At 60.8% G+C, this 54,904-nt stretch carries 55 protein-coding genes and 1 tRNA gene (1 of these 56 cut by a window edge); 30 read left to right on the plus strand and 26 right to left on the minus strand.

From position 1 onward, the window contains the following. The first annotated feature begins 120 nt into the window (after positions 1–120). From NW848_RS01600 to nusB, 3 genes are all read left to right on the plus strand, one after another. A complete protein-coding gene (locus NW848_RS01600) occupies positions 121–978 on the plus strand; it encodes a Cof-type HAD-IIB family hydrolase (RefSeq protein ID WP_414510356.1) in 858 nt (285 codons plus the stop codon). Between the two features lie 11 nt (positions 979–989). Further along, positions 990–3,149, plus strand: a complete 2,160-nt coding sequence (locus NW848_RS01605) for an ATP-dependent helicase (RefSeq protein ID WP_041438062.1) — start codon at positions 990–992, stop codon at positions 3,147–3,149. A gap of 119 nt (positions 3,150–3,268) precedes the next feature. Continuing rightward, positions 3,269–4,135, plus strand: a complete 867-nt coding sequence (gene nusB / locus NW848_RS01610; RefSeq protein WP_099812516.1) for a transcription antitermination factor NusB — start codon at positions 3,269–3,271, stop codon at positions 4,133–4,135. A 389-nt stretch (positions 4,136–4,524) separates the two neighbouring features. On the opposite strand, the gene NW848_RS01615 is transcribed toward nusB, so the two are convergent. After that, positions 4,525–4,596: transfer RNA gene (locus NW848_RS01615), tRNA-Gly, on the minus strand. Between the two features lie 108 nt (positions 4,597–4,704). On the opposite strand from NW848_RS01615, the gene ssuE reads away from it, so the two are divergent. Then, complete coding sequence (ssuE, locus tag NW848_RS01620) at positions 4,705–5,256, plus strand: NADPH-dependent FMN reductase (protein WP_011429260.1); 552 nt, start codon at positions 4,705–4,707, stop codon at positions 5,254–5,256. Between the two features lie 63 nt (positions 5,257–5,319). Here ssuE and NW848_RS01625 read toward each other — a convergent pair whose 3' ends face one another. Continuing rightward, entirely contained in the window at positions 5,320–5,739 is a 420-nt protein-coding gene (locus NW848_RS01625) for a hypothetical protein (protein ID WP_011429261.1), read from the minus strand. A 168-nt stretch (positions 5,740–5,907) separates the two neighbouring features. Between NW848_RS01625 and NW848_RS01630 the strand changes: the two genes are divergently transcribed. Next, positions 5,908–7,557 carry a hypothetical protein gene (locus NW848_RS01630; protein ID WP_011429262.1) on the plus strand — a complete coding sequence of 550 codons (1,650 nt, stop codon included), beginning with the start codon at positions 5,908–5,910 and terminating at the stop codon, positions 7,555–7,557. Here NW848_RS01630 and NW848_RS01635 read toward each other — a convergent pair. The 4 genes from NW848_RS01635 to NW848_RS01650 form a co-directional block, all read right to left on the minus strand. Then, positions 7,551–8,744, minus strand: coding sequence for a glycosyltransferase (locus tag NW848_RS01635; protein WP_011429263.1), 1,194 nt, complete (start codon positions 8,742–8,744; stop codon positions 7,551–7,553). The two genes, NW848_RS01630 and NW848_RS01635, sit on opposite strands and share 7 nt — an antisense overlap. Before the next feature lie 2 nt (positions 8,745–8,746). Beyond that, on the minus strand, positions 8,747–9,160 hold the full coding sequence (locus tag NW848_RS01640; RefSeq protein ID WP_011429264.1) for a PH domain-containing protein: 414 nt from the start codon (positions 9,158–9,160) through the stop codon (positions 8,747–8,749). An 89-nt stretch (positions 9,161–9,249) separates the two neighbouring features. Continuing rightward, positions 9,250–9,756, minus strand: a complete 507-nt coding sequence (locus tag NW848_RS01645) for a hypothetical protein (RefSeq protein ID WP_240527286.1) — start codon at positions 9,754–9,756, stop codon at positions 9,250–9,252. 22 nt (positions 9,757–9,778) lie between these two features. Then, on the minus strand, positions 9,779–10,660 hold the full coding sequence (locus NW848_RS01650) for an ion transporter (protein WP_011429266.1): 882 nt from the start codon (positions 10,658–10,660) through the stop codon (positions 9,779–9,781). Between the two features lie 140 nt (positions 10,661–10,800). On the opposite strand from NW848_RS01650, the gene NW848_RS01655 reads away from it, so the two are divergent. Continuing rightward, the gene (locus NW848_RS01655) at positions 10,801–11,394 is read left to right on the plus strand and encodes a Maf family protein (protein ID WP_099834680.1); all 594 of its coding nucleotides are present in this window, start codon (positions 10,801–10,803) and stop codon (positions 11,392–11,394) included. On the opposite strand, the gene gatB is transcribed toward NW848_RS01655, so the two are convergent. From gatB to NW848_RS01670, 3 genes are all read right to left on the minus strand, one after another. Continuing rightward, positions 11,391–12,863: an Asp-tRNA(Asn)/Glu-tRNA(Gln) amidotransferase subunit GatB gene (gene gatB, locus NW848_RS01660; protein WP_011429268.1), complete on the minus strand. Its 1,473-nt coding sequence runs from the start codon at positions 12,861–12,863 to the stop codon at positions 11,391–11,393. The two genes, NW848_RS01655 and gatB, sit on opposite strands and share 4 nt — an antisense overlap. A gap of 65 nt (positions 12,864–12,928) precedes the next feature. Then, a complete protein-coding gene (locus NW848_RS01665) occupies positions 12,929–13,213 on the minus strand; it encodes an acylphosphatase (protein WP_099812511.1) in 285 nt (94 codons plus the stop codon). After that, entirely contained in the window at positions 13,210–13,401 is a 192-nt protein-coding gene (locus NW848_RS01670; protein ID WP_041438067.1) for a hypothetical protein, read from the minus strand. The genes NW848_RS01665 and NW848_RS01670 overlap by 4 nt, the downstream gene beginning before the upstream one ends. 168 nt (positions 13,402–13,569) lie before the next feature. Between NW848_RS01670 and NW848_RS01675 the strand changes: the two genes are divergently transcribed. The 3 genes from NW848_RS01675 to NW848_RS01685 all read left to right on the plus strand — a co-directional run bounded on the left by NW848_RS01675 (position 13,570) and on the right by NW848_RS01685 (position 17,987). Beyond that, on the plus strand, positions 13,570–15,012 hold the full coding sequence (locus NW848_RS01675; RefSeq protein WP_099812510.1) for a gamma-aminobutyraldehyde dehydrogenase: 1,443 nt from the start codon (positions 13,570–13,572) through the stop codon (positions 15,010–15,012). A 125-nt stretch (positions 15,013–15,137) separates the two neighbouring features. After that, positions 15,138–17,156, plus strand: coding sequence for a magnesium chelatase ATPase subunit D (gene bchD / locus NW848_RS01680; protein ID WP_414402326.1), 2,019 nt, complete (start codon positions 15,138–15,140; stop codon positions 17,154–17,156). Positions 17,157–17,237: 81 nt separating this feature from the next. Beyond that, the gene (locus NW848_RS01685; RefSeq protein ID WP_099812508.1) at positions 17,238–17,987 is read left to right on the plus strand and encodes a DUF2993 domain-containing protein; all 750 of its coding nucleotides are present in this window, start codon (positions 17,238–17,240) and stop codon (positions 17,985–17,987) included. 362 nt (positions 17,988–18,349) lie between these two features. Here NW848_RS01685 and NW848_RS01690 read toward each other — a convergent pair whose 3' ends face one another. Beyond that, the gene (locus tag NW848_RS01690) at positions 18,350–18,766 is read right to left on the minus strand and encodes a VOC family protein (RefSeq protein WP_071813547.1); all 417 of its coding nucleotides are present in this window, start codon (positions 18,764–18,766) and stop codon (positions 18,350–18,352) included. Positions 18,767–18,931: 165 nt separating this feature from the next. On the opposite strand from NW848_RS01690, the gene NW848_RS01695 reads away from it, so the two are divergent. The 4 genes from NW848_RS01695 to NW848_RS01710 all read left to right on the plus strand — a co-directional run bounded on the left by NW848_RS01695 (position 18,932) and on the right by NW848_RS01710 (position 21,895). Then, entirely contained in the window at positions 18,932–19,960 is a 1,029-nt protein-coding gene (locus NW848_RS01695) for a rod shape-determining protein (protein WP_011429276.1), read from the plus strand. Positions 19,961–20,044: 84 nt separating this feature from the next. Further along, positions 20,045–20,764, plus strand: a complete 720-nt coding sequence (gene mreC, locus NW848_RS01700) for a rod shape-determining protein MreC (RefSeq protein WP_041438068.1) — start codon at positions 20,045–20,047, stop codon at positions 20,762–20,764. Next, entirely contained in the window at positions 20,751–21,380 is a 630-nt protein-coding gene (mreD, locus tag NW848_RS01705; protein WP_099812506.1) for a rod shape-determining protein MreD, read from the plus strand. Before mreC ends, mreD begins: the two co-directional genes overlap by 14 nt. Positions 21,381–21,667: 287 nt before the next feature. Continuing rightward, complete coding sequence (locus tag NW848_RS01710; protein WP_011429279.1) at positions 21,668–21,895, plus strand: indolepyruvate ferredoxin oxidoreductase subunit alpha; 228 nt, start codon at positions 21,668–21,670, stop codon at positions 21,893–21,895. A gap of 38 nt (positions 21,896–21,933) precedes the next feature. On the opposite strand, the gene NW848_RS01715 is transcribed toward NW848_RS01710, so the two are convergent. Continuing rightward, positions 21,934–22,458, minus strand: coding sequence for a YIP1 family protein (locus tag NW848_RS01715; protein WP_011429280.1), 525 nt, complete (start codon positions 22,456–22,458; stop codon positions 21,934–21,936). Positions 22,459–22,889: 431 nt separating this feature from the next. Continuing rightward, positions 22,890–24,842 (minus strand): serine/threonine-protein kinase, encoded by a 1,953-nt coding sequence (locus NW848_RS01720; RefSeq protein ID WP_099812505.1) that lies wholly within the window; start codon positions 24,840–24,842, stop codon positions 22,890–22,892. A 130-nt stretch (positions 24,843–24,972) separates the two neighbouring features. Between NW848_RS01720 and NW848_RS01725 the strand changes: the two genes are divergently transcribed. Further along, positions 24,973–25,830, plus strand: a complete 858-nt coding sequence (locus tag NW848_RS01725) for an inositol monophosphatase family protein (RefSeq protein ID WP_099812504.1) — start codon at positions 24,973–24,975, stop codon at positions 25,828–25,830. On the opposite strand, the gene NW848_RS01730 is transcribed toward NW848_RS01725, so the two are convergent. Both NW848_RS01730 and hemE read right to left on the minus strand, forming a co-directional pair. Continuing rightward, positions 25,785–26,768: a glycosyltransferase family 2 protein gene (locus NW848_RS01730; RefSeq protein WP_011429283.1), complete on the minus strand. Its 984-nt coding sequence runs from the start codon at positions 26,766–26,768 to the stop codon at positions 25,785–25,787. The two genes, NW848_RS01725 and NW848_RS01730, sit on opposite strands and share 46 nt — an antisense overlap. Before the next feature lie 61 nt (positions 26,769–26,829). Then, positions 26,830–27,918: a uroporphyrinogen decarboxylase gene (gene hemE, locus NW848_RS01735; protein ID WP_099812502.1), complete on the minus strand. Its 1,089-nt coding sequence runs from the start codon at positions 27,916–27,918 to the stop codon at positions 26,830–26,832. A 224-nt stretch (positions 27,919–28,142) separates the two neighbouring features. Between hemE and crtE the strand changes: the two genes are divergently transcribed. The 4 genes from crtE to NW848_RS01755 all read left to right on the plus strand — a co-directional run bounded on the left by crtE (position 28,143) and on the right by NW848_RS01755 (position 31,106). Then, positions 28,143–29,036 carry a geranylgeranyl diphosphate synthase CrtE gene (crtE, locus tag NW848_RS01740; RefSeq protein ID WP_011429285.1) on the plus strand — a complete coding sequence of 298 codons (894 nt, stop codon included), beginning with the start codon at positions 28,143–28,145 and terminating at the stop codon, positions 29,034–29,036. Positions 29,037–29,116: 80 nt separating this feature from the next. Then, the gene (locus NW848_RS01745) at positions 29,117–29,578 is read left to right on the plus strand and encodes a divergent PAP2 family protein (protein WP_041438070.1); all 462 of its coding nucleotides are present in this window, start codon (positions 29,117–29,119) and stop codon (positions 29,576–29,578) included. 42 nt (positions 29,579–29,620) lie between these two features. After that, positions 29,621–30,238, plus strand: a complete 618-nt coding sequence (locus NW848_RS01750; protein WP_011429287.1) for a hypothetical protein — start codon at positions 29,621–29,623, stop codon at positions 30,236–30,238. A gap of 31 nt (positions 30,239–30,269) precedes the next feature. Continuing rightward, a complete protein-coding gene (locus NW848_RS01755; protein WP_099812501.1) occupies positions 30,270–31,106 on the plus strand; it encodes a SirB1 family protein in 837 nt (278 codons plus the stop codon). Positions 31,107–31,157: 51 nt separating this feature from the next. Here the strand turns inward: NW848_RS01755 and NW848_RS01760 are convergent, their stop codons facing one another. After that, complete coding sequence (locus NW848_RS01760; RefSeq protein WP_414510357.1) at positions 31,158–31,400, minus strand: hypothetical protein; 243 nt, start codon at positions 31,398–31,400, stop codon at positions 31,158–31,160. 437 nt (positions 31,401–31,837) lie between these two features. Between NW848_RS01760 and NW848_RS01765 the strand changes: the two genes are divergently transcribed. Further along, a complete protein-coding gene (locus NW848_RS01765; RefSeq protein ID WP_011429290.1) occupies positions 31,838–32,665 on the plus strand; it encodes a DUF1350 family protein in 828 nt (275 codons plus the stop codon). Here the strand turns inward: NW848_RS01765 and NW848_RS01770 are convergent. After that, positions 32,662–32,901 (minus strand): hypothetical protein, encoded by a 240-nt coding sequence (locus NW848_RS01770; protein ID WP_011429291.1) that lies wholly within the window; start codon positions 32,899–32,901, stop codon positions 32,662–32,664. The two genes, NW848_RS01765 and NW848_RS01770, sit on opposite strands and share 4 nt — an antisense overlap. Positions 32,902–33,304: 403 nt before the next feature. Here NW848_RS01770 and NW848_RS01775 point away from each other — a divergent pair, with 403 nt between their 5' ends. Beyond that, positions 33,305–33,538 (plus strand): hypothetical protein, encoded by a 234-nt coding sequence (locus NW848_RS01775; protein WP_011429292.1) that lies wholly within the window; start codon positions 33,305–33,307, stop codon positions 33,536–33,538. 190 nt (positions 33,539–33,728) lie between these two features. Here NW848_RS01775 and NW848_RS01780 read toward each other — a convergent pair whose 3' ends face one another. Next, the gene (locus NW848_RS01780; protein ID WP_414402274.1) at positions 33,729–34,745 is read right to left on the minus strand and encodes a hypothetical protein; all 1,017 of its coding nucleotides are present in this window, start codon (positions 34,743–34,745) and stop codon (positions 33,729–33,731) included. A gap of 443 nt (positions 34,746–35,188) precedes the next feature. Further along, complete coding sequence (ribD, locus tag NW848_RS01785; RefSeq protein ID WP_099812499.1) at positions 35,189–36,298, minus strand: bifunctional diaminohydroxyphosphoribosylaminopyrimidine deaminase/5-amino-6-(5-phosphoribosylamino)uracil reductase RibD; 1,110 nt, start codon at positions 36,296–36,298, stop codon at positions 35,189–35,191. A gap of 185 nt (positions 36,299–36,483) precedes the next feature. On the opposite strand from ribD, the gene NW848_RS01790 reads away from it, so the two are divergent. Both NW848_RS01790 and NW848_RS01795 read left to right on the plus strand, forming a co-directional pair. Then, a complete protein-coding gene (locus NW848_RS01790) occupies positions 36,484–38,082 on the plus strand; it encodes a glucose-6-phosphate isomerase (protein WP_414510358.1) in 1,599 nt (532 codons plus the stop codon). Positions 38,083–38,178: 96 nt separating this feature from the next. After that, positions 38,179–39,330: a glucose-6-phosphate dehydrogenase assembly protein OpcA gene (locus tag NW848_RS01795; RefSeq protein WP_414390249.1), complete on the plus strand. Its 1,152-nt coding sequence runs from the start codon at positions 38,179–38,181 to the stop codon at positions 39,328–39,330. Positions 39,331–39,507: 177 nt separating this feature from the next. Here the strand turns inward: NW848_RS01795 and psb35 are convergent, their stop codons facing one another. Continuing rightward, the gene (gene psb35 / locus NW848_RS01800) at positions 39,508–39,816 is read right to left on the minus strand and encodes a photosystem II assembly protein Psb35 (protein ID WP_099812496.1); all 309 of its coding nucleotides are present in this window, start codon (positions 39,814–39,816) and stop codon (positions 39,508–39,510) included. Between the two features lie 110 nt (positions 39,817–39,926). Beyond that, entirely contained in the window at positions 39,927–40,145 is a 219-nt protein-coding gene (locus tag NW848_RS01805; protein WP_011429298.1) for a hypothetical protein, read from the minus strand. Between the two features lie 168 nt (positions 40,146–40,313). On the opposite strand from NW848_RS01805, the gene NW848_RS01810 reads away from it, so the two are divergent. Next, positions 40,314–41,603 (plus strand): cysteine desulfurase, encoded by a 1,290-nt coding sequence (locus tag NW848_RS01810; RefSeq protein ID WP_011429299.1) that lies wholly within the window; start codon positions 40,314–40,316, stop codon positions 41,601–41,603. A gap of 9 nt (positions 41,604–41,612) precedes the next feature. Further along, positions 41,613–42,728 (plus strand): aldo/keto reductase, encoded by a 1,116-nt coding sequence (locus NW848_RS01815; RefSeq protein WP_099812494.1) that lies wholly within the window; start codon positions 41,613–41,615, stop codon positions 42,726–42,728. A gap of 92 nt (positions 42,729–42,820) precedes the next feature. Here the strand turns inward: NW848_RS01815 and NW848_RS01820 are convergent, their stop codons facing one another. Continuing rightward, complete coding sequence (locus tag NW848_RS01820; protein WP_011429301.1) at positions 42,821–43,204, minus strand: hypothetical protein; 384 nt, start codon at positions 43,202–43,204, stop codon at positions 42,821–42,823. Positions 43,205–43,327: 123 nt separating this feature from the next. Here NW848_RS01820 and NW848_RS01825 point away from each other — a divergent pair, with 123 nt between their 5' ends. The 3 genes from NW848_RS01825 to tpiA all read left to right on the plus strand — a co-directional run bounded on the left by NW848_RS01825 (position 43,328) and on the right by tpiA (position 45,592). Then, positions 43,328–44,005 (plus strand): hypothetical protein, encoded by a 678-nt coding sequence (locus tag NW848_RS01825; RefSeq protein WP_011429302.1) that lies wholly within the window; start codon positions 43,328–43,330, stop codon positions 44,003–44,005. A 7-nt stretch (positions 44,006–44,012) separates the two neighbouring features. Then, complete coding sequence (locus NW848_RS01830; RefSeq protein ID WP_099812493.1) at positions 44,013–44,732, plus strand: hypothetical protein; 720 nt, start codon at positions 44,013–44,015, stop codon at positions 44,730–44,732. A 92-nt stretch (positions 44,733–44,824) separates the two neighbouring features. Beyond that, the gene (tpiA, locus tag NW848_RS01835; protein ID WP_011429306.1) at positions 44,825–45,592 is read left to right on the plus strand and encodes a triose-phosphate isomerase; all 768 of its coding nucleotides are present in this window, start codon (positions 44,825–44,827) and stop codon (positions 45,590–45,592) included. A gap of 5 nt (positions 45,593–45,597) precedes the next feature. Here the strand turns inward: tpiA and treY are convergent, their stop codons facing one another. Continuing rightward, positions 45,598–48,399: a malto-oligosyltrehalose synthase gene (gene treY / locus NW848_RS01840; protein ID WP_099812492.1), complete on the minus strand. Its 2,802-nt coding sequence runs from the start codon at positions 48,397–48,399 to the stop codon at positions 45,598–45,600. Positions 48,400–48,549: 150 nt separating this feature from the next. Between treY and NW848_RS01845 the strand changes: the two genes are divergently transcribed. From NW848_RS01845 to NW848_RS01855, 3 genes are all read left to right on the plus strand, one after another. Next, entirely contained in the window at positions 48,550–48,963 is a 414-nt protein-coding gene (locus tag NW848_RS01845) for a hypothetical protein (RefSeq protein ID WP_099812491.1), read from the plus strand. 198 nt (positions 48,964–49,161) lie between these two features. Next, positions 49,162–50,025 (plus strand): M48 family metallopeptidase, encoded by an 864-nt coding sequence (locus NW848_RS01850; protein WP_011429309.1) that lies wholly within the window; start codon positions 49,162–49,164, stop codon positions 50,023–50,025. A 24-nt stretch (positions 50,026–50,049) separates the two neighbouring features. Next, positions 50,050–50,946, plus strand: a complete 897-nt coding sequence (locus tag NW848_RS01855; RefSeq protein WP_011429310.1) for a PfkB family carbohydrate kinase — start codon at positions 50,050–50,052, stop codon at positions 50,944–50,946. Between the two features lie 3 nt (positions 50,947–50,949). Here NW848_RS01855 and NW848_RS01860 read toward each other — a convergent pair whose 3' ends face one another. The 4 genes from NW848_RS01860 to pyrR form a co-directional block, all read right to left on the minus strand. After that, positions 50,950–52,674, minus strand: a complete 1,725-nt coding sequence (locus NW848_RS01860) for an ABC transporter ATP-binding protein (RefSeq protein WP_011429311.1) — start codon at positions 52,672–52,674, stop codon at positions 50,950–50,952. A 104-nt stretch (positions 52,675–52,778) separates the two neighbouring features. After that, positions 52,779–53,333 carry a metal-binding protein gene (locus tag NW848_RS01865; RefSeq protein ID WP_011429312.1) on the minus strand — a complete coding sequence of 185 codons (555 nt, stop codon included), beginning with the start codon at positions 53,331–53,333 and terminating at the stop codon, positions 52,779–52,781. Positions 53,334–53,395: 62 nt separating this feature from the next. After that, positions 53,396–54,355 (minus strand): putative 2-dehydropantoate 2-reductase, encoded by a 960-nt coding sequence (locus tag NW848_RS01870; protein ID WP_011429313.1) that lies wholly within the window; start codon positions 54,353–54,355, stop codon positions 53,396–53,398. A gap of 57 nt (positions 54,356–54,412) precedes the next feature. After that, positions 54,413–54,904 carry the 3' portion of a bifunctional pyr operon transcriptional regulator/uracil phosphoribosyltransferase PyrR gene (gene pyrR / locus NW848_RS01875; RefSeq protein WP_011429314.1) on the minus strand. 63 nt of this gene lie beyond the right edge of the window, so 492 of the gene's 555 nt are visible here — the last part of the coding sequence; its start codon lies beyond the right edge, outside the window; the stop codon is at positions 54,413–54,415.

Below are 54,904 nucleotides of genomic sequence, written 5' to 3' on the forward strand. Positions count from 1 at the left end.
ACCCCCATCATGGGTAAGCGACTAAAGTGGCTAGCGGGCTTTTCCGCCCTGCACTAAAGTGCGGGGCTACCCAGCTATCCTTTTGTGTTAGTGTCTGGGAGGTTGCCAGGAGGAGGGGCAATGCAAACCGGAGCAGAAGCTCAAGTCCAACAGCGAAAAAAGGAGGCAGGATCCTGGAGAGACATTCGGCTGTTGGTATTGGACATCGACGGCACGATTGCCGGGCCTTCCAACCAGGTTTCGGAGCCGGTGCGGCAGGCCATTCAAAAAGCCAAGGCGGCAGGCGTGCGGGTAGCCATTGCTACAGGTCGGATGCATCGCTCTGCTGAGCGGTTTCACTACGCCATTGGGGCCGATATGCCCCTCTGCAGCTATCAGGGGGCGCTCATTCGCAATCCCGACAGCCAAAAGACCTTGAAGCATTGGAGCCTGGACTGGTCGCTGGCGGAGGAGCTGCTGCAGGTGCTGCAGGATCAGCCGGTGGGGGTGCACCTCTACATCGACGATCAGCTCTATTTGCGGGAGCTCAGCCCCCTCAGCCAAGCCTATGCCGAGCGCTCCCAGGTGCCGTTCCAGATGCTCTCCCCCGCCCAACACGGGAAAAGCCCCACCAAGATCCTGGCTGTTTCGGAGGATACGGAGTTTCTGCAGCAACTCCAGGGATCCCTGCGGCAGCGGTATTCTCCTGAGCAGATCTACCTCACCCGCTCGGAGCCGATTTTTTTGGAGGCCACCCATGCGGCGGTGAACAAGGGCAATGCCGTTCGTTTTCTGGCGGAAGAGCTGCTGGGGGTGTCGGCGGATCAGGTGATGGCCATCGGCGATGGCGACAACGACATCGAGATGCTCCAGTATGCGGGGATCGGGGTAGCCATGGGGAACGCCTCGCCGGCTCTGCTGCCCCACGCTGATTGGGTTGCTCCCCCCGTCACCGAAGATGGGGTGGCGGTGGCCATTGAGACCTTTATCCTCGGCTAGTTGCGGATGCAATGGTGAGCTTGGCAGATTCTCCTTTTCCCCAAGTCACGTTGCGTCCAGAACAGCAACGGGCATTGGCGTATCGGTCGGGGCCTCTGGGGATCGCGGCAGTTCCGGGGAGCGGCAAGACGTTTATCCTGGAGCTGCTAATCGCCGATCTCATCCTGAATCGCGGCGTTCCACCGGAGCGCATTGGGGTGTTCACCTACATGCGTTCGGCGCGAAGCAATTTGATCAACCGCATCAACCAACGCCTGCAACAGGCGGGCTATCCGGATCGCTTTACCCAAGCCTTCACCTTGCACTCGCTGGCGCTGCGGGTGTTGCGGGAGGTTCCCGGCCCTTGGGAAGAGCTGTCCATCCTGGAGGAATATGAACAGGAGCGCCTGCTCAGCCGTCTCTGCCGCGCCTGGCTCGCCCACCACACCCACCTCTGGGAGCCCTTGATCCCTGCCGAGAAGCCCCACAAGGTGGTCCGAAACCGGCTGCGGTTTCGACGCAGCTTCCAGCAGATGGTGCGGGCGGTGATCAGCACGGCCAAGAATCTGCGTCTGGGGCCGGAGGCGATCCCCACAACTACTCAGGGCTATCTGGGCTGGGCGGCCCCCATCTATGCTGCCTACCAAGCGGAGCTGCGTCGCCTGGGCAAGCTGGACTACGACGACCTGGGCTGGCAGGCAGTGGAGCTAATCGAGCGCGACCCGGCCCTGCGGCAGCAGGTGCAAAATTGGTACGACTACCTATTCGAGGACGAGGCCCAGGACAGCTCCCCCCTCCAAGAAGAGCTGCTGCGGCTGCTCAGCCAGCGCACCGGCAACCTGGTACGGGTCGGGGATCCCAACCAAAGCATCATGGGCACCTTCACCACCGCCGAGCCGCGGCTGTTTCGCGCCTTTTGTCAGGCCAATCCCCAGGTGACGTTGAAAGAGTCCAGCCGCAGCGCCCCCCAGATCCTGGAGTTGGCCAACCGCCTGGTGGACTGGGTGAACCAGAAGCACCCCATCCCAGCCCTGCGCACCGCCCTGGCTCCCCAGCACATTTGCCCGGCCAGCGCTGGCGGCCTAAATCCCCCGGCCAGCGAAGGGGAGGTGGTGTTTCGCCGGGTAGTCGGATCCCCGGAGCAGGAGCTGCAGGAGGTGACGCGGTGGGCCCTGGCAGCCGCCCAGGCTTTTCCCGACCAGACGGTGGCCATTCTGGTCACCACCAACGAGCTGGGGGGCAAGGCCCTCGACTACCTGCGGGAACTGGGGGCAGAGCAGGTGATCGATCTGTTGCGGGGCAACCCCAGCCAGCGGCGGGTGTTGCTGCAACTCAAGGGAATCATCGACTGGTTGGCCCAGCCCATTTCCTCTGCCCGCTTGGCCGCTGCTGTGGATCACCTGGCCGACTGGGCCGGGATCCCGCGCCTGGAGCTGGGGCCGATGCTGGACTGGATCCGCGCCTCGCTGCCGGAGCGGCTGCTATTTCCCCAGTTTGGGGAAGCCCCCACTTTGCCGGATAGCCCCTCTTGGCAAAACTTGGGCAGGCTGCTGCGCATCCTTGCCGGTTGGCTGCGGGCCGGGCGCTCCCCTTGGCCGGAGGTGCTCAATGTGATTGTCCAAAGCCTCTACCGCAAGCCGGAAGAGCTGTTTGTGGGTTGCTACGTCATCGACCAGTTGGAGCAGGTGCTGGGATCCCTGCCCGAGGTCGATTGGCAGGAGATTGCCCAAGAATTGCGGGTGATTCTGGATCGCCGCCTCAACAACCTGCCCTCGGAGATCTTTGCCTTCAACCCGGAGCCGGGCAGCATCACCGTTACGACTCTGCACCGCGCCAAGGGCTTGGAATGGGATCAGGTGTTCATCCCCCAGGTGTCGGCCTACGAGTTTCCCACCTACTCTGAAGAGCGACCGGTGGGGCTGAGGTTTTTGGAGGATGTCGATATGAGAGCAGAAGCCCTGGCCCAGTTGCGGCAGCTCAGCCGCAGAAGTTGTTGGGAGCAGCAGGCCGACTCGGCCACCGAGCAAGCCTTTTTGGATCTGGCCGCAGAGCGGCTGCGGCTGCTGTACGTGGGCATCACCCGCAGCAAACGGCGGCTTACCCTCTCCGTCTCCAGCCAATCTCGCTTTGGCGAAGAGCAGAGTGCATCGTTGGTGTTTCGCGTGTTGAGCCGCCCTTGCGAGGCAAGTTGACAGCGAGGCGCCCGGGCCTCTGGTTCTTCATTGCCCCGCGGCAGGCTGCTAGCATGGCTAAGCCCGATAGCGCCGCCTTGCGCGATGGGGCAGTCGTTTAAAAACATGGGTATTCTGCAATGCAACCTCGGCGTGTTGCCCGCGAACTGGCCCTGCTGGGGGTCAACCAACTGCCGGCCACAGCGGCCAAACTGAGCGAAAAACAACTGGAGGACTTGCTGCTGGCAGCCATCCGCGCTCTGCAGGAAGAGACCCATGAAACTCTCTCCACAGCGGCGGCGGAGATCCAGCGCAGCGATCGCCTGTTGCACGAGAGCGATCCCCTGTTATTGGCCGCTTCTGATGCCAAGGAAGAGGGCGGAGCTCGCTCTCTTACTGTCCGCCTTCAGCAGGCCCAACGACATCTGCAACGCTTGGAAACGGCTCTGAAGGAGGCCAACGCCGGCGACACCGTGCAGGGAGAATTGCTGGAGCTGGCCCACCAAGCCCAAGTGGCCCTCAGCAACGCCGGCCAAGCCCTGGAACACCTGGAACAGCGGCTGTACAGCGTCCGCCGCATCCTGGATGAGGTCGTTCAGTTGTCCCAAAAGGCGGTCAACCGGCTGGGAGTTGCCCTCTCCATGCCGGAGCTGTTGCACATTGCCCAAGCTCAAGAGGTACGCGCCTACGCTCTCCAACTGTTGACCGCCCTGCGCACCCATAAGGAGGCTATCGACGCCCGTTTGCAAGGGGTTTTGGTAGGCTGGCAACTGAAGCGGGTGGGGCGGATCGAGCGCGATATCCTGCGCCTGGCGGTAGTGGAAATGGAGATCCTGCGCAGCAGCCCCGACAAGGTCGCCATCAACGAAGCTGTAGAATTGGCCAAAAAATACGGGGATCCGGAGGCCGCCGCTTTTGTCAACGGGGTGCTACGGCGGGTGGTGGACAGCCGCATGGAAGCCCCTTTCGGTCGGAATCCTTCGCCAGCCGGGGATCTCAGAAGCTAGGCTCCTCACTGCCTTAGGGTGAAGGCCCTGCGTGGGGCAGATTGTTTGACCCTCCTACCGCCCAGGGGATTTTTACGCAGTCCGCAAGCGGACTCACAGAGGCGTTGTCAAGACACCTCTAGACAGTTCCTGGAGGCAAGGCCCCAAGGTTCTGCTGACTTTTCTGATCGCGTCAGCGGGACGGAGTTGTTGCAGGTTGGCTGAGACGGCAGTCTCTTCCGGACGCTTGCCACCGGTCGGGTTTTTCACCGTCTTAGGGGCTCGCCTGGGAATGGCACGCCTCGGTGATAACTATGCCATTGATGAGCAGCTAAAGTTGCTCACGGGCCTTTCCGCCCCGCACTCAAGTACGGGGCCAGCCAGCTATCCCTCTGTGTTTTCGATGGGGAAGCGGGCGATGAGATTCGAACTCACGACATCCAGCTTGGGAAGCTAGCGTTCTACCACTGAACTACGCCCGCAGGGATCCAGGCTCGACAACCTGGAGACTTTCCTAACGCATAGTTTAGCATTTCTTGGACGGGATCCCTGGTACAACAGAAGCAGCGTTCTACTTCTTTTGTTGATCCATGCCGGCCATCCTCCTGCTCTCCGGTAGTCCTGGCCCTCTTTCTCGGGAAGCCGCTGGCCCGCCACCGCGGTCGGAAGCGATTTTGCACCACGCTGCCGGGATCCTGTCCGGTCTGGGATTGACGACGGAGTTTGTCTCGGTGCGGGATTTGCCGCCAGAGGATCTGGTGCGGGTTAACTTTGAGAGCCCTCACCTCCAGCAGATTCAGGAAAAGGTGGCCCAGGCTGCCGGGATCGTCATCTCTGCTCCTGTCTATAAAGCTTCTTATCCAGGCGTGTTGAAGGCGCTGCTGGATTTGCTAGACCAGGATGCTTTTACCGGCAAGGTGATTCTCCCCATTGCCACCGGGGGAACCCTGGCCCACCTGCTGGCCATCGACTTTGCCATGAAGCCGGTGCTGGCCGTGATGGGCGCAACCCATATCTTGAAAGGGATCTACATCCTCAGCTCGCAGATCCAGTTTGAGGCCGACGGCACCCTGCGGCTGGAGGCCGACATTGAAGAACGTCTGCAAGCAGGGATCCGGGCGCTTGCCCAGGCGGTGAAATAACGATTTTTCGTTCATGCGGAAGCGCCCAGCCAACAACTGAAAGGCAACTCTCCGGTGCAGCCTTCAGGGATCCCTCAACAGCACCGTCGCAGTCACAGCGGCACTTTGTCCCAACCGGTCGAAAACCCGTAAACTGAGCAGGTAAGAGCCGGGCACCAAGTTCAAAGGGGGGCGGATGCGGAAGCGAGTAGTGCAGGACACGTTGCCGGAGACACAGTTGACCTGGGCTGCTGACAGCGTCTGCACCTCGATCCCCGACCATGACACCTGAAACGCCAGCTCCGCTGGGAGCCGCCCCGGCACCGACACCGAGACCCCAACCTCCAAAAAGCCGCCCCGGCTAACGGCGGCAGGAATGTCGCTGCTGGTGATTAGCGGCGGCAGAGGGGGGCTGGCAGTGAGCGCGGCGGCACCACAACCGACCAGAGCCACGCCCAGCAGGGCCAGCGTCAACCCCCAAGGTTTGGATCCCAGCTTGATCACAGGGCTCCCGCTTCAGAACTCCATCCCCCAAGTATAGAGGATGGAGGCAACATCTCTAGCGTTAGTTTTGGGAGAACTCAAAAATTCACGCTATAGGTGGTGTCAAGCTGGATATTTGCCCGGAGCATCTGCTAGAGTAAAGCCCATAATCTGTCGAGCAGCCGGGCTATGGAAGTGGAAGAGGAGCTGAAAGCTTTGCGGGCGCGCGTGCGCAACTTGGAGCGATCCCTAGCAGAGTCAGAGGCACTGTCATTGCAGCAGATTGAATGTACCCATCGCCTGGAACAGCAACTGCTGGAAGCGCAGGCCCAACTGCAGGAGCGGGAGCAAGCTTTGCAGGCTTGTCAAGAGGAGAAGGCGCGGCTGGAACAACGTCCTACCCTGGAAGCTTTTCAGCTCCAACAGCAGCACATTGAAGAGTTACAAAATCTTCTCTGGGAAATGGAGCGCCGACCCACGCTGGAGCACTACCAGATCCTGCAGCAACAGTTGCAGACCAGCCAAGCAGAAATCGAAACCCTGAAGGCAGAACTGCAGCGGCGCGTCGATCCGGCCCGGTTCTATCAACTGCAGCAGGAGCTCTGGGAGCTGAAACAGCAGGCCAACCAGTTGGGGGAATACGCCGTCAAGTTGCCGCAGGTACAGCTTTTACAAGCCCAATCGCAGCTCCGCATTCAAGCGCTGGAGGAAGAGAAGGCGCAGTTGCAGGCGCAAATCCAGGAGCTGGCCGCTCGGCCCTCTGCGCAGGAAATGGAAGCCCTACGGGCGGAGCTGGAGGCGGCCCACCGCCAGGCCGAGGCTGAGGGGCAGCGTCTCAAAGCCGAGCTGGAAAGCGAAAAGGCACGCCTGCAAGCCGACCTGAATGCAGCGCAGCAACGTCTTCGCGAATTGGAAGAACGCCCTTCGCAGGAGCAATGGGCAAGCTTGCAAGCGGAGCTGAACCAGTTGCGCCAACAAGCCTCTTTTGCCAAGGCCGAGCGAACCACCTTGCTGGCGGAGCTGCAGCAGAGCCAGCAGCGCCAGGCAGAACAGGCCCAGCAAATTGCCAAACTGGAGGCGGAGCTGCAGGCTCTGCGCCAAGAGCGAAAAGCCCAAGTGGATCCCAGCGGCGAGGCGGAGTCTCTGCAGACGCAGCGGCTCCTTGCTCTAGAAGAGCAAGTGCAGGCTCTCACCCGGGAGCTCGACGCCTTGCGGGCCGAACGGGATCAGCTTCTCCAAGAGCTGGCTCAGCGGCCCACCCTTGTCCAGTGGCAGGAAGTGCAGCAGCAGCTTCGGGAGCTGGCCCAGCGACCAACTCGGGAAAGCCTGGAAGAAGCCCGGCGGGCACAGGAGCTGGCGGAGGCCCATCATCTGGTTAGCCAGAAACAGATCGAGAAGCTGCAGCAGCAGGTGGCGACTTTGAAAACCGAGTGTGTGCAGGCCCACGCCTATGCCCAAACTCAGGAAAAAGAGGTGGCCCTGTTGTTGCAACGCAATCAGGAGCTGGAGGAGCAGCTAGCCGCTCTGCGGCAGTCGTCTGCGGCTCCTCCCCAAGCAGGTGTCGAGCTCAGGTCTGGCCGCCCGGCTCAGGAACGGGTTCAGGCGGCAGCTGAAGGGCCTGCTCCCTCCCCAGCGGTGGCTGCCGCCCCACCCACCAGCCGACCCACAACTGGGAGAACGCCCGCTGGTGGGATCCCACCCCTTGCCCTTGAGGAGCGGCAGGATCGGGCGGAGAAGCTGCTGAGACGCTCCGCCTTGGCGGCTGCACGGGCTGGGGGAGAAGGGGGCAGCCGCAGCCGCATCGAGTTGCCGGCTTTTGTACAGCGGCGGCCCTACTGAGGCTGCCATTCTTGCGGATCCAAGCGCTCTCCCGCCTGGAAACGGGGCCAGGCCCAGCGCAGCAGGGATCCCAACTGGGCGTGGAACCGCTCCGGCGCAAATTGCAAGGCATGGGTCCGAATCCGCTGCGGATCCCATTCCTGGCGCTCCGCCTGGCGCAGCCCTTCGACGAGGGCTTCCACCCTGGCTTCGGGGATGAGGATCCCCGTCTGGCCGTGGATGACGGTCTCGCGGGTGCCTCCCCGGTTCAGGGCGACCACAGGACGACCACAGGCTTGCGCCTCCACCGCCACCAGGCCAAAATCCTCTTCCCAGGGAAACAGCAGCAGCCGGCAATTGGCCAGCAGCTCCTGCAGGCGGTCTTGGGGCTGGTGGGGCAAAAACTCCACTTGCGGCCCTGCCAGTTGCTTCAGTCGCGGCAGCTCCGGCCCTTCCCCCACCACTACCAGGCGGCGGCCCAGCTGCTTACAGGCAGCGATCGCCAAATCCACCCGCTTGTAGGGCACCAGCCGGCCCACCACCAGGTCGTAGTCGGCTTGGGGATGGGTTACCGGCTCAAACCCCTGCAGCGGCACCGGCGGATAGATAACCACAGCCTCGCGGCGGTAGAGCTTGGCCAGGCGCCGGCGGATGTGCTGCGAGTTGGCAATCAATAGGTCTGGCCGCTGGGCTGCCACAAAGTCCCACTGGCGCAGGCGGTGCAACAGCCAGCGGCTGAGGGCGGCAAGCGGGCGGATCCCCGTCAACCCCTCCCGCTCCAGATAGAGCTCCTGGTTTTCCCAGAGGTAACGGGGCGGGCTGTGGATGTAGCTAAGGTGCAGAGTGGAAGGCCCTGTCAGGATCCCTTTGGCAAAGGCATGGCTGCTGGAGATGACGCAGTCATAGGCGGAGAAGTCAAAGCTCTCGTAGGCCAAGGGCATCCAGGGCAGCAGGTACTTAAGGCGGCTGTGATAGTTGCGCCGCAGCACCCCCAGCCAGCGGGCCCAGCCCTGCAAAAACGAGGTGTAAACCGACCGCTGCTGCCAGCTCGGCGGCAAGGTGTGGGACGAGAAGAGGCTGACGTAGAGAGGTGCCTGTGGGGCAAAGGCAAGGAGCTCCTGCAAAACCTTTTCCGATCCCCCTGGCCAGATCAAATACTCGTGCACCAGCGCCAGGCGCTGCGCCCAGGAGGGATCCCAAGCAGGCATGGCTAGGCTTGGGTCGAGGGGGACCTTTTGCCGATGGGCCCGCTTACTTGCCTGGCTTTCTCGTCCAGCCGTTCGCTGATGTAGGCGTAGATCTCGCGGAAGCGGGGCACTGCCCGCATCTCTAGGCGGCTGCCGTCTTTGAGGGTGAGCACCATATCGCCCCAGGTGCCTAGGCCCCGTGGCACCGTCACCACCTTGGCAATCTCTTTGTAAATGACATCAGAGCGCTCCTTGCCGCCCCAGCCGCCGATCACAGTGATGCGACGGTTGGTTATCCGGTAGTGAACCCAAAGCTTGCGCACCAGGGCGCCCACAAACAGAGGCAAGCCAACGAGGGTGAGGCCGAGGAAGGAGTTCAACACCAGATCGCCCGTGTGAGGGCCGCCCTCAAAAAAAACTTCTTCTTTGATCGCCATGCTCAGCCCACCTAATGTCGAATGTCAGCATCAACAATGCTAAAAACAATCTTAAGCTAAACGGTTTCTCACCCCAACTGTCTGCCGAGTTAGCGGTGGATGCGGGATCGAGTCAGTTTTTGGAGGGCTTGCCCCGAGCGGTAGGTAGCCAAGATCAGGTGAACAAACAACACCATCACCACCAGCGCCACCGCCACCGCCCCGACATTGCCCAGCCAGCCCCACCCTTCCAGACCTGTCAGAGCCACCAAAGCCCAAGAGGCAGGGTGCAGCATTCCCCCCAAAAGAAGAATCTGGGAGAACAGGTGCCCGGCTGTGAAGCGGGATCCCAACGCCACCAGCGCCAGGCCGCCGCCGATGTTGATCAGCCCCATATTGCCCAAAAAGGCGTAGCAGATGTGCCAGGCGTACTTTTGTTTGGGCACCTCTTGCCAGGAAAGGGGTTCCCTAGGGATCCCTGGCAAATCTTGCGGAGCGGGCAGCAGCGGCTGAACCTGACTGAGGATGAGGCCCAGGACGATGGCTGCCAGCAGCATCACCACTCCCGCCTTTACATTGAGCTTGCCAGGGATTGCCAATTCAGGATGTGCCAACATTGCAGGTTCTCTCGATCCCGTCCTAGCCTATCCTGTCTTTGCCCCCAACCGGCAGATTGGCCAGCGGACTGCTGGCTGGAGAGGCTTGGCTATCCGGATAGAGCGGCGTGCCGCAGCGCTTACAAAACTGGGCATCCTCATCGTGCTGGGAGAGGCCGCATCCCGGGCAGGCCCACTGCAGCGAGGTGCCGCTTTTCACCAGTTGCTTGATCAGCTCCCCTACTTGCCAAGGGATCAGGGCCACGCCCGTCAGGATCATCAGCACCGTCAACAGCCGGCCCAGCTCAGAGGTGGGGGTGAGATCCCCAAACCCTACCGTGGTCATGGTAACAACCGAAAAGTAGAAAGCATCCAAAAAGGTGGCAAAAGCGCCGGGATTGGCCGGATGTTCCACCTGGTAGATGAGGCCAGAGTAGACGAAGACAATCGCAAAGAGAGTAAAAAGGATGCGCAACAAGATGCGGGTGTCGGCGGAGATGACCTGACCAAAGAGGGTCTTGCCCTCCACCAGGCGCAGCAGCCGCAAGATACGAAACCAGCGCAAGAGGCGGATAAAGCGAATATCCGTCAGCCCGGCAAAAAAAGGCAAAATCGCCAGCAAGTCAATGAGCGAATAGAGGCTGAAGACGTAGCGCAGCTTCTGCAGGGCCGCTGCCCAGCGCAGTAGATATTCCACCACGAATAGGCCGAGGATGAGGCGATCCAGCCGCTCCAGCCCAAGGCGGAGTTGGGGGGGAATGGGGTAGGTCTCCACTACAAAAAAGGCAGACGAACAGAAAACCAGCACCGCCACCAGCCAATTGACCCAGCGGCTTTCGGGTGTGTCCTGATCCCCCCAGTAGCGCTGGAGGAGGCCAGCAGGGGCAAGCTCAGTTTGGGTGGCCTGGGAGGGTAGGGTGGTCACAGACGGGATCCCGTTGGGAAGAGATCGAGAGGGTTTCCCTTGAGCGCCTATCGGGCGTACCTTGACTAGGTTAATGGAAACTAGTAGTAGAGCAAACTTCAGTCCTGCAAACGTCTAGGCTTGAGTTGAGCATTGAATCGATGTTGCCTCCCATTGTCCTGGCTTCGCAATCTCCTGCCCGCCGCCAATTGTTAGAAGCTGCCCGGATCCCTTTTCGCGTTCAACCCAGCTACTTTGACGAAAGCCAAATCCAGAGCCCGGATCCGGTGGAGCTGGTGCAGAAGCTGGCTGCGGCCAAAGCCGAAGCGGTGGCGGCTCAGCAACGGGAGCCCGTCTTGGTGATCGGGGCTGACTCCGTGCTCTACCTAGGGGGGGAGATCCTGGGCAAGCCGGCCAATGCTCTAGAGGCGGAACGGCGCCTGCGGCAAATGCGGGGCGAAGTGGGAGAGCTCTACACGGGCCATGCCTTGATTGACACGAGGCAGAACCGCCGCCTCGTCCACTATGCGGTAACACGGGTGTTTTTTGCCAAGCCCAGCGACGAGGAGATCCGCGCCTACGTGGCCACCGGCGAGCCGCTCAATTGTGCTGGCTGCTTTGCCATTGACGGCCGCGGCAGCTTGTTTGTGGAGCGGATCGAGGGGTGCCCTGGCAACGTCATTGGGCTGAGTTTGCCGTTGCTGCGGCGCATGATCCAGGAATTGGGCTATTCCCTCACCGAAGCCTGGAATTAGCCGTCTAGATGCCGCTTGAGCAGCTCGTTGGCCAGCTTGGGATCCGCCCGTCCTTGGGTTTTTTTCATCAGTTGCCCGACAAAGTAGCCGAAGAGCTTGGTTTTGCCCTCCCGGTACTGCTGCAGTTGCTCGGGGTTCTCGGCCAGCACCTCGGCGATCATTGGCTCCAAGAGGCTGCTATCGGAGATCTGGGTCAGGCCCTTGGCCTCCACCAGGGCGCGGGCCGAGCCGCCTTTTTCCAGCAGCTCCGGCAGGATCTCCTTGGCAATTTTGCTGGAAATAGTGCCTTGCTCGATGAGGCCGATTAGCTCAGCCAGGGTTTCCGGCTTCAAGGCGATGTCCGGGTAGTCCAGCTTGTGGGTGTTGAGGTAGCTGGCGATGTCGCTCATCATCCAGTTGGCGGCTGCCTTCGGGTCGGCGCCGGCAGCAACCACGGCCTCAAAGTACTCGGCGGTGTTGCGTTCGTCGCTGAGGTAGCGGGAGTCATACACCGAGAGGCCGTACACCTGTTGGTAGCGCCGCCGCTTCACACTGGGCAATTCCGGCAGCTCCGCCTGCCAGCGGGCTTTTTGCGCTTCCGTCACACGAATGGGCGGCAGATCCGGCTCCGGAAAATAGCGGTAGTCGCTGGATCCCTCTTTCTTGCGCATGCTGATGGTGCGCTGGCTGTTTTCTTCCCAGAGGCGGGTCTCCTGTACGATGGGCTCGCCTGCTTCCACGGCCTTAACTTGGCGGTTGAACTCGTACTCGATGGCCCGCTGGATGGCGTTGAAGGAGTTCATGTTCTTGATTTCCACCTTCGTGCCAAAGGTCGGGGAGCCCAGCGGGCGCACCGAGATGTTGACGTCGCAGCGCAGGGATCCCTCCTGTAGGTTGCCATCGCACAGCCCGGCGTAGCGGAGGATGCGGCGCAGCTCCTGTACATACTCGGCTGCTTCTTCCCCAGTGCGGATATCCGGCTCGCTGACGATCTCGATGAGGGGAACTCCTGCCCGGTTGAAATCCACCAGGGAATAGCTGGATCCCGACAGCCGATCGCTGCCGGCATGCACCAATTTGCCCGCGTCTTCTTCTATGTGCAAACGGGTGATGCCGATGCGCTTGCTGCGGCCGTCGCTGAGCTGGATCTCGACCCAGCCGTGGGTGGCAATGGGCAGGTCGTACTGGGAGATTTGGTAGTTTTTGGGCAGGTCGGGGTAGAAGTACTGCTTGCGGTCGAACTTGCTGTAGGGGGCGATGGTGCAATTGAGGGCCAGGCCAGCCTTGACCGCGTATTCCAGCACCTTCTCGTTCAGCACGGGCAGGGTGCCGGGCAGGCCCATGCAGACAGGGTCAATTTGGGTGTTGGGGGGAGCGCCAAAGGCCGTCGCGCTGCTGGAGAAGATCTTGGAGCGGGTGCTGAGCTGGCAGTGCACCTCCAGCCCAATCACAGCTTCGTATTCCACTTTGGCAGGGGCAGCAACCGTCATGGCCAAACGAGAAAGAGTAGGTTTTCCCATTCTAGTGGGATATCGCTAGCTGCTGAGCTGCTGCCTCAAACGGTGGGGCGGATCTCGAAGGTGGAGAGGCCTTCGGGTGGCTCGAAGCGGTGTTCGACGGCCTCCACCCGCGAGCCGGGGCTGCCCTGCTGGCACCAGCGCAACATCGCCTCCACCGCCGCCGGGGATCCTTCAAAAACCGCCTCCACCCGGCCATCCCGCAGATTGCGCACCCAGCCGTGGACGCCGGCGTTGCGGGCCATGGCTTCGGTGTAGGCCCGAAACCCCACTCCCTGAACCCGCCCGCGCACCCAAACGTGAACGCGAACCCTGTCGCTCATGCTGAGGGGGATCCCTCCGAGGTGTTGCCAAGTTCTGAAGCCGAGGGCGACTCGGCTGGCTGGGCCGTAGCTTTCTCCGCCTGCTGCTCTAGGCGCTGCCAGAGAAAGTTGACAAGGGCAACCAGTCCCACGATCCCCAGCGAGATCCCGCCGGCGTACCCAATGGCTTGCCACAGCACAGGAGACATAGGCCAACCTCGCTGGTGCAGAAAGCTCCCTTCTGACCTTACCAGACGGAAACCCCAGAGAGAGGGGATCCCTGGCGGCTTGGCCCTCTCCTCGACAACGCCCTCCAAGCTGGACAAGATTCGGCACAATGGGGAGAAGTGTTGCTAGCGAGCAGTTGAGAAGAGGCCATGGCCCACAAACTCTGGATCGACGGCCAATGGGTTGACAGCCAAGGGGGAAACCTGATGGTCATCGAGAACCCGGCTACGGGCGAGCAATTGGCGGAGGTGGTGGACGCCAGCCCTGCCGATGTGGATCGGGCGGTGCAGGCGGCCCACACGGCTTTCTACGATGGCCGTTGGTCGAAGCTCACCCCCGGCGAGCGATCCCTGGCCCTCTGGAAGTTGGCGGATCTCATCGAAGCTCGCGCTGCCGAGCTGGCCCGTCTGGAGTCGGAAAACACCGGCAAGCCCTACGAGCTGGTCAGCTTGGGAGGGGATCTGGCCTTTGCGGTGGATAACCTGCGTTTCTTTGCCGCTGCCGCCCGCGACATCCATGGTTTGAGCGCCGGAGAATACGCCAGAGGTTACACCTCGCTATTTCGCAAGGAGCCAGTGGGGGTGTGCGCGCAAATTACCCCTTGGAACTACCCGCTGCTGATGGCCGTCTGGAAGATCGGCCCCGCCCTGGCTGCCGGCTGCACAGTAGTGCTCAAGCCCGCTCCCACCACCCCTCTGACTACCCTGATGCTGGCGGAGCTGACTGCTGAGGCCGGGATCCCGCCGGGGGTGGTCAACATCGTTACCGGAGGCGATGCTACCGGCCAAGCCCTGGTGGAGCACCCGCAGGTACGCATGGTCAGCCTCACCGGCTCTACTGCCACTGGCAAGCAGGTGATGCGGACGGCGGCAGACACTCTCAAGCGGGTGCATCTGGAGCTGGGAGGCAAAGCCCCGTTTTTGGTTTTCGAGGATGCCGACGTGGAGACTGTGGCCGCCAAGGCTGCTTTTGCCGCCACCTTCAACAGCGGCCAGGACTGCACGGCAGCCACCCGCCTCTATGTGCACGAGAGCAAGCTGGCGCAGATGCAAGAGGCCATCGTCGAGGCGATGCGCAAAGTAAGGCTGGGATCCCCTTTTGAGGCGGGGGTGGAGATGGGGCCCTTGGTCTCGGCAGCCCAGCGGGAGCGGGTGAGGGGATTTGTGGAGCGGGCCAAAGCCGAGGGAGCCAAGGTGCTGACCGGCGGGCGGATCCCTCCTCAGTTTGACCGGGGCTACTACTACGAACCCACAGTGATTACCCATGTCGATCAAAAAGCGGAGATCGTCCAGAGTGAGGTTTTTGGGCCGGTCCTCACGCTCGGCTCGTTCCGCGAAGAAGCGGAAGCGCTACGCCTGGGCAATGACGTCCTATACGGGCTGGCGGCTTCTGTGTGGACTCAAGACCTCGGACGAGCCATGAAACTGGCCGCCGATCTGGAGTTCGGAACCGTCTGGATCAACGATCATCTCCCCATCGCCTCCGAGGCTCCCCACGGCGGCTTCAAGCAATCGGGATTTGGCAAAGATCTCTCGGCAGAGGCCGTGCGAGAGTATCAAATTGCCAAGCATGTGATGATTGCTACTTGTTGAGGGGTGGCTCTGGCAACCTCGTTCGAGGAAGAGGCTAGCGGTAGCCAGTTGGCAAGGCTCCGGGAAACTCCTACAAGCGATAGACTTGAGTGCATGTCTCCCTACCTCGAGCCCCTATCGTGCCGATGGCCACGTTCTACTCCTCAACCTCAGGATCGGCAGCTCTAGCCCCTCCCCGCACTTTCCCTCTTACCGCCGTGGTCGGCCAGCAAACCGCCAAGCTGGCTCTCCTGTTGGCGGCGGTGGATCCCAGCTTGGGAGGAGTGGTGCTGGTGGGGCCGCGCGGCACGGCCAAGTCGGTCTTGGCCCGAGGGATCCACGCCCTGCTGCCCCCCATCGAGGTGATTGCCGGCTCCTATTGCAACGACGACCCGGCGCGGCCCGAGACCTGGTCGGACTGGGCCAAGGCCCGCTACCCCCAGGGAACGACACCCCCCACCCAGGTGATAGCCCCTCCCTTTGTCCAAGTGCCTTTGGGGGTGACCGAGGATCGGCTCTTGGGATCCGTGGATGTGGAGGCCTCGGTGAGGCAGGGGGAAACGGTTTTTCAGCCGGGGCTCTTGGCTGCCGCCCACCGCGGCGTGCTCTACCTGGATGACATCCACCTCTTGGACGACGCCATCGTCAACCTGCTGCTGACGGTGGTGGGAGATGGGGTCAACCGCCTGGAGCGGGAAGGGCTGAGCCTGCAACACCCCTGCCGGCCTCTCTTGGTGGCCACCTACAACCCCGAAGAGGGATCCCTGCGCCCCCACCTGCTGGATCGCCTGGCGCTGGTGGTGCCGGTGGGGCAGGAGCTGAGCCTGGAAGAGCGCAGGGAAATTGTCCAACGGGCAACGCAATTTGTCGATGCTCCCGAGCCCTTCCTGGCCGAGCACCAGGCGGAACTGGAGGAAATCCGCACCCGCATTCTCCTGGCGCGGGAGTGGCTGCCCCAGGTCAAGCCCAAGCGGGAACAGATCCTCTACCTGGTGCAAGAGGCCATCCGCGGCAACGTCCAAGGCCATCGAGGGGAGCAGTTTGCCCTGCGGGCCGCCTGTGTCCTGGCCGCCCTGGAGGGACGGGATCGCCTGGTGGCCGAGGATCTGCAACAGGCAGTGCAACTGGTGCTGCTGCCCCGCGCCCGCTACGATCCCGACCAACCCCCGCCGCCACCCCAATCGCAACAGTCGGATCCCCAGCCGCCAGAGCCCGACAAGGAGGGGGAAGACAGAGAAGAGACGGAGCCCCAGCCGGAAAATCCCAGCCTGCCCCAGGAGTTTTTCTTCGATCCCGAACAAGTGGCCCTCGACCCGCGCCTCTTGGCCTTTGCCCAATCCCTCAACCAACAAGGGAAAACGGGATCCCGAAGCCTGGTGTTCAGCGCCGACCGGGGCCGCTACGTCAAGCCCATCCTGCCCCAGGGCGCCAATCCCCGCATCGCCGTCGACGCCACTCTGCGGGCGGCTGCCCCCTACCAGAAAAGCCGCCGCCAGCGGCAGCCGGGGCGGGCCGTCATTGTTGAGCCCGGCGACATCCGCGCCAAGAAGCTGGCCCGCAAGGCAGGGGCCTTGGTGATCTTCGTGGTAGACGCCTCCGGCTCCATGGCCCTCAACCGCATGCAGGCGGCCAAAGGCGCCGCCCTGCGCCTGCTCACTGAGGCCTACCAAAACCGCGACAAAGTTGCCCTGATTGCCTTTCGCGGCGAGGCTGCCGAGGTGCTGCTGCCCCCCACCCGCTCCATCGAGCTGGCCCGCCGCCGCCTGGAATCCCTGCCCTGCGGCGGGGGATCCCCACTGGCCCATGCCCTCACCCAAGCGGTGCGCCTGGGGGTGAACGCCCGCGCCAGCGGCGACGTGGGAGAGGTGCTCCTGGTAGCCCTCACCGATGGCCGGGCCAACATCCCCCTCAGCCGCTCCCTGGGACGCAGCGAAAGCGATCCCATCGACCTGAAGCAGGAGCTGCGGGAGATCGCCCTGCGCATCCGCGCCCTGGGATTGAAGCTGCTTCTCATCGACTCGCAGAGCCGCTTTGTAACCACCGGTTTCAGCGCCGAGCTGGCGGAACTGGCGGGCGGACGGTACTTTCATCTGCCCCGCGCCACCGACCAGGGGATCGCAGCCGTGGCCCGCTCGGCCATGCAAGAGGGACGCCCATACCCTTGAGAGAGCAGCTCTCCCTCGGTAGGAGCTGTAACTTTTCTTAATGGTTGGTTATGATCCCTGTAGGCGCTCTTAGCTTGCCCTATGGTCACAGGACTCCTGCCAGAACTCTCTTTGCCTCATCCCATGCTTACTGACTGGGTCAGCCGGGGAGTGAGCGCAGCCATTCGCGCTCTCTTCAAGCAGGCAGAGCGGCTGGAGGCGCGCGTGCGGGCAGAGCCCATTGCCAAGCTGTTGCAAGGACGCATCGACAGCTTTGAGCTGGTGGGCCAGAACCTGCAGATGTACAACGGCCTGCGGCTTTCGCTTTTAGAGCTGTTTTGCAACGCTGTAGCCATTGACTTTAGCCAAATCTGGCAGGGTCGGATTAAGCTGCGGCAGCCGGTGCAGGCCAGGATGCGGGTGGTGCTGAGCGAAGCGGATCTGGCGCGATCCTTTAACACGCCTTTTGTGCTGAACAAGCTGGCTCAGGTGGATCAGGGGGGCAAGCCGCTCTCATTTCATCAGGTCGAGGTTCACCTCACCCCAGAGCAGCGGTTGCGATTGCAGGCCGAGGTTCAGCCAGGGGGAGAAAAGCCCTTGCAGGTGGGCTTTTCCGCTCGCATCGAGGTGCTAGAACGTCGCCGCATTTGCCTTGCCGATCCGCTGTTTGAGGGCGACACGGAGGAGGGGCGGGCCCTGAGCCGAGCCTTGGTGGATCACCTGAATGCGCTCCTGGATTTGGATCGGCTAGCCCTGCAAGGGAGCAAGCTGCGAGTAGATCGGGTGTGCCTACAGCCTCACCAGATGATCCTCTACGGCAGCGCTGCTCTGGTGCGGTTTCCCACCCGCTAGCCCCCCTGGGAAAATGCTTGACAACCTTTTGGAAGGCGGGTACGCTCAGGGGTGGTGAGGAGTGAAGAGAAGAAGCCTCTGGGGTCGAAACACGGACAGACGCCCAGAGGTTTTTTCATGACCTGCTCAGCCTCAACGGGGACACCGCCATCCCTACCTAGCCTCCGAGTTTTAACTATTCTCAACCACAGGGGATGGGGGACTTTTCCCAACACCCCGGCCTCTTGCCCCAATTGGGAAAAAGCCTGTCCCCCCAAACTGGCTACGACCCTTTGAATTCAGGCTGAGACATAGCACCTGCCACAACTTTTTTTGCTCGAAAAGGTTCCAAAGAGTCTCCCCTGAGCCTCAGGGGTCTTGGTTCAGTTGCAAGTCCCCTCCCAGGTCATCGCCTGCCAGAAGGCCGCAGAAGGTTGGTGCAACACAATGCGATTGCCATCGGGATCCCGGAAGTCCACCTCCTGGCCGTGAAAGGCCTGCCGCAGCGGCGAAACGGAGATCTGGTGCTCCGCCAACACCGCCGCCAGGGATCCCAGGCATGCCGCCAGATCCTGCACCTGCAGGCAAAGACTTGCTGCTCCCGCCTGGGCGGCAAACTCTGGATGGAGACTGCGGTAGAGGCCCAGTCGCAGGCCAGGCAGGCGAAACTCCACATACACTGGCTCTCCCTCCCTGGAGAGCTGGACTTGGGGCGGGATCCCCAAGAGGGCCTGGTAAAAGTGCAACAAACGGGGCAAATTGGGGGTGGCCAAGCTCAGCAAAGCTGCAGCAATCTGCATCGCAACCGGAAAAAGGAAGCTACTCATTCTAATCCGAACTTCCGCTGATAGCCAGCCCTAACTGCGCCACTCGGAAAGGGATCCCCGCCTCTCCTAGGATTGGACTATAGTAGGTAGCGAGACTTGCTGCTCTTTCTTCACGAATAAAAACTGGAGCAACCTACCGTGGGGCTATTCAGCCGATTTTCCCGTGACATGGGCATCGATCTGGGCACGGCCAACACCCTAGTCTATGTGGCTGGCCGCGGCATTGTCCTACAGGAGCCCTCTGTCGTCGCCATCGACCAAAACACCAAACAACCGCTGGCCGTGGGGGAAGATGCCAAAAAAATGTTGGGCCGTACCCCGGGCAACATCGTGGCTGTGCGTCCTCTGCGGGATGGGGTGATCGCCGACTTCGACACGGCGGAGATGATGCTGAAGCACTTCATCCAGCGGGTGCATGGAGGTCGTTACTTGATCGCCCCGCGCATCGTCATCGGGATCCCAAGTGGGGTGACCGGCGTAGAGCGACGGGCAGTGATGGAAGCGGCCCTGCAAGCCGGCTCGCGGGAGGTGTATTTGGTGGATGAGCCGGTGGCAGCAGCCATCGGCGCGGGGCTGCCGGTGCAAGAGCCCACCGGGAACATGATCATCGACATCGGCGGCGGCACCACCGAGGTGGCCGTCCTCAGCTTGCAAGGGATCGTCCTCAGCGAGTCGGTGCGGGTGGCAGGAGACGAGCTGAGCGAGGCCATCATTCAGTACATGAAAAAAGTTCACAATCTCACCATCGGGGAGCGCACTGCCGAAGAGATTAAAATTCAAATCGGCTCTGCCTACCCAACTCAAGAGGAGATGACCATGGAAGTGCGGGGGCTGCATTTGCTTTCGGGTTTGCCCCGCACTGTGACGGTGAAGAGCACTGAGATCCGTGAGAGCATGGCCGAGCCCCTCTCGGTCATTGTGGAGGCCATCAAGCGCACCCTGGAGCGCACGCCGCCGGAATTGGCGGCAGACATCATCGACCGCGGCATTATGTTGGCGGGAGGGGGGGCGTTGCTCAAGGGGCTAGACGCCCTGATCAGCCATGAGACCGGGATCCTGGTTCACATTGCCCCGGATCCCCTCAGTTGTGTGGTGCTCGGTACAGGGCGGGTTTTGGAGGATTTCAAAACCTTGGGTCGAGTGTTGAGCGGCAGCTTCAAGGGTTAGAGGAGTTTCCTCTGAATCCCTGATTCGAGGTGTGAGTCGAGTGGGTTAGAGAGGTATTGCTTGAATCGGCTACACCAGTGGTGGATGCGTTATGGTTTGGGGTTGCTCCTGTCTGCTTCGGCGATAGGAGGGGCGTGGGCTTTGCGCCAGACCCAGGGATCCCTGCTGGTGGAGCTGTACAGTTGGCTCACCGCACCCATCCGTCCACCTGTGGATCCTGACGCCGTACTTAGCCAGGCCGCCACCCGCGAGCTACAGGCCCTGGTGGCCGAGCTGCGGCACCAAAACCGCGAGCTGAAGCGCCTGCTGCAATTTACCGAGCAAATGCCCCAAGCAGGGATCCCGGCGGCGGTGGTGGGCCGCAGCGCCGATCACTGGTGGCAACAGCTCACCCTCAGCCGCGGCAGCCAGCATGGGGTCAGGGTAGGAGATGTGGTTATGGCACCGGGGGGATTGGTCGGGCGGGTTGAGGCGGTAACCCCCAACACCAGCCGCGTGCTGCTTATTAGCGATCCCACCAGCCGTGTCGGGGTGATGCTCAGCCGCAGCCGGCACATGGGCATCTTGCGGGGCACCGGCACCCAGAACGCCATCTTGGATTTTTTCGATAAGGATCCCAAAGTGGAAGTGGGGGATGTGGTGGTAACTTCGGGCCTGAGCAGCTTCTACCCGGCGGGGGTTGTGGTGGGAACGGTTCGAGCCATCAACCTGGATGCCAGCCCTGCCCCACAAGCCACAGTCGAATTGTCGGCGCCCCTGGGCCTCTTGGAGTGGGCCTTGATTTACCGCTATGCTCAACCTTAAGTCTCGCCTCAATTGGCTGGTCACCGCCTTGTCAGGGCTGTTGGCGGTGGTGGCCCCTTGGTGGCGGGGGCCGGGCTTGGAGCTGGCGGGCCTAACCCCCGATTGGCCCCTGATCTGGGTGGTGTGCTGGAGCGTGCGGCGCAAGGCTTGGCAGGGGGCTGTTGCCGGGATCACATTGGGTTTTCTGCAGGATGCCCTGACCAACCCTTATCCTACCCATGCCCTGGGGTTGGCGGTGGTCGGGATCCTCACGGCCAAGTTGCAGAAGCAGCGCTACATGCAAGAGGACTTCATCTCCGTGGCTTTGATCGTCTTCGGCATGGTGGTGATTGCCGAGACGCTGATGGCGCTGCAATGGATGTGGCTGACGGCCTCTCAGGGATCCGCTGGCCTCGAGCCGGCGGAAATGGCAACTTGGTTGGATGGGTTGGCAAACTCCTCGCCCGCCGCCGGCGCCATTGGCGGCGATGGCCCCCGTTCTCTGGAGAGCATCTGGTGGAACCATCAGCGCAATGCCCTCACGTCGGCCATTTTAAGCAGCCTGTGGGCCCCCGCTCTCTATTGGCCCCTCAGCCGTTGGTGGCAATCTCAAGAGCGGGATTTGAGAGAGACCTAGCTGCAGGTTCTGCCGCCAGTGATCTGCATTCCCCACAGCCGCTGCCGGGCGCGATGGGACATCGGTTGCACAGCTACTGCTCCCAACGGCGGCAAAACGGTTCCTTGCCCCATTTCCTCTCTCCCTAGGAGAGGAACGGGGGGTGAGGGCTTGGGGTCGCTCTCAGAGGGATCCGTTTTCGCCTAAAATGACAAAGCCCTCTGCCACCCACTGCCAACGGGCCAACAGACTCTGGGCCAAGCGGATGGGAAGGTGTTGAGGTTGACTCGATTGAGGGAGAGGGATCCATGCCTCATACCATCGTCACCGATATTTGTGAAGGCGTTGCCGACTGTGTGGAGGCCTGCCCCGTCGCCTGCATTCACCCTGGGGACGGCAAAAATGCCAAAGGCACCGACTACTTCTGGATCGACTTTGCCACCTGTATTGACTGTGGCATCTGTCTTCAGGTTTGCCCTGTGGAAGGGGCGATCCTGCCGGAGGAAAAACCGCACCTGCAGCGAGTGCCCAACTAGCCCGGCGGGCTGCTTCTTCCCAATTTTGCAATTGCCTTTCAGCCCAGAGAAGCCAAAGCCACAACGGCGCTGGTCAACCAGTTCAAGGACAGGAGCCCGCCCAGGAAGGCCAACGGGATCAGACCCGCCAGGCGCCACCACTCCAGATCCAGCGCCACCGCTGCCGCCCGCACCTGCCAAACCACAAACCACAACAGCGCCACGAACCCCAACAGGGATCCGGCCACTCCGCCCAAGGATTGGGCAGGTCCCAGCAGCAGCCAGGGCAGGCCAGCAAAGCCCGTCAGGCAGAGGAGCGACGCAAAAGAAGGGGCAGCCCGCCCAAAACAAAAGGCCAGCGCCTGCAGCAGGGCCGCCAGGCTTACCCATCCCAGGAAGCCTGCCAGCAGCGCCAGCACCATGCTCGGCAGGTTTACCCCGAAACGACGCACAGCCTCGAGAATGTTCAGCAGCGCCACCACCCCAAAAGCTTGCCAGAGAACAGGCTGTTGCCGCAGCGAGCGAAAGGTGGGCTCCGGCAGAAACCAAGCGCCGTAAATGTTATCCAACAAAGAGTCGAGCATGGCCGGCAAAAAGTCGGTCTGCCCTCCTATCCTAGCCCAACGACAAGAGGGCTCCTCCAAAGCCAAGCAAATGCCGATCCCGTCCTTGGCAAAGCCCTGATGAGCACTTGACAAGCACGGCCCGCAGATGCGGTATGATGGGCTAAGGATTCTGAGGCGTTGGTGACTGCCGTTACGTTTTTGCGATCGATACCCTTCGACAATTAGGACGGGTGTGGATGTGAGAGCAGTAAGCCAAACTCGATTTGGAAACTATCGATAGTCATCCCCGATGTCCTACACTGGCTTTTCCAGGTCGAAAACCACGGTAAAACGGCGCAATAGGATCCTCAAGAAGGCTCTCGCTGGAGGGCCTTCTTGCTCTTAATGGCTGCACGGGATCCCTCGTCAGGCAAGTTTTGAGGGAAGCTGAGGTGGTTGTGGGATGGGGGTTAGGCGGCCTGTTGTTTGGCCTGTTGGCAATTTTGAACGGCAGGGATGCGGCGCCAATTTAAGTTAGCAAGCACCAGGGCGCTGAGGGGACGGGTGTGAGCCAGCAGCCCGGCAAGGAGCAGCAGCCAACGGCTCAAGGCAGAGCCGGCCAACAGCCAATGGATGAGCAGAGCTGCCCCTCCTCCTTCTACCCCTGCCGCCAAGACCCAGGCCCAGGCAACTTTCCCATGCCGGGACAGGAGGATCCCTTGCAATCCACCGACGCCAAGCCCCACCAGCAAGCCACGCAGCGGGCTGGCCATCGCCTGCAAGGCGTTCTGCAGCCAGGGATCCCTGGGATCGAAAGCGAAGGTTGCCATCCCCGCCTCCAGGGTATCTGCTGCTACCCAACCCAAAGCCGTGGCCAGCAGCGTGGCCGCCACCCACCGCCAAGAGACCTGCCGCCGCAATACCGCCCACTGGAGTAGCCCCATCCCCAAGCCCAGGCCGGCCCCGGCCACCGCTCCTTGGAGCGAACCCAAAGCAGCCAGCAGGGGAGCTGCCGCCCCCAGCCCCAGATAGCCGATCCCAGCCGCCGCCCAATTGGCCAGGAGCCAGCCCAGGGCCAATCCTTTGCTCTGGCGGGGCTTGCCTGAGGTGGGGAGGGTGGGCTTCTGGTGGGGGCTAACCTGTTCCTGGCCGACCTGCTGTTCGACCTCGCGCAGCCCCTGTTCTGCCGAGGGGTTACCCGGCTCCAGCCGCAGCACTCCTTGATAGTCCATCTGGGCAAGGCCCCAATGGCCCTGCCGCTGGTGGGCCAGGCCGCGGTATAGGTAGTAGCGGGCTTCGTTGGGGGCACTCTGGATCAGCTTGTTAAGCAGGTGGACAGCCATTTTGTATTCGCCTGCCTCGATCAAACGCACCGCCCGCTGCAGCTCTTCTTCCTCAGCTTCCGAAACAGGGGCGGCTCGGCTCTGCTGGGTGGCTTGCTGGCCAAAGCCGGCAGGGATCCGCTGCAGAGGAGCCTTTTGAGGGGGAGGCGGGATCTTGTCCCCATAGACGGCTCGGAGCTGCTGGGCCAGCTCCTCCATGGTGGCCGGGCGAAGGGCAGGGTCTTTCTCCAAGCAACGCAGCACCACCTTTTCTAGGGCCTCAGGGATGGGGTGGGGCAGCGGATGGTCTTGAAAAGGGCGGGGCTTTTGAAAGTTGTGGACGTGGTACCAGCCCTGCAGGGTGTCGGTCTCTGGCTCGAAGGGCAACGCACCGGTTAACAGCTCGTACAAAACCACCCCCAGGGAATAGATGTCGGAGCGGCCATCCAGCTTCTCTCCCCGCATCTGCTCCGGCGAGGCATAGACCATCGTGCCCAAAAAATACCCGGTTTGCGTCAGGCCACGAGAGGTTTCCCCCATGAGTTTGGAAATGCCAAAGTCCAGGAGCTTGACCCGTTCTTTGCCATCGGGCCCTTTTTGCACAAAGATGTTGCTGGGCTTGATATCGCGGTGGATGACCCCTCGAATCGAGTGTTTGCCCAGATCCATGTGAAAGTTGTGGGCGTGGTGCAGGGCCGAGCAAATTTGCAAAGCCAAGTTCACCACCCGCTCTGGGTGCAGGGGACCTTCCCGTGCCAACACATAGTCCAAGCCCTGGCCCGTGTAAGGCTTGGCCTTCAGGTACTCCATCACCAGGTAGGGCTGGTTTTGGTACAGACCGTAGGAGCGCACCTGCACAATGTTGGGGTGCTCGCCCAACAGGGCGCTGACCCTGGCCTCGTCCAGGAAGCGCTGCTGCAGTTGCTGGTAATACTCCGGCTCCATGTCTGGCGGCGGCGGGCGCAACAACTTAACGGCCACCGGCTCGTCATTCAACTGGGTATCCACCGCCTCGAACACATTGCCGTAGCCACCCTCGCTGATGTGGTGGGTCAGTCGGTAGCGGTTGCCGATCAGTTGTCCAATTAGGCGCTGGTTCATGGAGGAGGAGGGCCAGCCGAGGGGAGGGTCTACCTAAAATGATTCTAGTCAGCTTGAGGGCGCAAGACCTGTGGGTGAGGGATCCGCCCTTTTTCGCCCCAGAAGTCAGGGATCCCGCTAGGATTGGGGCATGGGTGCTTCTCCTGAAACCGCTTCTCTCCCGCCCTTCTGGCTGGAGGTTACCGAGTTTGCCCTGCAGGCCACGGCAAAGGTCGGAGCGCAGCTCTTGGCAGACTTTGGCCAGGCCTCCTCTACGGAAAAAGCGGACGGCAGCTTGGTGACCGCTTCTGACCAATGGGCGGATCGCGCCTTTCAGGAGGCAATTGCCGCGGCCTACCCGGATCACGGCTGCCTGAGCGAGGAGTCCAACCACATTTTCCTGGAGAAAGAGTGGTGCTGGGTGGTGGATCCCCTGGATGGCACCACCAATTTTGCCCACGGGATCCCCATCTGGGGCAGCTCGCTGGCGCTGTTGCACTGGGGTGTGCCTGTGTTTGGCTGTGTGCATCTGCCCCCCATCCGCCAGACTTTCTACGGCTACTGGCCTCAGTTTCCCGACGACGCGCCGGCAGGAGCTTTTCTCATCCGCCACGACCGGGATCCCGTCCGTCCTCAGCCCATTCGCCCCAGCACCGCCCCACCCGGACCCAACCAACTGTTTAATTTTTGCTCCCGCAGCAGCCACTGGATTAGCCCGCAATTTCCCTGCAAAGCCCGCATGCTGGGCGGCGCTGCCTACAACCTGCTGGCGGTGGCCGGCGGCAGCCTTTTGGGGGCGGTAGAACGCTCGCCCAAGATCTGGGATGTGGCGGCGGTGTGGGCCATTGTCAAGGGGGCCGGCGCCGTTTGGGAACCCCTTGGCCCTGCCGACCCGGATCCCGGAACGCCCTTGCTCCCCGGCAAGGACTATGGTCGGCTGACCTATCCGACGCTGGTGAGCGCTCAGAACAGGTGGATCCCCGTGTTTCGGGCTTTCATCGCTCTGTAGCTCTCGTAAACCGCCTGGACGTTGTACCAGTTGAGGAAGAAAACCCGACACAGCTCCAAGGCCAACTGCGAGCGGCCCTGCCGGATCAACCAGCGCAGCAGCGGCTCTAAGCGCTTCTCGTTCAGCCACCCCCCCAGCGACAGAAGGCCCCACAGGCATTGATGCAGAGGCGTCAGTTGGATCATCAGGCGCACGGCCCAGGTGGGGTGCTTTTGGTAAAAGAGGATGCCCATGCGGCCCCGCTGCCGCTCCCGCTCGATGAGGGCTGGGATTTGCGCCAGCTCGAAGGGCGGATGCCAATGGTAGCCGGTGGCTTGGGGGCACTTGACCAGGCGCAGGCCCAGGCGCTTTAGCCGCACCCCCAGCTCCAGGTCTTCCCAGCCGTAGAGGTGAAACCGCTCGTCAAAGGGGCCGGCAGGGGTTTCACAAGCCCGCTCCAGCCAATGGCGGGCAATGGCCACGTTGCCGGTGGCAAAGAAGGCTGCCGAAAAATCGGTGGGCTTGAAGGGCTCGGAGCAGGGATCCCGAAAATTGCAGGTGTTGATTACCCGCCCGTAGGTGAAGACCTTGGCCTCGTGGGGCGAGTCGGGATTGCCGGTAACCCCGTGTCGCCGCAGCATCTGGGCATGAGCGGCCAAAAAGTGCTCCACCACCACCAGGTCGCTGTCGATAAAGACAATGATGGATCCCTGGGCGTGGCGAAACCCCAGGTTGCGGGCGGCAGCAGGGCCGCGGTGTTCTTGGCACAAAAGCCTGATCGGCGGCAAATCTGGCGGCTGGCTCTGCAGCCATTCCAGCGTGCCATCGGTGGAGCCGTCGTCCACCACCACCACCTCGTAGCCGTCGTAGGGGCCAGGCTGCTGCTGCGCCAAGGCCTGCAGACATTTCTGCAAGATGGGACGGCGGTTGTAGGTGGGGATGATGACGCTGATGTACACCGGGGATCCCTGGCTCGTAAGGCAAACCCTACCCCTAAAGTCAAGGGGTTTTTCCATACGGCTAGAGAGCTTTGAGCAGCTCTGCCGCCTGGCGCACCGTCTCGAAAAAGTGATGGACATTGGCCTCCGGAGTGGTGTGGTGCACGCCGTGGCCCAGGTTCATGATGTGGCCGCGAGATCCCGCCTTTTGAATCACCTCCAGGGTGCGCTGCCGGATGAATTCCGGGGATCCCAGCAACACCATCGGGTCGAGATTGCCCTGCACCGCCAGGGATCCCAGGCGGGCCCTGGCCTCGGCCATATCGCTCATCCAATCGAGGCTGAACACATCGATGCCAGCTTTGCCCACCCGCTCCAACAAAGCAGCGCTGCCGTTGATGTAGAGAATGAGCGGCACCTGCGGGCACCGAGCTTTCACCTGATCCACAATTTGCTTTTGGTAGGGCAAGGCCCAGGTTTCGTAGTCGCCGGGGCTGAGCTGGCCGGCCCAGGTGTCGAAGAGCTGCACCACCTGGGCGCCGCACTCGATCTGGTAGATCACGTAGCGGGCAATGCTATCCGCCAGCTTACTCAGCAACTGATGCAACACCTGCGGCTGAGTGAAGGCCAGGCTCTTGATATGGGCATAATCTTTGGAGCTGCGGCCCTCCACGGCGTAGCAGGCCAAGGTCCAAGGGGAGCCGACAAAGCCCAGCAGCGTCGCCTTCCCTTCCACCTCGCGGCGCAGAGTGCTGAGGATGGTCTTGATAAAGGGCAGGCTTTCTTCCGGCTCTAGCAGTCGGATTTGCTCAACTTGGGCCTGGGAGCGGATCGGCGGGTCGATGATCGGCCCCTGCTGCTCCACCAACTCAAAGGGGATCCCCATGCCCTCGAGGGGGGTGAGGATGTCGCTGAACATAATGACGCCGTCGGGGGCAAAGGCGCGAAACGGCTGCAGCGAGATCTCAATCGCCAGCTCCGGGATCTCGCAGCGCTGCTTGAAGGTGTATTTGCTCTGCAGCTCGCGGTAGGCCGCCATGTAGCGACCCGCCTGGCGCATCATCCAAACGGGGGGACGATCTACCACTTCCCCGCGGGCCGCCCGCAGCAGACGGTCGCCATCGCCGACGGAGGAAGGAGAAGCGCTGAGCTGAGCAGGTGAGTGGGACATGGAAAGACCAAGCCGGTTCAAGATCCTCAATGCATCCTGACATTGGGGGGACGGCTAGCGCAAGCTCGCGGCCCTTCCTCTTGACCCTTTCCTTAGGGGTTGCAACTTGCTTTCACCGGCTGAGGAAGGCGGATCCCGACCTAGAGTGGACATGAGATAATGTCAGCTTGCAGGCCTGTTGTAGAACCCATTCCCGCCGTTGCTGAGTTGAGAGGAGCCCTCCCTTGGTTGCCCAAACCTTCAACCTGGACACCTACTTGAGCCAACGCCAGCAACAGGTGGAAGAGGCGCTTTCTGCGGCATTGGTTCCCGCCTATCCGGAGCGCATTTACGAGGCGATGCGCTACAGCCTGCTGGCGGGGGGGAAACGCCTGAGGCCGATCCTCTGTCTGGCGGCCTGTGAGTTGGCCGGCGGCTCTGTGGAGCAGGCCATGCCCACCGCCTGCGCCCTGGAGATGATCCACACCATGTCGCTGATCCACGACGATCTGCCGGCGATGGACAACGACGATTTTCGCCGCGGCAAGCCCACCAATCACAAGGTATTCGGCGAGGATATCGCCATTTTGGCAGGAGATGCCCTGCTGGCCTATGCCTTTGAGCATATCGCCAGCCAAACGCGGGGGGTGCCGCCGCAGTTGGTGCTGCAAGTCATTGCCCGCATTGGCCATGCTGTGGCGGCAACCGGCTTGGTAGGGGGCCAGGTGGTGGATCTGGAGTCCGAAGGCAAAGCCATTTCCCTAGAAACTTTGGAGTACATCCACAGCCACAAGACGGGTGCTCTGCTGGAGGCCTCGGTGGTTTCGGGAGGGATCCTGGCAGGGGCCGATGAGGAGCTGCTGGCGCGGCTGAGCCACTACGCTCGGGACATCGGCCTGGCTTTTCAGATCGTGGACGACATTTTGGATGTTACTGCCACCAGCGAGCAACTGGGCAAAACGGCAGGCAAGGATCAAGCTGCCGCCAAAGCCACCTACCCCAGCTTGTTGGGCCTAGAGGCTTCCCGGCAGAAAGCTGAGGAACTGATCCAATCGGCCAAGGAGGCGTTGCGCCCCTACGGATCCCAGGCCGAGCCCCTGTTGGCTCTGGCCGATTTCATCACCCGCCGCCAGCATTGAGACAAGAGGACAAGAAGGTAGATGGGATCCCTGTCCACCCTGTCGGAGACCCTGGTCGCGTTCTGGTGCCGGAGAGCCCTATGCTGCAGCAGTTGATGGCCAACCACGTTCTCTGGGTTGCTCTGCTGGCCAGTGTCTTGGCCCAGGCCATCAAGCTGATCCTGGCCTATGTGCGTTCGGGCAAGCTCAACCTGCGGGTTTTGGTGGAGACAGGGGGGATGCCCAGCTCTCACGCAGCGCTGGTAACGGCTTTGTCGGTGGGGGTGGGGCTGGAGGAAGGCTGGGACAGCCTGCTGTTTGCGGCAACGATGGTCTTTGCGCTGGTGGTGATGTACGATGCCGCCGGGATCCGTCAGGCTGCCGGCAAGCAGGCGCGGGTGCTGAACCGCCTCATGGAAGAATGGTTTGAGGAGAAGGGTGCAGATCGCTTCCAGGAGCCCTACTTGAGGGAGTTGCTGGGCCATACGCCCGTCCAGGTGATCGCCGGAGCAGCCTTGGGGGCAGCCTGTATCACGTTATCTTTTGTCCTGGGAATCAACTGAACGCAATTGGGGCATGCTAGAGCAGGAGCATCACGGGTGGTCATGGCCTCCAGTTCTCAACCTCGTCCGATCCAGCGCTGCCCGGCCTGTGGCAAGCCGATCCCGGCCTATCGCTACAAGTCCCCCTACTGCGACCACTGCGGTTGGCGGGCAACCCCGGCAGGGCAAACCCCTCAAACAGGCGGATCTGGGGGCCAGAGATCCGGAGCTCAGGGGAGTAGGATTCAACAACACATTCAGCGCCTCGGCCTGCCCCCTCTGTTGCAGCCGCTGTTGAAGTTCGACTTTTACCTCTATCTGGGCTGGGGGATCAGCCCTCTGTTTCCGCTAGTCGTGGATCGACCGCTGCTGGCCGAATCCAATTACCTGTTGCTGCTCCCGCTCCTGTTGAGCTGGGGGCTGCTCTACTTGGCAGTGCGGGATCGGCCGTTGCCCCAGGATTTGCGGCTGCCGCGGCTGCTGCTGGATGTGGCGTTTATCCTGCTGCCCTTCTTCCAAAAAATCAACGTTTCCAAGGCCCCCAACCGGCCCTACTGGAATGCTCTGCTCATCTGGGTCATCGGGCTCCTCCTGTTTGCCGCCGTGGGGCTGTGGAGCTTTAGCCTGCTTCTGACGGCATTGACGCTGCTGTTGACCAGCTTCTGCACGCTGCTGTTCTAGCCGAGATGGTTGACAAACACTCCAGCCTCCCATGAGCATTCCTGCTGCCCGCCAACGCTTCCTCCAAGAAATTCAAGCGGATCCCATCGATCTGGGCCGAGCGGCCCTCTGGATCGCCCAAGAAGCCTATCCCGACTTGGATGTAGAAGAGTATTTGGCCGCTTTGGATGAGATGGCCGCAGAAGTGCAAGAGCGTCTTCCTCCCGAGCGCTACCCCCTGCGCGTCATCCGGATTTTAAATCGCTATCTCTTTGAAGATCTGGGCTTTTGTGGCAACAGCGAAGACTATTATGACCCGCGCAACAGCTTTTTAAACGAGGTGATCGATCGGCGCACCGGGATCCCGATCACTCTTTCTCTGATCTATCTAGAGCTGGCGCGGCGGATCGATTTTCCCATGGCAGGGGTAGGCATGCCCGGCCACTTTCTGGTGCGGCCCCTGTTTGCAGACGCGGAGATTTTTGTGGATCCCTTTCATCAGGGAGAAATTTTGTTTCCCGAGGACTGCCAAGAGCGTTTGGCACAGATCTACGGGCCCAGGATCCCTTTACAAGATCATCACCTCCGCCCCACCCCTCCTCGCCTAATCTTGGTGCGGCTGCTCAACAATCTTAAGCAGATTTACTTGAGCCGCGCCCAGCTAGAGCTTGCCTTGGCAGCGGTGGAGCGCATCTTGTTATTGATCCCAGAGTCCTTGCCCCACCTGAGGGATCGGGGCTTGCTCTGTTACCAGTTGGGGCGTTGGCAGCAGGCCTGTCAGGATCTGAGGCACTACCTCAACCAGGCGACCCTCCACCCAGAGCTCAGCGGCCCCGACGAGCATTTAATCCAAGAGATCCTACAAAGGCTAGAAGCTTACTCTGACTAAAGTCAGGTGCAGCAATTGCTCGAAAAAATCCTCCAATCGAGAGCTGGCCACCTAAGCAATACGGATCTCACCTGAGATCTCGCCTTGCCATCTTTGGGTGTCGCTGGGGCTTTTGCAAGAGTCTGGAGCAGCTTTCACCTCCTGGCGAAGAATTGCCTCTACCAGCTCGTCTAAAGCTTCCAGGTCAGATAGGTTGTAGTCTTTTTCCCGAAGGATTTTGTTAATAGAAAACTCCTGCTGCAGCATCAGGGTCGAGGATCGTAAGACCTCGTCGATAATCTCGCGAATGCTCATTACAACCTCACAATCTGATGGCAATCTCAGCGGAGAATTTGTTATCTGAGCTCATAAACCTAGAATGCAAGAAATACTTGACGTAGCCATCCTGAGGATCACGTATTTTGGCCAAGATCTAGGGCCGCCCATGCTAAGGGAAACTGCCAAGGGTACTTTCACGGGGCCTCGCCGAGGCTTGGGAGCTCCCCAGGGAGGCTTGTCCGGTTCGCCTTTCCCAATCTTTTGCGAAGGGGGTGCGAGTGATGGGTTCACCCGATAGCTGCTGCAGTTTTGGCGACTTTGGGGCCAGTCGCGCCACGAGTGAGTTGCTTGGTCTAGGATCCCGGGGGGCGATCCACTAGTCTGTTGGTACTCCATTAGGATGAAGTGGGATCCTGTCGGCTAGCGGGTTTTGTGGGAAATCCCAGTCAAATCGCAGGTGAGGTTGTAGCACCATGACATTGACTTGGCAAACGGATGGACAGACTTGGTTTCTTCTGCCTCCCCAACCCCGTGCCGTGATCCACTTTCTGGGCGGAGCTTTTGTGGGATCCGCCCCACAATTTTTCTACAGCCGCCTGCTGGAAGAATTGGCCCGTATGGGCATGGCCGTTGTGGCTACCCCCTACACCACCGATATCGATCACGCGCAACTGGCTTTTAAAGCAGCGCAATCTTTGCATAGAAGCCTGCAGAGCAAAGGTTTGATGGGGTTGCCCCTCTTTGGCTTGGGCCACAGCCTTGGCGGTAAGCTGCAGATCCTCTCCTGCCTAGCCCTTCCTTCTTTGGGATCCCAGCGGCGCGGCAATATTTTCTTGGCCTACAGCAATGCGGGACTGGAACGGGCGCTGCCGGTGCTGCAGGCCTTGGCCCAGGCGTGGCCGCAACAGCAACTGAGCACTCTGTGGCGGATGTGGATGGGATCCTCGTCACCGCCAGTGAATCTGTGGTTGGAGTTTGAGCCTTCTCCGGCAGAAACCAATCGCCTTATCGAGGAGCAGTATCCGGTTAGAAACAACCTGCTTGTAGAGTTTCAGCAGGATGATATTGACGATATTCCGCTGCTCTATCAACAGCTTCGCCGCAAGTACGGAGGCTACACCGAATGGCAACGCCTGGAGGGGGATCACTTAACCCCGCTGGGTTTCAGCTATCCTTTCCGGGTCGGGGGGGAGTTCAGTCCCATCGATGCTTTCGCGCAGTTTTTTTATCAAAACTTACTGGCTCCTAACCAACGAATGATCCGGAGTATTCAAGCCTGGCTGGCAGCACAACTGGCTTAGTCGAGCCAGCTTAGGTCGGAGAGGAGCTCCTGTGAGTGGGGAGACTGAGCCTGCAGAGGAAACAGCATCTGTAGAATATCGCTCATCAGGAAGTAACAGGTTAAAACACCACCGGCAGCTACGGCCACCAGCGTTCCCGCCAACATGCGCGAGAACTCCTGCCGCTGAAACGCCTGTTCCATTAAGCGCAGCGCCCAGAACCCCAGTAGGATCACAATGGCAAGGATAATCAACATATCGTAATCTAAGCTGTAATCTATTGTAACGAACCTGTCGCTCAACTGCTATTGACAAAACCTGGTTAAAGCGTAAAGAGTTCTCTGTCTTCTGCAGCCAGCAACTTGTCGGCGGGGTAGCGGCGGGCGCGGCCCCCTGGGGCCTTGCCGGCCTTGTCTAAGCTACAGGCCCCAAAGGGATCCCGCTGGCAAAGATTGCTGGGCGTTCAAGCGGCCTACACCTGTCGCCCTTCGGGGGAAGCGCCGGCAACTGTTGCAAGATCTGGCAAAGGAGAAAGCTTCCGGGCAGCTCCTAGCTCCTCAGGCCAATTGTCTGCAGGATACCAAAATACATCGACCCGCCAGCGGCTGCTCGCAGGGGGATCCCTTACACTTGAGCTAACTGCTGCTTGAGAGGTGGGGTATGGTACGGCGGAGGCTGGCCGGCGCGGCTGGATCCCTGGCACTTCAGCGTTCTCTGCAGGCTCCTTTGCAGCAGCGCAGCCGGGCGATCAACCGTCGCCGCAAACTGATCTACCGCAGAACTCGCCTACTCTACCAGCGCAACTTGCCCCTTTACCTGCGCAATTTGCTGTTGCAGTACCGCACCAGCTTTATCTACAACCTCAAAGCTAGAGCTGTGATCAGAACTCGCTAGAGAATGTCGAGCTATCTTTTCGCTCTCAGCACAACGGTCTTCACAGCGCGAAAAACAGGCAGATGGCGATGGACATTGCCCTGCCGGAAAGTCTGGATTTATAGTTAAAAATTGTTGTCTGTAAGTCTTCTAAGAGAGAGGCCGGTCTCCCTCCGAGAGAAAAGAGTTGGAAGCGGGAGCCAAGCTAAGGCTACCGAATTGTAAAGCGGCCAACTCCTATCTTCTCGCCGTTGACATGAACCTCGACGCGGTAGCGCCCGGTGTAGGGTTGGCTGAAGCTGAGAAAGCCTCGCACCGTGTCGGCTAGGGGATCCCAGGGAAAATCAAACTTGCGGATCAGTTGCTCGCTCCCGGCTTCTCCGCCCTCGTAGTACCAGAGCATCTCCACCTGGGCGTTGGCAGGGAGGCTGCCCACCGGCAAGATGGCCCAGATCAAGGTGTCGGTGGTCTTAAACTCGGTTGTGGCCTCGCCAGGGCTGCCGTCTCCCCGACCTCGGTGCAGGCTGATCACCCTTGTCCCCGCCTCGTTTGGGGCTTTCTGGCTATAGGCGCGGGCATTGGCTTGCGCTTCCTGAGCGAGGCGATCCAGCTCGGCCAGCAAATCTTCCTGCCGCTTCAGGGCCTCGGTTGCTTCCTGTAGCCAGTGGGCGATCGGCTGCTCTGGAGCTGGGGAAGAAGGCTTTCGGGCGGCCCCGGTAAGGTTTTGGATGGGAAAGCCCCGAGCCGTCCCCACCTCGCTGCCCAGCAAGTTCAGCCAGCGGCTCCGCATTTCGGGTGTCATCTCTGGCTTGGCGGCGTAGGCAATGCGCACAGGGCCGTCTGGGCCTTGGGTGATGCGGCCAATTTCATGCTCTTGGATCCCGGCAACCTGCCCACGACAGCCGGCGCTACGGAACTCGTAGAGGACATCCTCTTCGCTTTCCCGGTGAAACTCCCACGTTGTTTGGGGGCAGTACTCTAGGAGATTATTCCGCATATTGTTTGCCAGGAAGCGGGGCAATTTTGGTACCTGAACGTTCATGACCGAGAGCATTTCTCTCCAAGAGGCCAAGCTCGCCTCGGGCCGTATGAGAACAGTCAATGTAGCTGTCTCAGTAACTTGGCGATCGGCAAAAGCCCACTCCCCCACATCTCCTTCAATGAGGACATTTCCTGAAGGGCTGAGGTGAGCCGAGGCAAAGAGCAGGCCGGCAAAAAGGTTCAACATGATGATCCTCCCTACCAAGATTTGTACTGGGAAATGAGAGGGGAAAGTTCTCAATCAGCTCGCCGGGCAGGCAACGAAAGGAGACTGGACAAGAAGGACAGCCCTTTGTTGTCGCTTTCTCAAGGCTCACCCCAGAGGAGCTCAATGATCCGGGTGGCTTTTGGCAAAATGGCAGTTACAGCCTGCTTGGGCAAAACCCGTATCGTCACACGAGCTGAAACCTTACTCAGGTAAGGTTTTTTCTGTGGGCTATATTCCTTTGAACCGCAAGCTCTAGAGGGCACCAGTAGCCTATCACAGGCTAGCTCAGTTTCGATCCCTGTTTTTCAGAAACGCCACATTCTTTCTGAGCAGTATACTCGTTTACCTTAAGCAGATATGATTTTGTTCGTTCAAAAACCTAAAACTCTCTCGGATGACAATTGAGAGTCATCGAGAACAAATCATTCACCGGAGTCGTCGGCGCCAGAAGGGAGGATCTTCCCGGTTATCAACCAGTTATCCCCCACAGTCTGCAGTTGCGGCTCCAACAGTTGCCAGCTTTGGTTCACATCCGGGATCCCTTCTCCTGCTACGGGGGTTGGCGCGTCGGCCCCGCCCAAGATCTTGGGAGCGATGAAGGCGGCCACCTTCTGGATGGCCCCATCTTTAAGGGCTGCCCAGGCCAAGGTGCCGCCGCATTCCCAGAGGGCACTCAGACAGCCTCGCTCAAAGAGAACCTGCGCCGCTTGAGCCGGGGTTACTTGATCCAGGTGCAGCAGCTCCACCCCTTGCTTGGCCAGGGATCCCCAGAGGGGATGGGCTTCAGTGGCCTCGGTAATCACCAAAGTTGGCGCCTCCTCCGCTCGCCACAGGTGGGCCAGCGGGGGCAGATTCAGAGAGCGGCTGAGAACCACTCGCAGGGGCTGGGATCCGTGAAAATCCGGCAGGCGGCAGGTAAGGTGGGGGTTATCGTGCCAGACGGTGCCGGAGCCCACGATGACTGCATCGTGCCAGGCCCGCTGGCGGTGAACCCACTCTCGCGCCAGCGGATTGCTGATCCAGCGGCTGTGGCCGGTGGCGGCGGCGCTCTTGCCGTCTAGGGTCATGGCGTATTTGAGCAGGCCAAAACACCGTTTCTGCACAATGGCGAAGGCAAAGCCTTCGTTGAGCTCCTGACATTCCTGCTCCAGCACCCCCACCGTCACCTCAACCCCTGCCTCCTGCAGGCGGCGGATCCCTTTGCCGGCCACCAGGGGATTGGGATCCTGCATTCCCACCACCACCCGCCGGATCCCGGCAGCCAGGATGGCCTCGGTACAGGGAGGGGTGCGCCCGTAGTGGTTGCAGGGCTCGAGGTTGACGTAGAGGGTAGCGCCCTTGGCCAGGGATCCCGCCTGTTGCAAAGCCAACACCTCGGCATGGGGCTGGCCGGCTCCCGGATGAACGCCTTCCCCCACCACCTGATCCCCCCGGACAATAACGCAAGCTACCCGCGGGTTAGGGGAGGGGCGCTGCGGTGTGGAGCGGGCCAAGGACAGGCACCGTTCCATCCATTGCCGATCCGAGTTCATAAGGGGCCGGGATCAAGCTACAGTTGCTCTGGATTCTAGCCTTGCCATCTGGGGAACAAAAGCCGACCCGTTCCCTTCAAGTGCGCGACGGATCTGGGCGCTGTTGGCGACTTCACCCGCTGGCCCGTCCAGGAGCTGGAGGGCGTTTTTGGTAAGCTGGTTACGGCCTTGGCAGAAGGGATCCCATGGACAGCCTTCAACTTTGGCAGCGCTACTGCGATTGGCTCTACTACCATCCCGAGCTGGAAATTTTTGTTGATATCAGCCGCATCCGTTTTACTTCCGCTCAGGTGGAAGCGCTGCGGCCTGCCTTTGCCCGCGCCTTTGCCGAGATGCAGGCCCTAGAAGCCGGGGCCATTGCCAATCCCGACGAAGGCCGCCAGGTGGGCCACTACTGGCTGCGGGCGCCGGAGCTGGCTCCTAGCGCCGAAATTCGGCAGGCAATTCAAGACTGCCTCGAACAGGTGGAGAGCTTTGCCAAGAAGATCCACTGCGGCACGATCCCAGCCAGTGGGGGAGGGCGTTTCACCGAGCTGCTCTGGATTGGCATTGGCGGCTCGGCTCTGGGGCCACAATTTGTGGCGGAGGCCCTGGCTCCGCTGCAGCCGCCCTTGAACATTCACTTCATCGACAACACGGATCCGGACGGGTTTGACCGGGTGCTGGGACGGCTGGCCGGCAAACTGGGACAAACCCTGGTGGTTGTCACCTCCAAATCCGGCAACACGCCCGAGCCGCGCAACGCCTTGGTGGAAGTGGAGCTGGCTTACCGGAAGGCAGGGATCCCCTTTTCTGCCCATGCAGTGGCCATCACCGGCCCCGGCAGCCAATTGGAGCAGCAGGCGCGGCAGGAGGGGTGGCTAGCCGTTTTTCCCATCTTCGACTGGGTGGGGGGGCGCACCTCGGAAACTTCCGCGGTGGGCCTGCTGCCGGCAGCGTTGCAGGGGATCGACATCCGGGCTTTGCTGGCCGGAGCTGCCACCATGGACAAAGCCACCCGCGTACCCCATCTGGAGCGCAATCCTGCCGCCCTCTTGGCCATGGCCTGGTACATCGTCGGCGAGGGGCGAGGGCGCAAGGATATGGTGGTTTTACCCTACAAAGACCGCCTGGCGCTGTTTAGCCGCTACCTGCAGCAGTTGGTGATGGAATCTCTAGGCAAGTCCCACGACCTGCAGGGCAACCGCGTGGAGCAGGGCCTAACCGTCTACGGCAACAAGGGCACCACCGATCAGCACGCCTACGTGCAGCAGTTGCGGGACGGCCTCAACAACTTCTTCGTCACCTTCATCGAGGTGCTCCAGGATCGCGAGCCCGGGATCCCTTCCCCCTTCGTAGAGCCCGAGGTAACCAGCGGCGACTATCTGGATGGCCTGCTGCAGGGCACCCGCCAAGCCCTCTACGAAAACGGGCGCGACTCCGTCACCATAACGCTGCCGCGGGTGGACGCCCGCTCCGTGGGGGCCCTGATTGCCCTCTACGAACGGGCAGTGGGCCTCTACGCCTCTTTAATCCAGGTCAACGCCTACCACCAGCCGGGGGTGGAAGCCGGCAAGAAAGCGGCTAGCGCCGTCCTGCAGCTCCAGCGTCAGGTGCTGGAGGTGATGCAAGAGCAAAAAGGATCCCTGACCCTAACCCAGTTGGCAGAAAAACTGGGCTGCCCGGAGCGCATCGAAACGCTGTACTGGATTGTGCGGCATCTACACGCCAATGGCCGCGGTCTGGTGCTTGTGGGGGATCCTGGCCGACCCTTGGAGCTGAGCATCCAGCCGTGCCCGGCCTGAGGGTTTACCTGAAGATCTGTACCTTACCTTAAACCCCTCCTGGGCAGCCGGTCTGTCTGCCTAGAATCAAGCAAAAGCCCACTGCAGGAGGAGACTATGGACCAACCTGCCGCCGTCCTGCCTTTACAAACCCCAAAAGATGTCTCCATCGAGGACATTGAGCAGGAGCTGAACAAGATCTGGTCCTCCAAGGGAGAGAGCGTTGCCGCCCGGGCTGCCACCTTTACCCTGGTGGTGTATGAGTCGCTAGACGATGCCCTGCTGCTGCCTTCCCCCACCGTCGAAGCCATTGCCACCCAGAACCCCTGCCGCGTCATCGACCTAAGGGCCAAACGGGAGGGAGCCACAGACGACGCCATCGAGGCCCAGGTGGCGGCCTATTGCCCGGTGACCCGCGAGCAGCGCAGCTCGCTGGTGTGTTGTGAGTACATCACCCTGAAAGCGCCGGAATCGGCTTTTGTGCGCGCTTGCAGCACTGTCGCCTCGCTGTTGATCCCCAACCTGCCCACGTTCCTGTGGTGGCAAGGGAACTTAGACTTGAATAGCTTGTTGTTTCAAAAGCTGGTAGCCCTGAGCAACCGCGTCATCGTCGACTCGCGGGGCTTTGTCAACCCAGAAGAAGACCTGCAGGAAATTCATCTCCTCATCAGCGAGGGGCACCACTGCGGGGATCTCAACTGGCGACGGCTGCTGCCCTGGCAGGAACTCACCGCCCAAGCCTTCGACCCCCCAGATCGGCGAGAGTCTCTGTCCTGGATAGATCAAGTAACCATTGACTACAGAGCTGGCAACCCCTGCCAGGCCCTCCTTTTCTTGGGCTGGCTGGCCAGCCGGCTGGGGTGGACGCCCACCGAGCGGGCCCAGACTTGGGAACACGACTACGAGATCGACCGCATCCGCTTCCAAACCCAAGCGGGAGGCGAGGTGAGGGCAGAATTGGCTGCCGTGCCCCTGGTCTCGGAGATGAGCCAGGCGGGAGATCTCATCGGCTTGCGCCTCACCTCCAGCAACCAGGAAGCCGACGCCTGCACCGTGCTCTGTTCAGAAACCACAGGGTGCATGCGCATGGAAGCCATGGGAGGTGCCCAGAGGTGCGTGGTTCGCCAGGTGGCTCCCCTGGAGCAGGAGTCCTTGGAAACGCTGCTAGCTGCCGAGTTGCAGCGGCCTGGCCCCGACTATCTTTACGAAGAGACCTTAGGGGTGGTGGCCCAGATCCTCAAATTAAAGAAAAGCGGAGCGCTGGGGTAGAATCTCGATTTCGTTGTTGGCAATCTTGGGGAGACGGATACTGTCTCGCGTTCAAATGCAGGGAAGCGAAGACCCCAACCCAGCGCTTGACAGACGAGAACCTAGGCTTCTCGGGATATCCCGACAAATCGGCCCAAGAAAGCTAGCCAGATCCGCCTATCCACTGTCGAAGCCAGCTCAGCGCAGCCCCAGGACGGAGGCCAGCACGCTGTGACCTACCAGGGCTTCCACCGCAATGCTAATGGCAAACCCCAGCATGGCCAATCGCCCGTTCCAGCGCTCGGCCTTTTCCGTCCACCCAATTTCCCACTCGGGCGGAGCCTCGCCCTCTTGCCCATACTGAGGCACGTATCGCGGACGAGCAGCACCCTCCCAGCCCGCAGGACGCTTGGAGTTGAAGAAAGCCATCGAACCGAGGGCAACAGCAGCCACCAGCCCGCTCACCATAACGGCAATGTAAGGAAAGAAAGGGTTGTCGAGGATCATCGGCCTGTTGGGTTCAGTGAAACAGTCAATAGCCTGGGTAGCGAGCCGATCGGGCAGCCCCCAGACAGAACGCCCGACCTGATGCTTGCGTAAAACTCAGATGTTCTCAACTATCGCAGTCCCAGCCACTGAGCGAGAGTGGTGGCAAAAACACTGTGACCCACCAGCGCCTCTGTGGCAACGCTGATCACCAAACCCACCATAGCCAGGCGGCCATTCCAACGCTCCGCCTGCTCCGTCCAGCCCGGGATCCAGTCGTTGGTGGTGTCGTAGTATTGGGCCACAGAAGCGGAGTCCAGGCGAGAAGGGATCCTAGGAGAGGATTGCATAGGTAATGCCTCATAACTGTACGTAAACAAACTTAACATAAAATTACAGTTCTTGACAACTTTTCCGACTGGCGAGGGGAGGTAGGGATCCCTGGCGAGAGGGAAGGAGTTTGCCGAGGGGTGCCCAGAGCGATGCCATACTGAGGGAGGTAGGCTTCTGCGCAGACTATGGCGGTATCCTCTCTTTCTTCCCCCAAGCTGGACCAGGCTTTTGACGCTGCTGCCGACTTAGCTGCCCAGGTGCGGTCGGATTTTCCAATTTTGCAGCGCCAAGTCAACGGCCAGCCGCTCATCTATTTTGACAATGCGGCCACTTCCCAGAAGCCGCTGGCGGTTTTGCAGGCAATGGATTTCTACTATCGGCACAGCAACGCCAACGTGCACCGGGGAGTGCATACCTTGGGCAACGAAGCCACGGAGGCCTACGAGGGGGCGCGGGAGAAGATTGCCCGCTTTATCAACGCGCCTTCCCCGCAAGAGATCATCTACACCCGCAACGCCAGCGAGGCCATTAACCTGGTGGCCTACAGTTGGGGCATGAGCACCCTAGAGCGGGGGGATGAGATTATTCTGTCGGTGATGGAGCACCACAGCAACTTGATCCCCTGGCAATTCGTGGCTCAAAAGACGGGGGCCTGCCTCAAGTTTATCCAGATCACGCCCGAGGGCGAGCTGGATTTGGAGCACTACCGCTCTTTGCTGGGCGACCGCACCCGCCTAGTGGCTGTAACTCACGTCTCCAACATGCTGGGATCCATCAACCCTGTCCGGGAGGTGGTTGAGTTAGCCCATCGCTGTGGGGCCAAGGTGTTGCTGGATGCCTGTCAGAGCGTGCCCCACATGCCGGTGGATGTGCAGGCCCTAGACTGCGATTGGCTGGCCTTTTCTGGGCACAAGATGGGCGGCCCCACGGGGATCGGGGTGCTCTACGGCAAGCGGGAGCTGCTGCGGGCCATGCCGCCCTTTTTGGGCGGGGGCGAGATGATTGCCGAGGTGTACTGGGATCACGCCACCTACGCCGATATCCCCCACAAGTTTGAGGCGGGCACGCCGGCCATTGCGCAAGCGGTGGGTCTGGGGGCAGCCGTCGATTACCTAAGCCAGATCGGTCTGGAGCGCGTGCATGCCCATGAGCAAAAGTTAACCGCTCGCCTCCTAGAAGGGCTTCAGCGCATTCCAGGCATTACAATCTATGGCCCCAAGGACCCGACGCGGCGGGCGGGGCTGGTCAGCTTTTCGGCGGAGGGCATCCACCCCCACGACCTGTCCACCCTGCTGGATGAGCAGGGGATCGCCATCCGGGCCGGCCACCACTGCACCCAGCCGCTGCATCGCCACTTGCAGGTGCAATCGACGGCGCGGGCCAGCGTTTACCTCTACAACACCTTGGCCGAGGTGGATCGCTTCCTGGAGGTGCTGGCGGAGGCGGTGGCGTTTTTCAGGGAGGCCTTGGGGTAGCCGAGGAAGATGCTCTACCGCCGCTTTGGGCGCACACAGCAGCTTATGTCGGCTTTCTCCCTGGGCAGCATGCGCCTAGTCCATGTGCCGCCGGAGCAGGCCCAGGCCACGGTGGCAGCGGCGCTAGAAGCAGGGATCAACCACATCGAAACGGCGCAGGCCTATGGCCAGGCCGAGGTGCTCTTGGGGGAGATCCTGCAGAAGCTGGCGGTGCCGCGGCAGCGCTTGATCCTGACCACCAAGCTCACGCCTGGCGAGAGGCTGCGGGAACGGCTGGAGGGATCCCTGCAGCGGCTACAGGTGGAGTATTTGGATCAGTTTGCCTTCCACGGCATCAACCTGCCCGAACACCTGGAGTGGGTGCTGCAGGAGGGCTTGCCGCTGCTGCGGCAGGCGCAGCAGGAGGGCTTGGTGCGCTACATCGGCTTTTCCACTCATGGATCCCTGGAGCTAATCCTGCAGGCCATCCAGAGGGGCCAGTTTGACTTTGTGAATTTGCACTACCACTTTTTCCAGCAGCGCAATGCCGCGGCCCTGGAGGCGGCAGCCCAGCAGGATATGGGGGTGTTCATCATCTCCCCTGCCGACAAAGGGGGGATGCTCTATCGCCCGCCCCAGCGTCTCCGGGAGAGCTGTGCGCCCTTTAGCCCCCTGGAGTTTGCCTATCGATTTTTGCTGGCGGATCCCCGCATCCACACCCTCAGCCTGGGCATTACCCATCCCGACGAGCTGCAGACGGCCCTGGCGGCCCTGCAGGATCCCGAGCGCTGGTGGACGGAGGGCCTGCAGGTACAGGAGCGGCTGCATCAAGCGGAGCAGGAACGCCTGGGCTCCAGCCGCTGTGCCCAGTGCTACGCCTGCCTGCCCTGTCCCGAAGGGATCCACATCCCAGAGGTGCTGCGGCTGCGCAACTTGGCTCTTGCCCACGAGATGACCGAGTTTGCCCAATATCGCTACAACATGTTCGGCCAGGCAGGGCACTGGTTCCCAGGGGTGCCTGCCGACCGCTGCAGCGAGTGCGGCGACTGCCTGCCCCGTTGTCCGCAGCACCTGCCGATCCCGGAGTTGTTGGCCGAAACCCACCGCCTTTTGCACCGCTCTCCCATCCGGCGGCTGTGGGAGTAAGGGCCCCTTCTCCCAGGGGGTGAGGGGGGTGAAAATCCTGGCCAGGAGAGCCAGCTAGGGGGAAGCCTCTTGCTGCTCCGGAGTTCAAGGCTCTAGCGCCGCTTGCTGCGCAGGGTTTTGGCACGGTTGTGTACCTGTCTAACAAACAGAGGCAGGAGCTGTTCCTGAATGTAGGCAAAGGCTGCCGGGAGGCCTTCTCTTTCGTAGATAAGGCCGATTTCTGCCTCCACCTGGGTGGGATCCCGCAGAGCCGACAAAAATTGGTTGGAGGTGAGCCAGGTGAAGAGTTCCGCGCGGCTAAGATCGCAGCCGGGAGGGGAAGGCACCTGCCAGTCGGGTGGCGGGCCGAGCAGCCACTGGCGGGCAAAGAGGCTCAGCACCGCATCTCCTAGCCACGCCTTGTCCCGTCGGGATCCCTCGTCCAACTGGGCCACCTGCTGTCTGACGGTCGAAGCAAACTGGGATCCGGGCACCATGGGCAGCACTTAGAAGGAGCAGCAAGGGTAGCAGAGCTTCCCTGCCTCATTCTACTAAGATGGGGTCTGGCCCACCCTCAGCGGGTAAAGGGGCGGAGTTGGCTGTTTTGAGGATCTCAGTGCATGTTGTTGGAGCTTACCCCAGAAGAGTGCGAGGCGGTGATCCCGCTGGTGCCGACGCGGCTCCAGTACGCAGCTTACTGGAGCGATGCCCTCAAGAGCGTAGGCCGGATCATTACAGCTATTTTGGTGGGCGTAGCGCTGCTGGTGCTGTCTCGCGCTTTTGGCGAGGGATCCTTCTTGGGGGCAGTCTCCTTTCTGGCGGGGTTTCTCTCGTTGCTCTACCCTTTCCTCTGGGGGCCCCTCTACACCATCTCCCGCCGGCAGCTAGCCTTTCGCGAGATCCCTTACGGAGGGCTCTTTTTTGGCCAGGTGTTGAGCACCCGCCGCTACGAGGTGGTGGTGGAAGAGCGGGAAAAGGTGGATGAAGAGGGGCAACTCTATATTGAAGAAGTGCGCGAGCGCCAGTTTGAGATGGAAATTGGCGATGAAACAGGAGTTCTCTACCGAGTGCGGGCCAGGGACGATCCCCGCTACCGGCGAATTGTTAAAAAGCAATCGGTGCTGGCGCTGGTGAAGGCCTATTCCCGCGATCTGCGGCGCCGACCGACCTTGAGCGAAGTCTACGTGGTCAAGCTAGGGGAGTGGGTGGGAGATGTTTCCTATCTGGATCGGGAGGCGTTTTTGGAGTTGGCCGACGAGCTGCTGGCGCTCGAGCTAGGACCGGAGGCGAAGGCATAGAAACCTTATGTCAGAGGCTGGAATCACCCGCGCAGCTTGGATCGTGGCGGCCTTGGTGGTGTCGGCAGCCCTGGGGCCGCGGTTGGCTCTGCCTTTGGCTGGGATGGTGGGCTTGGTGATTGTCGAGCAGGTGGCCTTTGGGGGGCGGCTCTCGGGGTTGCTGGGCGCGCTGCTGGATTGGGCTTCTCCAGCTTATCGGCGGCGGGTCATCTGCCACGAGGCAGGACACATTGTGGTGGCCCACCTGCTAGGGATCCCCTTGCGCGGCTACGTGCTGGGCCCCTGGCAGGCTTTCCGACACGGGATCCCCGGCTACGGGGGAGTGCAGCTGGATCAAGCCCCCATGCGCACCTGGGAAGCCCAGGGGGGCATCCCCTGGGCAGATCTAGAGCGCTACAGCCTGTTTTGGATGGCAGGGGCTGCCGCGGAGTCTCTCCAATATGGCCAAGTGGTGGGAGATGAGGAGGATAGACAACAGTTGGCCAAGCTGCTGGCAGGGATCTCAGCAGCCCAGCCCTTGACCTCTGCGGCTCAAATGAGGGCCTACATCAACCGCTTTCTGCGCCAGAGCCGGGCCTTGTTGCAAGCCCACCCCGAAGCCTATGCCGTTGCCGTCCGGCACCTAGAGCAGGGATCCCCCCTCCAAGACTGCCTAGCTGCCCTTGCGGCCAGCTTGGAGGAGCGGTGTCAACAACCTCCCTCGCCCTCTTCTGAAACCTCTTGCTGATACACTGTGACATACGAAAAAAGCTCGGGATCCCCCAGGCTCGGGATCCCAGCGGTTGACTACATCGTTGTGTCGCTTAGGGAGGATCCATCTTGCGCCCCATCCTCATTGCCGGCAACTGGAAAATGCACAAGACTCAGGCTGAGGCTCGCCAGTTTCTGCGCGAGTTTCGTCCAGCCCTGCAAGCCTCGTCTGCAGGGGTGAGGCCGCAGCGGCAGATCATTCTCTGCGTGCCCTTCACAGACCTGGCCGTGGTGGTAGAAGAAACGCGGGGATCCGGCATGGCTGTGGGAGCCCAGAACCTGCACTGGGAGGATCAAGGGGCGTTTACGGGAGAGATCTCCGGCCCCATGCTGGCAGAGCTGGGGGTGCGCTACGTTATCGTCGGCCACAGCGAACGGCGGCAGTACTTTGGCGAAACCGATGAAACCGTCAACCGGCGCTTGGCCGCGGCCCAGCGGCACGGGCTCACCCCCATCCTCTGTGTGGGGGAAAGCTTGCAACAGCGGGAGCAAGGCCTGACCGAGTCTTGGATTGTGGGACAGTTGGATCGCGCCTTGCCGGGGATCGATCTGCGCAACCTCGTGATTGCCTACGAGCCAATCTGGGCCATTGGCACGGGGAAAACCTGTGCAGCCGCCGAGGCCAACCGCGTCATCGGCCTTATCCGCCAGCATCTGGGCGCCGACCACCTGCCCATCCTCTACGGTGGCTCGGTCAAAGCCAGCAACATCGACGAGCTGATGGCCCAGCCGCAGATTGACGGTGTACTGGTGGGAGGGGCCAGCCTCGATCCCCAAGAGTTTGCCCGCATTGTCAACTTCCAGGCCCTGACTCCTGCCGCAGCAGCGGCTCCCTAGGTTCCTCAGCGAGATTGCCCCCACAGTAGAGCCACGGGAAAAGACTTGAGGACGGCGCCCACCGACAAGGTGTCGCCGGCAGGGATCCCTTCTTGGGTGAGGCCATTGACCCACTCCAGCCGCTTCCAGCGCGGCAGCTGAATTTCTGTGTCTTTCCAAACAGCGTCCCCCAAGGGATCCTGCGTCTGGTAAATTAGGGAGGTTAGGAAGCGGGGCGCCACCACCAGGACGACTTGTTTGTCGTGCTGACGGGCAAAAGCAATGACATGGTTGGCATAGGAGCCGCTCACCTGCAGGGGAATATAACTGCCTTCCAGAAATAGCTGCGGCTGTTCCTGACGGGCCTTTAGCACCTGATGGATGAGAAACAGCTTAATGCGGCCGTCGTGGCGGTGAAGCAGAAGATCTTGGATAAGTTGCAGGGGATCCTGCTTGATTCGCCGTTGAATTTCTTCGAGGTAAGCCAGGCGGCGGGAAAAGTCCACAGGCCGACGATTGTCGGGATCGACCATGCTGAGATCCCACAGCTCCGTGCCCTGGTAGATATCCGGGATCCCAGGGCTGGTGAGCTTCAGCAGGGTTTGAGAGAGAGAGTTAAAGATGCCAAAGTGGGCAATTTTGCGCTGAAAGGGCAGGAAAGACTCCAAGAAGGGGCTTGAGGGCCGCAGGATCTGATCGATGAAAGCAAGGGTAGCTTCTTCGTATTCGGTATCGGGGCGAAGCCAAGCAGTATGAACCTTAGCTTCCCGAACTGCTTTAATGGCGTAGTCTTTAACTCGCTGGATAAAGGTAGGAACTTCCTCTGGTTGAAAAGGATAGGAGCCGATCAAAGTCTGATAAAGAAAATACTCGTCGTTGCGATCGGGCAGCTCCGAACGCTTCGCTTGCTTGCTGCGAACTTTGTAGCCAAGATTCAACTCATGCCAGAGTTTAATGTGCTTCTCCCATTCAGCGGGGAGTTCCGAGAGCACATTCAGGCGGGCCCGCACATCCTCGCCGCGTTTGGTGTCATGGGTGGAGGAAGCATTCATTGAGAAGGGCCACTGGGCTGCTCGTTCTTGGTTAAAGCGATGGAACTCTTGGACAGAAATGCCAAAACGATATAGATCCCCACCTACTTCGTTCAGGGATAGCAGCCTGTTGTAAACGTAGAAGGCCGTATCCTCTACCCCTTTGGCCATGAGAGGGCCAGCCAACTGTTGCAGCCGCATGGCAAAGTAGATTTGCTCGTTTTTCTCTTCCTCTGAGACGTTTTCGGGGAACTCAAGGCAGAGAAAGCGCTGCAGGAAATTCAGCTCGTTAACCAAAATGGGCAGGTTCTCCTTAGCTTTCTCTACAGCTTGGCGGACGGCCTGTTGACCTTCTGAGCTGAGGATCCCTTCGTGGATGTAGACTCGGTAAACTGGGAAACACACCAAAACCTCTGCCAAGGCTCGGCGCAAGCTGTAGAGGGTGAAGTCATTGGCATAGCGGTGATGGCTGGTAATCTGCTTGAGCAAAAAAGCAAGGTTGTCCATGTCCCCTGCCAGGTTGCGCTCGATAATCAGCCGTTTTTTATCTTCGATAACCTGTTCTGGTGACTGTTGCAGGTTGGTGAAATCTTGATAAAGAGCACTGAAGGCTTCTGCATTCTCCGATTGGCAAAAGATGCCATTAAGCTTAGCTAAAAAGTCGTAACCCGTTGTGCCTTGAACTGGCCATTGCTGAGGTAGCTTCTCATTAGCTTCTAGTATTTTTTCTACCACAATGTAGAGATCTGGACAGCGTTCTCGCAGACGATGGAGATACTCCTCTGGGTTAAATAGGCCATCGATGTGGTCGATGCGTAAACCTGTGAAGCGCCCCTGTTCTGCGAGCTTGAGAATGAGCTGATGCGTTTTGCGAAATACTTCGCGATCTTCCATCCGCAGCGAGATCAGATCGTTGATGGTAAAAAAACGACGATAATTAATCTCCTCAGCACCCACCTTCCAAAAGGAGAGGCGAAAGTTTTGCCGTGCCAAAAGGCTGTCCAACAAGTCAAAGCTGGAGGGATCCCCGGGCTTGCCGTTGAAGATGGCGATGTTCTCGTCAAAGAAGCTTTGAATATGCGGGCTAGAGGTGTAGAGCTCCCAGAGGGAGTGCTTGGCAAAGCTAATTTGATCCGTGCGCTCTAGGAGATCCTCTTTGCTAGGAATAAACTTGAGGCTGAAGAGGATCCCGAGTAGTTTGACATAGTCGGGGTGGCTGCGCCCTAGTTTCCGCCGCAACTTGCCCAGGTTATAGGTAAAAACATCGGCATAGGTGTCAATATTGAGAGGAAATCTTAAGTTGTAGTAGTTAATGCTCAGGCCGTCGGCATCATAGCGTAGCTGAATCTGGCCTGACTCCAGGCACTTGTTGTAGAAGTCGCCCAGGAAGGGAGCAAGGATTCTGCCCTTGATCCCCAGATAGGAGTGATCCCAATTCACGTCAAAGTAGTCGATAAAGTCTGAGTTAGGCCCGCTTTCCAAAACATCCATCAGCATTTGGTTTTGGCCGTCGTAGGCCATGTGGTTGGGCACGATGTCTTGGATCCAGCCGATTCCCTGCTGGTTGAGGGTTTCCCACAAGAGTTCAAACTTTTCACTCCCCCCTAACTCCACGTTGATCTGCCTGGGATCCACGACGTCGTAGCCATGGGTGCTGCCCTTGCGGGCCTGAAAGATGGGGGAAGCATATAGATCGCTGATGCCCAGCAACTTCAGGTAGGGGACAATTTGCCGCGCTGCCTCGAAGTCAAATCCAGCGTGAAACTGAATGCGATAGGTGGAAGTCGGGATCCGCATGACGACCTCAAAACGACGACAAGGTGGCTCAGCCCATGACCAGAAGGGATGTTTCCAGGGTAGCGGCTAAGATCGGGAGGTCCCGCATAAAGATCGGCAAAACCCTAGATAGGTGTTCAGGGGCACAAGAGCGCCAAAGGGCAAGCAACGATGCTAAACCAGGCGGCGGCGAGATGGGCAACGATTTTTCTCTTGAGCGGCACTTCTGGGAGCGACCTGAGCTTTGCCCAAGGGGAGTTGCGGGTGGGGGACGAACCGGTTTTCACCCTGCCCACTCCCGCTGCCTCTGCCCATCTGCGTCTGGTGCAGCAACGTCTGGAGGAGATTTTGCTGCAGGCCAGCAGCTCCCAGCCCCAGGTCGGTTTGGAGATCCCTGCTCCTCCCACTCCGGATCCCTTGGTGGCTCCTCTGCCAGCCCATACTCTTCTCAATGGGCAACTGCCGTCGACAGTGACGCCGGTGGATGCAGAGGCCTACGCCACTTCTCAACCGGCGGATTTGGCGCGACGGCTACAGAAGACCCTAGACTCGGCGGAGAGCCAGCAGCGGCTCTATCGCCGATAATGGGCGGCTGGTTACCGGTGGACCGTGCATCGGGAATCATGTCGTTTATTGGCAGATCCCTTTTGGGGAGGATCCCCTGGGGTTTTCCTATCAGCCGGTGCTGCCGGATCCCCCGCCGGAGCGGCTATTTTTGTTAAACCGCCTGCCTCAGTTTGTGCCCTACGAGTTGCGACCCTAAGCGTTTTTCTACGGCCTCCTATGTCCTCTACACCATCCACGCCAACCCTTCCCCGCCAGCCCCGCATCCTGTTGGGCCTGCGGGCTGACCATTTTCGCCATCCTGTGGATCTGCAGGCAACCCGCTCTCTGCAGCAGGTGCCGGGGCTGGGCCTGCTGATTCAGAATTTGCTCGGCTCGACGGCAGGGGAGATCTTTTATCTGGATAACATCGCCTCGAGCATTCAAATCAACGAGCACCAGTTGCCGGAAATTCACCAGCTTCTGGTGCAGGCCTGTCGCATTCTAGATCTGGAAGTGCCCCAGCTCTACGTGCGCCAAAATCCCGTGCCCAACGCTTACACTTTTGCCATGCAGGGGAAAAAGCCCTTTATCGTCCTGCACAGCTCCCTGCTGGACTTGCTGGAGCCGCCGGAAATTCAAGCCGTGATCGCCCACGAGCTGGGCCACCTCAAGTGCAACCACGGCGTCTACTTGACGATGGCCAACCTTCTCATGCTCTCGACCAGTTTGCTCCCCTTCGGTGGGCTCTTCTATCAAGCGCTGCAAGATCAACTGCTGCACTGGCTGCGCTGTGCCGAGTTTACCTGCGACCGGGCGGCGCTGCTGGTTACCCAGGACGCAAGAACGGTGATCTCGGTGCTAATGAAGCTGTGCGGCGGCTCGCCGCAGTTGGCCGCCAAGCTCAATGTGGATGCTTTTCTGGAGCAGGCCCGCACCTACGAGGAGCTGGACGACGATCTCTGGCAGCTTGAGCTGAAGCAGATGCAGACCATTGGGCGCACCCACCCGCTGCCGGTGCTGCGAGCTCGGGAAATTGAGCGCTGGTTCCGCAGCAACACTTACCGGCAAATTTTGGAGCAGCACGGCTCGACTGCTGCCTGAGAGGCCAGGATGGCTTCCCTCGGAGTGACCTCTGGCCTCCCCCTGATTGTGGGGGAGACCCTTTTCGATTGTTTCCCAGACAAGGTGGTGCTGGGCGGTGCGGCTTTGAATGTGGCTTGGAACCTCAAAGGGCTAGGATCCGATCCCGTCTTGCTCAGCCGCGTCGGCCAAGATGAGGCGGCAGAACAGTTGTTGGCGGCGCTGCGGCGGCAGGGGCTGCGTCTGGAAGGGCTGCAGCGGGATCCGCTTCACCCCACCGGCCAAGTCCGGGTCACGCTGGATGGGGAGGGGATTCCGACCTTCGCCATCTTGCCCGACCAAGCCTACGACTACATCCAGTTGGACAGGGCAGCTCTGCAAGCCCTCCGCCCCAGCCTGATCTACCGGGGCAGCTTGGCGGCGCGTCGAGAAGCAGCCCATCGCCATTTTCAGGAGACCCTTCCCACTTTGGGCTGTCCGGTGTTTTTGGACCTCAATCTGCGGGATCCCTGGTGGCGCCCAGGCCCCGTCCGGGAAATGCTGCGCACCTGCGCTTGGCTGAAGCTGAACCAAGAGGAGCTGGAGCAGGTGGTGCAGTTAGAAAGCATCCCCGCCGGCAAGGTGGAGGAACAGGGGCAGGCCTTGCGGGCGCGGTTGAACCTGAGGGGCTTGTTCCTAACGCTGGGGGCGGCAGGTGCATTCCTGTTCACCGGTAGGGGGGTGTATCGGGGGGAGCCGGTGCCGGTGCCGCGGCTGGTGGATACGGTGGGGGCAGGGGATGGGTTTAGCGCGGTGGCCATCCTGGGCCTGCTGCAAGGATGGCCGGAGGCGGTGTTGCTGCAACGGGCGGTGGAGTTTGCGGCGGCCATCTGTGGAGTTGCGGGGGGCGCCCCCCCAGATCCGGCGTTCTATCGCCCCTTCCGGCAAGCGTGGGGGCTGTAGAAGCTACTGGAACTGGCGCCAGTGGAACTGGGCGTAGCGCCCCCCCTTGCTCAGCAACTCGCGATGATTGCCCTCCTCCAACAGTTGCCCCTGCTCGAGGACGAAAATGCGATGGGCGCTGCGCACCGTAGAAAGGCGGTGGGCGATCACAAAAACCGTGCAGCGCTGCATCAACCGCTGCAGAGCTTCCTGCACCAAGGCCTCAGACTCGTTATCCAAAGCAGAGGTGGCCTCGTCCAGGATCAAGATCTTGGGGTTGAGCAACACGGCGCGGGCAATGGCCAACCGCTGCCGCTGGCCGCCGGAGAGGGTAACTCCGCGTTCTCCAACACGGGTGGCGTAGCCATCGGGCAGGCTCTCGATGAAACTGTCGATGTTGGCCACGCGGGCCGCCTGCCGCACTGCTTCCAGGTCAAAGTCCTCTTGGCCGTAGGCGATGTTGCTGGCGATGGTGCCGGAAAACAGGGTAATCTCCTGGGGCACGATGCCGATCTGGCGGCGCAAGCTCTTGAGGGTGACGGTGCGGATGTCGATGCCGTCGATGCGGATGCAGCCTTCCTGGGGATCGTAGAAGCGCGGGATCAGGTTGACCAGGGTGGATTTGCCGGCGCCGGAGGATCCCACCAGGGCGACAATCTCGCCGGGGGCCACCTGGAAGCTGATCTGTTTGAGCACCGGCTGATCTGGTTTGTAGGCAAAGGAAACCTGCTCGAACTCCACCCAGCCTTCAATGGGCGGCATGGGGCGGGCGCCGGGCAGCTCCCGCACGCGGGAGCGGGTATCCAAGAGCTCGAAGATCCGCTCCACCGAGGCTTCCCCCTGTTTCAGCTCGCTGTAGTTGTTGGTGATGTGGACAATGGGGTCGATCAGCATGGCGACCCCGGCAATAAAGCCAAGAAACTGGCTGCCGGTCAGGTTGCCCTTGCTAATCTGCCAGCCCCCCACCCAAAACACCCCCAACACGCTCATGGCGTACAGAAAGCCCACCACCGGGTCTTGGATAGCTTTAACCTGTTCGGTTTGGAAGCGGGCCAGGCGGTTGTTCTCGGCCATGGCGCTGAAGCGGCGGATCTCGTAGTCCTCGGCAGCAAAGGCGCGGGTGAGGCTGATGCCGGCAAAGGCTTCCGTCAGAAGGGAGGACAGGTCGGCCATGCTCTCCTGGTTAAGGCGGGAGCGCAGCAGCAGCCGCTCCCCAAACCAACTGATCAAGGCGCCCATCAGGGGGGCAATCACCAGGGTGGTCAAGGTGAGGATGCCGTTGAGGTAGAACAGGTAGGCCACTACCGCCAAGATGGTGAGCACGCTGGGGATGAAGCGGTGGAAAAAGCGCTGCACCACTTCGCCCACCCGATCCAGATCGCCGGTGAGGCGGTAGACCAGGTCGCCGGTGCGGCTGCCGGAAAAGTAGTCCACATCCAACCCCTGCAAATGGGCGTAGAGCCGTTGCCGCAATTCCAATACCATTTGCAAAGAGGCCTTGGCCATAAGGGTGTCCTGGCCGTACTGGAAGGCGCCGCGCACCAGAAAAAACACCACCCCGATCAAGGCCAAGATCCGCAGTTGCCCCAGATCCCCCGCGCCGATGGAGCGGGCCACCCACTCGATCAAGTAGGCGAGGGCAGGCATAGTGAGGACAAAGCCAAGGGTACAGGCCAGCCCCAGCAGCAACATCCACAGGTGGGGCCGAATGAAGGGAAAAAGGCGGCGATAGCTACGACCCGGATGCACAGATCTCAGAAGAAAGGGCTTCTGCCCCACTCAGCTTACCGGATCGGGCCACAAGCTGCTGCCGGGATCCCTGGCCAGCGGGGTTGTCTCTTAGACGGCTCTGGCTAGCCTAACTTTTGCCCATACCTGGCAAGGGGGGATCCCCTTCTTCGACGGCGTCTGCGCCAACGTCGCCAGCGGGAGACCAGGCAATCGCTGAGGCTGTGGTTCAGCGAACCCAGCTCCAGCCCCATGCCCACCCAAAGCAGCGTCTCTGCGTGCGCATGCAACCCTTGCCAGAGGTGGTTGCGCCAGGCCCAGGGCCGCCACTGCCACCAGCCCAGGCGGGATCCCAGCCAAGCCCCCGGCAGGCCCACCCCCGCCACCCACAGGCCCAGGTAGAGCACGCGCAGGGCAGTGCCGACGATCGGCCCGTGGGACCAGAAGGAGCGGTGTTGCAGGCAGCGGCGGTAGGGGAGCCAAATCCAGCGCAGGAACAGCCAGCGGCGATACTGGCGAGAGTCAGTGTCCAGATCCCCGGAAAACATCAGGCCGCTGAAGAGATAGGCGGATCCCACGGCCAGAGCTACGGCAGCGCTGTTGCCCAACAGGCCGGCTGCCAAAGTGACGCCGGGAGCTGTCCAGAGGGTGATGCGATCGTGGGTGGATCCTAGAGGCATGAAGCCAGCGCAGCGCTCCGCTGCGGCTGAGTCTAGCCGCAGGAGAAGGAAAAAGCTTGCCCTCAGGCCGGGATCCCTCGATTGAGGCGATCCAACACCTGCAACTGCCGGTAGAGCATCTCCACCCGCGGCATCTGAATCCCGCCTTGCTGGGCATAGCGGAGCGGGTTGGCAAAAATAGCCTCCAGTTCCAGGGGACGCTTGCGCTCGTAGTCGATCTTCATGCTGGTTCGGTAGGGGGCCATCTTCTCGGTGCTGGCCAGCATCTCGGAGATCAGGGTCTGCGGGAGGTGGCGGCCACAGGCGGCAGCCCCCTGGATCACCTCGTGCATCAGCGTTTCCGCCAAAGCGCGGGCCTCAGGGTCGCGGATCATTTGCTGGGTATCGGCGTTGAAGATCACCGAGAGGCCGTTGAAGGGAATGTTCCAGACCAACTTCTGCCAGCGGGCCAACATCAGATCCGGAGAAAGAGAGGTCGGGATCCCGGCCCGCTGAAAATCTGCTTGAACTTGTTGAAGGCGAGGCGTGATCCCCTGGGGCGCATAGCCGGGGCCGTATTCCGCCAGCAGCACCGAGCCATAATCCAGATGACAGATGTGGCCGGGGCCGACTTTGTTGGAGCTGATAAAGCACAGCCCGCCGATCACCCGCTCAGGGCCAACCCAGTTGGCAATCTCCGGCTCCGCCCCCAGGCCGTTTTGCAGCAGGATCACCACGCCGTTGTCCGCCAGCACAGGCGGCAGCAACCGTGGCAGGAGGTGATTTTGGGTAGCTTTCAGGGCCACGATCACCCCTTCGCAGACGGGCATCTCCTCCACGGCGGCGTAGGCATTTACCTGGGGTAAGTGAAAGTCGCCCCAGCAGGACTCTACCCACAGCCCTTTCTGGCGCACGTGGTCGTAGTCGCTGTGCAAGAGAAAATGCACCGTGAAGCCAGCCTGTTGCAGTTTTGCCCCGTAAAACCCTCCCAGGGCGCCTGTGCCCAAGACAGCGTAGCGACGGGTTTCCGGCAAGACAGCCATAGCGGCAAAAGTCGGCAGATTATCCCCACCATACCGCACCCCAGGGGCGTCTCAGGCTCACTCTCTGCTGTTTTCCTCAAGTTTGGCGTCGATCAACAACACCCGCTCCTCGCCGTCGGTTTCCCGCAGGTGCACTTTGACGATCTGCTCAGGGGCCGTGGTTAGCTTGTGACCGCAGTAGTCTGGTTGAATGGGAAACTGGCGGTGGCCGCGGTCGATCAACACGGCCAGGCGCACTTGCTCCGGTCGCCCAAAGTGGTTGAGAGCCTCCAGAGCCGCACGGACGGTGCGACCCCGGAAGAGCACATCGTCCACCAACACCACTTCTTGGCCGGTCAGATCCCGCGGCAGCTCGCTGCGATTGGGAGTGCGCAGGCCGCCGGAGCCCAGGTCGTCTCGGAAGAAGGTGATGTCCAGCTCTCCTACCTGCGGTGGGCTCCCGAAGCCGGTGGCGATGCGATCCCGCAGGCGGTAGGCCAAGGGGACGCCGCGAGTGCGAATGCCGATCAACACCAGCCTGTCCAGGTGGGGGTGATCCCTGGCAATTGC

It is taken from the genome of Synechococcus sp. RC10A2 (assembly GCF_047502605.1).

Coding starts and splice junctions, on each gene's coding strand:
- NW848_RS01600 (WP_414510356.1), top strand. CDS start 121: ATGCAAACCGGAGCAGAAGCTCAAGTCCAACAGCGAAAAAAGGAGGCA.
- NW848_RS01605 (WP_041438062.1), top strand. CDS start 990: ATGGTGAGCTTGGCAGATTCTCCTTTTCCCCAAGTCACGTTGCGTCCA.
- nusB (WP_099812516.1), top strand. CDS start 3,269: ATGCAACCTCGGCGTGTTGCCCGCGAACTGGCCCTGCTGGGGGTCAAC.
- ssuE (WP_011429260.1), top strand. CDS start 4,705: ATGCCGGCCATCCTCCTGCTCTCCGGTAGTCCTGGCCCTCTTTCTCGG.
- NW848_RS01630 (WP_011429262.1), top strand. CDS start 5,908: ATGGAAGTGGAAGAGGAGCTGAAAGCTTTGCGGGCGCGCGTGCGCAAC.
- NW848_RS01635 (WP_011429263.1), bottom strand. CDS start 8,744: ATGCCTGCTTGGGATCCCTCCTGGGCGCAGCGCCTGGCGCTGGTGCAC.
- NW848_RS01640 (WP_011429264.1), bottom strand. CDS start 9,160: ATGGCGATCAAAGAAGAAGTTTTTTTTGAGGGCGGCCCTCACACGGGC.
- NW848_RS01645 (WP_240527286.1), bottom strand. CDS start 9,756: ATGTTGGCACATCCTGAATTGGCAATCCCTGGCAAGCTCAATGTAAAG.
- NW848_RS01655 (WP_099834680.1), top strand. CDS start 10,801: ATGTTGCCTCCCATTGTCCTGGCTTCGCAATCTCCTGCCCGCCGCCAA.
- gatB (WP_011429268.1), bottom strand. CDS start 12,863: ATGACGGTTGCTGCCCCTGCCAAAGTGGAATACGAAGCTGTGATTGGG.
- NW848_RS01665 (WP_099812511.1), bottom strand. CDS start 13,213: ATGAGCGACAGGGTTCGCGTTCACGTTTGGGTGCGCGGGCGGGTTCAG.
- NW848_RS01670 (WP_041438067.1), bottom strand. CDS start 13,401: ATGTCTCCTGTGCTGTGGCAAGCCATTGGGTACGCCGGCGGGATCTCG.
- NW848_RS01675 (WP_099812510.1), top strand. CDS start 13,570: ATGGCCCACAAACTCTGGATCGACGGCCAATGGGTTGACAGCCAAGGG.
- bchD (WP_414402326.1), top strand. CDS start 15,138: ATGGCCACGTTCTACTCCTCAACCTCAGGATCGGCAGCTCTAGCCCCT.
- NW848_RS01685 (WP_099812508.1), top strand. CDS start 17,238: ATGGTCACAGGACTCCTGCCAGAACTCTCTTTGCCTCATCCCATGCTT.
- NW848_RS01690 (WP_071813547.1), bottom strand. CDS start 18,766: ATGCAGATTGCTGCAGCTTTGCTGAGCTTGGCCACCCCCAATTTGCCC.
- mreC (WP_041438068.1), top strand. CDS start 20,045: ATGCGTTATGGTTTGGGGTTGCTCCTGTCTGCTTCGGCGATAGGAGGG.
- mreD (WP_099812506.1), top strand. CDS start 20,751: ATGCTCAACCTTAAGTCTCGCCTCAATTGGCTGGTCACCGCCTTGTCA.
- NW848_RS01710 (WP_011429279.1), top strand. CDS start 21,668: ATGCCTCATACCATCGTCACCGATATTTGTGAAGGCGTTGCCGACTGT.
- NW848_RS01715 (WP_011429280.1), bottom strand. CDS start 22,458: ATGCTCGACTCTTTGTTGGATAACATTTACGGCGCTTGGTTTCTGCCG.
- NW848_RS01720 (WP_099812505.1), bottom strand. CDS start 24,842: ATGAACCAGCGCCTAATTGGACAACTGATCGGCAACCGCTACCGACTG.
- NW848_RS01725 (WP_099812504.1), top strand. CDS start 24,973: ATGGGTGCTTCTCCTGAAACCGCTTCTCTCCCGCCCTTCTGGCTGGAG.
- hemE (WP_099812502.1), bottom strand. CDS start 27,918: ATGTCCCACTCACCTGCTCAGCTCAGCGCTTCTCCTTCCTCCGTCGGC.
- NW848_RS01745 (WP_041438070.1), top strand. CDS start 29,117: ATGCTGCAGCAGTTGATGGCCAACCACGTTCTCTGGGTTGCTCTGCTG.
- NW848_RS01750 (WP_011429287.1), top strand. CDS start 29,621: ATGGCCTCCAGTTCTCAACCTCGTCCGATCCAGCGCTGCCCGGCCTGT.
- NW848_RS01755 (WP_099812501.1), top strand. CDS start 30,270: ATGAGCATTCCTGCTGCCCGCCAACGCTTCCTCCAAGAAATTCAAGCG.
- NW848_RS01760 (WP_414510357.1), bottom strand. CDS start 31,400: ATGAGCATTCGCGAGATTATCGACGAGGTCTTACGATCCTCGACCCTG.
- NW848_RS01765 (WP_011429290.1), top strand. CDS start 31,838: ATGACATTGACTTGGCAAACGGATGGACAGACTTGGTTTCTTCTGCCT.
- NW848_RS01770 (WP_011429291.1), bottom strand. CDS start 32,901: ATGTTGATTATCCTTGCCATTGTGATCCTACTGGGGTTCTGGGCGCTG.
- NW848_RS01775 (WP_011429292.1), top strand. CDS start 33,305: ATGGTACGGCGGAGGCTGGCCGGCGCGGCTGGATCCCTGGCACTTCAG.
- NW848_RS01780 (WP_414402274.1), bottom strand. CDS start 34,745: ATGTTGAACCTTTTTGCCGGCCTGCTCTTTGCCTCGGCTCACCTCAGC.
- ribD (WP_099812499.1), bottom strand. CDS start 36,298: ATGAACTCGGATCGGCAATGGATGGAACGGTGCCTGTCCTTGGCCCGC.
- NW848_RS01790 (WP_414510358.1), top strand. CDS start 36,484: ATGGACAGCCTTCAACTTTGGCAGCGCTACTGCGATTGGCTCTACTAC.
- NW848_RS01795 (WP_414390249.1), top strand. CDS start 38,179: ATGGACCAACCTGCCGCCGTCCTGCCTTTACAAACCCCAAAAGATGTC.
- psb35 (WP_099812496.1), bottom strand. CDS start 39,816: ATGATCCTCGACAACCCTTTCTTTCCTTACATTGCCGTTATGGTGAGC.
- NW848_RS01805 (WP_011429298.1), bottom strand. CDS start 40,145: ATGCAATCCTCTCCTAGGATCCCTTCTCGCCTGGACTCCGCTTCTGTG.
- NW848_RS01810 (WP_011429299.1), top strand. CDS start 40,314: ATGGCGGTATCCTCTCTTTCTTCCCCCAAGCTGGACCAGGCTTTTGAC.
- NW848_RS01815 (WP_099812494.1), top strand. CDS start 41,613: ATGCTCTACCGCCGCTTTGGGCGCACACAGCAGCTTATGTCGGCTTTC.
- NW848_RS01820 (WP_011429301.1), bottom strand. CDS start 43,204: ATGGTGCCCGGATCCCAGTTTGCTTCGACCGTCAGACAGCAGGTGGCC.
- NW848_RS01825 (WP_011429302.1), top strand. CDS start 43,328: ATGTTGTTGGAGCTTACCCCAGAAGAGTGCGAGGCGGTGATCCCGCTG.
- NW848_RS01830 (WP_099812493.1), top strand. CDS start 44,013: ATGTCAGAGGCTGGAATCACCCGCGCAGCTTGGATCGTGGCGGCCTTG.
- treY (WP_099812492.1), bottom strand. CDS start 48,399: ATGCGGATCCCGACTTCCACCTATCGCATTCAGTTTCACGCTGGATTT.
- NW848_RS01845 (WP_099812491.1), top strand. CDS start 48,550: ATGCTAAACCAGGCGGCGGCGAGATGGGCAACGATTTTTCTCTTGAGC.
- NW848_RS01850 (WP_011429309.1), top strand. CDS start 49,162: ATGTCCTCTACACCATCCACGCCAACCCTTCCCCGCCAGCCCCGCATC.
- NW848_RS01865 (WP_011429312.1), bottom strand. CDS start 53,333: ATGCCTCTAGGATCCACCCACGATCGCATCACCCTCTGGACAGCTCCC.
- NW848_RS01870 (WP_011429313.1), bottom strand. CDS start 54,355: ATGGCTGTCTTGCCGGAAACCCGTCGCTACGCTGTCTTGGGCACAGGC.